This window comes from Candidatus Margulisiibacteriota bacterium (assembly GCA_018822365.1).
GTDB lineage: Bacteria > Margulisbacteria > WOR-1 > O2-12-FULL-45-9 > XYB2-FULL-48-7 > XYB2-FULL-45-9.
On sequence record JAHJKL010000061.1, the window covers coordinates 55,300 to 98,259 of the forward strand.

General features: G+C 52.1%; 44 protein-coding genes and 5 tRNA genes (1 of these 49 only partly in view). 29 read left to right on the forward strand and 20 right to left on the reverse strand.

All coding sequences use genetic code 11. The annotated features are described in order from the left end of the window. Positions 1–333, forward strand: the end of a protein-coding gene (locus tag KKF06_05545) for a PAS domain-containing sensor histidine kinase (protein ID MBU1617219.1). Its footprint begins 996 nt before the window's first position; the window shows 333 of its 1,329 coding nt (coding positions 997–1,329); its start codon lies off the left edge, out of view; it ends in the stop codon at positions 331–333. Continuing rightward, entirely contained in the window at positions 314–502 is a 189-nt protein-coding gene (locus tag KKF06_05550; GenBank protein MBU1617220.1) for a hypothetical protein, read from the forward strand. Before KKF06_05545 ends, KKF06_05550 begins: the two co-directional genes overlap by 20 nt. Here the strand turns inward: KKF06_05550 and KKF06_05555 are convergent. Genes KKF06_05555 through KKF06_05585 form a run of 7 tightly spaced genes read right to left on the reverse strand, consistent with a single transcriptional unit; the run spans position 483 to position 8,999 of the window. After that, the gene (locus tag KKF06_05555) at positions 483–1,421 is read right to left on the reverse strand and encodes an RluA family pseudouridine synthase (GenBank protein MBU1617221.1); all 939 of its coding nucleotides are present in this window, start codon (positions 1,419–1,421) and stop codon (positions 483–485) included. The genes KKF06_05550 and KKF06_05555 overlap by 20 nt on opposite strands. Further along, positions 1,405–2,169, reverse strand: a complete 765-nt coding sequence (gene lgt / locus KKF06_05560) for a prolipoprotein diacylglyceryl transferase (GenBank protein MBU1617222.1) — start codon at positions 2,167–2,169, stop codon at positions 1,405–1,407. Before lgt ends, KKF06_05555 begins: the two co-directional genes overlap by 17 nt. 1 nt (position 2,170) lies before the next feature. Further along, positions 2,171–2,611 (reverse strand): signal peptidase II, encoded by a 441-nt coding sequence (gene lspA / locus KKF06_05565; protein ID MBU1617223.1) that lies wholly within the window; start codon positions 2,609–2,611, stop codon positions 2,171–2,173. A 1-nt stretch (position 2,612) separates the two neighbouring features. Next, positions 2,613–2,885: a hypothetical protein gene (locus KKF06_05570; protein ID MBU1617224.1), complete on the reverse strand. Its 273-nt coding sequence runs from the start codon at positions 2,883–2,885 to the stop codon at positions 2,613–2,615. Beyond that, entirely contained in the window at positions 2,885–4,150 is a 1,266-nt protein-coding gene (gene ahcY, locus KKF06_05575) for an adenosylhomocysteinase (GenBank protein MBU1617225.1), read from the reverse strand. Before ahcY ends, KKF06_05570 begins: the two co-directional genes overlap by 1 nt. Positions 4,151–4,208: 58 nt before the next feature. Continuing rightward, positions 4,209–7,001: an isoleucine--tRNA ligase gene (ileS, locus tag KKF06_05580; GenBank protein MBU1617226.1), complete on the reverse strand. Its 2,793-nt coding sequence runs from the start codon at positions 6,999–7,001 to the stop codon at positions 4,209–4,211. Positions 7,002–7,049: 48 nt separating this feature from the next. After that, on the reverse strand, positions 7,050–8,999 hold the full coding sequence (locus KKF06_05585) for a hypothetical protein (GenBank protein MBU1617227.1): 1,950 nt from the start codon (positions 8,997–8,999) through the stop codon (positions 7,050–7,052). Positions 9,000–9,168: 169 nt separating this feature from the next. Between KKF06_05585 and KKF06_05590 the strand changes: the two genes are divergently transcribed. Beyond that, the gene (locus KKF06_05590) at positions 9,169–9,918 is read left to right on the forward strand and encodes an outer membrane lipoprotein-sorting protein (GenBank protein MBU1617228.1); all 750 of its coding nucleotides are present in this window, start codon (positions 9,169–9,171) and stop codon (positions 9,916–9,918) included. Here KKF06_05590 and KKF06_05595 read toward each other — a convergent pair whose 3' ends face one another. Next, positions 9,919–10,779: a hypothetical protein gene (locus KKF06_05595; protein MBU1617229.1), complete on the reverse strand. Its 861-nt coding sequence runs from the start codon at positions 10,777–10,779 to the stop codon at positions 9,919–9,921. It abuts the gene before it with no gap. A gap of 113 nt (positions 10,780–10,892) precedes the next feature. Here KKF06_05595 and KKF06_05600 point away from each other — a divergent pair, with 113 nt between their 5' ends. From KKF06_05600 to tgt, 12 genes are all read left to right on the forward strand, one after another. Next, complete coding sequence (locus KKF06_05600; protein MBU1617230.1) at positions 10,893–11,813, forward strand: M23 family metallopeptidase; 921 nt, start codon at positions 10,893–10,895, stop codon at positions 11,811–11,813. After that, a complete protein-coding gene (locus tag KKF06_05605) occupies positions 11,800–12,237 on the forward strand; it encodes a polymer-forming cytoskeletal protein (protein MBU1617231.1) in 438 nt (145 codons plus the stop codon). The genes KKF06_05600 and KKF06_05605 overlap by 14 nt, the downstream gene beginning before the upstream one ends. Beyond that, positions 12,238–12,933 (forward strand): 16S rRNA (cytidine(1402)-2'-O)-methyltransferase, encoded by a 696-nt coding sequence (rsmI, locus tag KKF06_05610; protein MBU1617232.1) that lies wholly within the window; start codon positions 12,238–12,240, stop codon positions 12,931–12,933. A 133-nt stretch (positions 12,934–13,066) separates the two neighbouring features. Continuing rightward, complete coding sequence (locus tag KKF06_05615) at positions 13,067–14,884, forward strand: TonB-dependent receptor (protein ID MBU1617233.1); 1,818 nt, start codon at positions 13,067–13,069, stop codon at positions 14,882–14,884. Positions 14,885–14,912: 28 nt separating this feature from the next. Further along, positions 14,913–15,422: an energy transducer TonB gene (locus KKF06_05620; protein MBU1617234.1), complete on the forward strand. Its 510-nt coding sequence runs from the start codon at positions 14,913–14,915 to the stop codon at positions 15,420–15,422. 13 nt (positions 15,423–15,435) lie between these two features. Further along, positions 15,436–15,654, forward strand: a complete 219-nt coding sequence (locus tag KKF06_05625; protein ID MBU1617235.1) for a DUF2905 domain-containing protein — start codon at positions 15,436–15,438, stop codon at positions 15,652–15,654. Between the two features lie 10 nt (positions 15,655–15,664). Next, positions 15,665–15,740, forward strand: a tRNA-Pro gene (locus KKF06_05630). Between the two features lie 12 nt (positions 15,741–15,752). Continuing rightward, positions 15,753–16,076 carry a hypothetical protein gene (locus tag KKF06_05635; GenBank protein MBU1617236.1) on the forward strand — a complete coding sequence of 108 codons (324 nt, stop codon included), beginning with the start codon at positions 15,753–15,755 and terminating at the stop codon, positions 16,074–16,076. Between the two features lie 26 nt (positions 16,077–16,102). Next, the gene (locus tag KKF06_05640; GenBank protein MBU1617237.1) at positions 16,103–16,327 is read left to right on the forward strand and encodes a hypothetical protein; all 225 of its coding nucleotides are present in this window, start codon (positions 16,103–16,105) and stop codon (positions 16,325–16,327) included. A gap of 63 nt (positions 16,328–16,390) precedes the next feature. Then, positions 16,391–17,428, forward strand: a complete 1,038-nt coding sequence (queA, locus tag KKF06_05645; GenBank protein MBU1617238.1) for a tRNA preQ1(34) S-adenosylmethionine ribosyltransferase-isomerase QueA — start codon at positions 16,391–16,393, stop codon at positions 17,426–17,428. A 32-nt stretch (positions 17,429–17,460) separates the two neighbouring features. Continuing rightward, positions 17,461–18,432: a hypothetical protein gene (locus KKF06_05650; GenBank protein ID MBU1617239.1), complete on the forward strand. Its 972-nt coding sequence runs from the start codon at positions 17,461–17,463 to the stop codon at positions 18,430–18,432. Further along, the gene (gene tgt, locus KKF06_05655; GenBank protein ID MBU1617240.1) at positions 18,429–19,514 is read left to right on the forward strand and encodes a tRNA guanosine(34) transglycosylase Tgt; all 1,086 of its coding nucleotides are present in this window, start codon (positions 18,429–18,431) and stop codon (positions 19,512–19,514) included. Before KKF06_05650 ends, tgt begins: the two co-directional genes overlap by 4 nt. 2 nt (positions 19,515–19,516) lie before the next feature. On the opposite strand, the gene KKF06_05660 is transcribed toward tgt, so the two are convergent. Both KKF06_05660 and KKF06_05665 read right to left on the reverse strand, forming a co-directional pair. Next, positions 19,517–19,589 (reverse strand) — tRNA-Val (locus KKF06_05660). Between the two features lie 80 nt (positions 19,590–19,669). Further along, positions 19,670–19,743 (reverse strand) — tRNA-Val (locus KKF06_05665). Positions 19,744–19,884: 141 nt separating this feature from the next. On the opposite strand from KKF06_05665, the gene KKF06_05670 reads away from it, so the two are divergent. The 4 genes from KKF06_05670 to KKF06_05685 all read left to right on the forward strand — a co-directional run bounded on the left by KKF06_05670 (position 19,885) and on the right by KKF06_05685 (position 21,489). Continuing rightward, a tRNA-Ile gene (locus tag KKF06_05670) sits at positions 19,885–19,956 on the forward strand. A gap of 26 nt (positions 19,957–19,982) precedes the next feature. After that, a complete protein-coding gene (locus KKF06_05675; protein MBU1617241.1) occupies positions 19,983–20,147 on the forward strand; it encodes a hypothetical protein in 165 nt (54 codons plus the stop codon). After that, a complete protein-coding gene (locus tag KKF06_05680) occupies positions 20,129–20,611 on the forward strand; it encodes a hypothetical protein (GenBank protein MBU1617242.1) in 483 nt (160 codons plus the stop codon). The genes KKF06_05675 and KKF06_05680 overlap by 19 nt, the downstream gene beginning before the upstream one ends. Further along, positions 20,608–21,489: a polysaccharide deacetylase family protein gene (locus KKF06_05685; GenBank protein ID MBU1617243.1), complete on the forward strand. Its 882-nt coding sequence runs from the start codon at positions 20,608–20,610 to the stop codon at positions 21,487–21,489. Before KKF06_05680 ends, KKF06_05685 begins: the two co-directional genes overlap by 4 nt. Positions 21,490–21,491: 2 nt before the next feature. Here KKF06_05685 and rpoD read toward each other — a convergent pair whose 3' ends face one another. The 8 genes from rpoD to yqeK all read right to left on the reverse strand — a co-directional run bounded on the left by rpoD (position 21,492) and on the right by yqeK (position 30,082). After that, positions 21,492–22,556 carry an RNA polymerase sigma factor RpoD gene (rpoD, locus tag KKF06_05690; protein MBU1617244.1) on the reverse strand — a complete coding sequence of 355 codons (1,065 nt, stop codon included), beginning with the start codon at positions 22,554–22,556 and terminating at the stop codon, positions 21,492–21,494. 33 nt (positions 22,557–22,589) lie between these two features. Continuing rightward, positions 22,590–24,350, reverse strand: a complete 1,761-nt coding sequence (gene dnaG / locus KKF06_05695; protein MBU1617245.1) for a DNA primase — start codon at positions 24,348–24,350, stop codon at positions 22,590–22,592. Beyond that, entirely contained in the window at positions 24,332–25,327 is a 996-nt protein-coding gene (locus KKF06_05700; GenBank protein MBU1617246.1) for a deoxyguanosinetriphosphate triphosphohydrolase, read from the reverse strand. The genes dnaG and KKF06_05700 overlap by 19 nt, the downstream gene beginning before the upstream one ends. Positions 25,328–25,340: 13 nt before the next feature. Then, complete coding sequence (gene ppdK, locus KKF06_05705) at positions 25,341–28,046, reverse strand: pyruvate, phosphate dikinase (protein ID MBU1617247.1); 2,706 nt, start codon at positions 28,044–28,046, stop codon at positions 25,341–25,343. A gap of 44 nt (positions 28,047–28,090) precedes the next feature. Then, positions 28,091–28,163, reverse strand: a tRNA-Ala gene (locus tag KKF06_05710). Between the two features lie 92 nt (positions 28,164–28,255). Then, a complete protein-coding gene (rsfS, locus tag KKF06_05715) occupies positions 28,256–28,609 on the reverse strand; it encodes a ribosome silencing factor (protein ID MBU1617248.1) in 354 nt (117 codons plus the stop codon). Continuing rightward, the gene (locus tag KKF06_05720) at positions 28,606–29,520 is read right to left on the reverse strand and encodes an LCP family protein (GenBank protein MBU1617249.1); all 915 of its coding nucleotides are present in this window, start codon (positions 29,518–29,520) and stop codon (positions 28,606–28,608) included. The genes rsfS and KKF06_05720 overlap by 4 nt, the downstream gene beginning before the upstream one ends. Beyond that, positions 29,501–30,082: a bis(5'-nucleosyl)-tetraphosphatase (symmetrical) YqeK gene (gene yqeK, locus KKF06_05725; protein MBU1617250.1), complete on the reverse strand. Its 582-nt coding sequence runs from the start codon at positions 30,080–30,082 to the stop codon at positions 29,501–29,503. Before yqeK ends, KKF06_05720 begins: the two co-directional genes overlap by 20 nt. A gap of 85 nt (positions 30,083–30,167) precedes the next feature. On the opposite strand from yqeK, the gene KKF06_05730 reads away from it, so the two are divergent. Genes KKF06_05730 through KKF06_05740 form a run of 3 tightly spaced genes read left to right on the forward strand, consistent with a single transcriptional unit; the run spans position 30,168 to position 34,757 of the window. Then, positions 30,168–30,932, forward strand: a complete 765-nt coding sequence (locus KKF06_05730) for an NTP transferase domain-containing protein (protein ID MBU1617251.1) — start codon at positions 30,168–30,170, stop codon at positions 30,930–30,932. A 25-nt stretch (positions 30,933–30,957) separates the two neighbouring features. Next, positions 30,958–33,489 carry a PAS domain S-box protein gene (locus KKF06_05735; GenBank protein ID MBU1617252.1) on the forward strand — a complete coding sequence of 844 codons (2,532 nt, stop codon included), beginning with the start codon at positions 30,958–30,960 and terminating at the stop codon, positions 33,487–33,489. A gap of 8 nt (positions 33,490–33,497) precedes the next feature. Continuing rightward, complete coding sequence (locus KKF06_05740) at positions 33,498–34,757, forward strand: response regulator (protein MBU1617253.1); 1,260 nt, start codon at positions 33,498–33,500, stop codon at positions 34,755–34,757. Between the two features lie 11 nt (positions 34,758–34,768). Here the strand turns inward: KKF06_05740 and glmM are convergent, their stop codons facing one another. Both glmM and KKF06_05750 read right to left on the reverse strand, forming a co-directional pair. Continuing rightward, positions 34,769–36,106, reverse strand: coding sequence for a phosphoglucosamine mutase (gene glmM / locus KKF06_05745; protein MBU1617254.1), 1,338 nt, complete (start codon positions 36,104–36,106; stop codon positions 34,769–34,771). Between the two features lie 40 nt (positions 36,107–36,146). Continuing rightward, the gene (locus KKF06_05750; GenBank protein ID MBU1617255.1) at positions 36,147–36,863 is read right to left on the reverse strand and encodes a hypothetical protein; all 717 of its coding nucleotides are present in this window, start codon (positions 36,861–36,863) and stop codon (positions 36,147–36,149) included. An 81-nt stretch (positions 36,864–36,944) separates the two neighbouring features. On the opposite strand from KKF06_05750, the gene KKF06_05755 reads away from it, so the two are divergent. The 7 genes from KKF06_05755 to argB all read left to right on the forward strand — a co-directional run bounded on the left by KKF06_05755 (position 36,945) and on the right by argB (position 42,861). Next, positions 36,945–37,823: a formylglycine-generating enzyme family protein gene (locus KKF06_05755; protein ID MBU1617256.1), complete on the forward strand. Its 879-nt coding sequence runs from the start codon at positions 36,945–36,947 to the stop codon at positions 37,821–37,823. A gap of 81 nt (positions 37,824–37,904) precedes the next feature. Beyond that, positions 37,905–38,330, forward strand: coding sequence for a hypothetical protein (locus KKF06_05760; GenBank protein ID MBU1617257.1), 426 nt, complete (start codon positions 37,905–37,907; stop codon positions 38,328–38,330). 97 nt (positions 38,331–38,427) lie between these two features. Beyond that, entirely contained in the window at positions 38,428–39,210 is a 783-nt protein-coding gene (gene amrB, locus KKF06_05765) for an AmmeMemoRadiSam system protein B (protein ID MBU1617258.1), read from the forward strand. 1 nt (position 39,211) lies between these two features. Beyond that, the gene (gene amrA, locus KKF06_05770; protein MBU1617259.1) at positions 39,212–39,721 is read left to right on the forward strand and encodes an AmmeMemoRadiSam system protein A; all 510 of its coding nucleotides are present in this window, start codon (positions 39,212–39,214) and stop codon (positions 39,719–39,721) included. Positions 39,722–39,796: 75 nt separating this feature from the next. Continuing rightward, the gene (argC, locus tag KKF06_05775) at positions 39,797–40,840 is read left to right on the forward strand and encodes an N-acetyl-gamma-glutamyl-phosphate reductase (GenBank protein MBU1617260.1); all 1,044 of its coding nucleotides are present in this window, start codon (positions 39,797–39,799) and stop codon (positions 40,838–40,840) included. Beyond that, a complete protein-coding gene (gene argJ / locus KKF06_05780; protein MBU1617261.1) occupies positions 40,837–41,934 on the forward strand; it encodes a bifunctional glutamate N-acetyltransferase/amino-acid acetyltransferase ArgJ in 1,098 nt (365 codons plus the stop codon). Before argC ends, argJ begins: the two co-directional genes overlap by 4 nt. Before the next feature lie 39 nt (positions 41,935–41,973). Then, complete coding sequence (gene argB, locus KKF06_05785; protein MBU1617262.1) at positions 41,974–42,861, forward strand: acetylglutamate kinase; 888 nt, start codon at positions 41,974–41,976, stop codon at positions 42,859–42,861. The last annotated feature ends 99 nt before the right edge of the window (positions 42,862–42,960 follow it).

Here is a 42,960-nt window from a genome sequence, read left to right on the forward strand (position 1 = left end):
ATCGACGAACGTTTCCCGGTGCGGGGCGGCACCCTTGAGCCGGGCCGCTATATTGCGATCTCGATCAGCGACAACGGGATCGGGATTGAGCTTAAAAAAGGACAAGGACATATGGCGCTTGAAAGCCTGGAAGGGATATTTGATCCGTTCTATTCCGAAAGAGACCCCGCAAAAAAGAATGGGCTGGGGCTCTCCTGGGCGAAAAGCATGCTGGACCAGCTTAGCGGAGACGTCAGCGTGGAGAGCGAGGCAGGAAGCGGGACCACGATAAATTTGTTCATACCGGCCGATCAGCCAAACGGAAGAAACAGCCATGGATCAGGGAAAATATAATCGCATTAACGCATTTTATCAGCCCCTCCTTCCGCAGATGGAAGAATACTTTCCTTCTCCAGAGAAAGAGGTTCGAGCCTGGCTGTCGATCGTTCGCTGGTCGAGCCTCTTTGGGACCATGGCTGGGTTGGTTTATTTGTTTTTAGCTGTTACTGGCGGGCTAAAGTAAGCGTATTAATGACCGCGGACATTTCCTGAGGCATAGGGGCCGAGAATTCTACCCGGTTTCCACTGATTGGGTGATCAAAGGATAACCTGTAAGCGTGAAGAAGCTGGCCTCGGACCCGGAATTCTTCTTGTTTCCGTCCATAGACAGGATCTCCAACTATCGGGTGGCCAATGTGGCTTAAATGGACCCTGATCTGGTGGGTCCGGCCGGTCAGGATCTTGACCTCAAGCAGAGAATATTTTCCCAAAACATCTTTTATCCGATAATGGCTTAACGCGGTACGCGAGCGATGGCTGCCGCTGGCCGCTAAGACCGCCATTTTCTGGCGATTAACCGGATGGCGTCCGATGTTTGCTTCAATTGTCCCCTCCATTGGTGATGGTGTCCCATGGACCAGCGCGAGATAAGTCTTTTCGATCGTCCGATCCTTGATCTGTTTGATGAGCGAGCGATAGGCCAGGTCGGTTTTGGCGACAACGATCACTCCGGAGGTCTCTTTGTCGAGCCGGTGGACAATGCCTGGCCGCAAAGGGCCGCCTAACGTAGCCAGTTGGCGGCAATGGGCAAGCAGGGCGTTGACCAGTGTTCCCTCATAATTACCGGGGGCGGGATGGACAACCAGTCCCTGGGGTTTATTGATCACAATGATATCGTCATCTTCATGAATTATATCGAGTGGAATGGTTTCTGGTCTAGCGGTCGGCGGCTGTGGAGCAGAAATTTCAACGGTGATCAGGTCACGGGGCTTGACCCTGGCGCTTGCTTTGCTCTGTTCCCCGTTTAGGCGTGCCAAACCATGGTCGATCAGTTCTTTGACCTGCGACCTGGAAAGGGCAAGCCCAGGTGAGCCCGCCAGGAACTGGTCAAGGCGTATTTGTTGAACGCTGTCTGGAACTATAAGCTCATGCCGTTCGGTCATTTTTATTGTAATACCATAAATAGTAAAGGCTGATCCCAAAAACCGGGATAACGATCCATTGGGAAGGGGTTAAGCCAAGCCAGTGCATCGGACTATAGCGAAGGAATTCAACACCAAAACGATATGCCGAGTAAATGGCCAGACCGGAGAAAAAAACCTGACCGGGGAATTTTTTTCTCTGGTACAGGAAGAGAAGAAAAGCAAAAGCGACAATGATAATGGCGGAAGCGTAAAGCTGGGTGGGGTGAAGGTGTCGGTCGGGAAAGTAGCTTCCAGCCAGGCAGTCGCTTGGAAAAACGATCCCCCAGGGGAGAGCGGTCGGGAGCCCGAAACAGCAGCCATTGAGAAAACAGCCCAGTCGCCCGATCGCGTAGCCAAGAGCGGTTCCCGGCGTTATAGCGTCAAAAAGCTGAAGCAACGGGATCTGCCTGGCGCGGGCAAAATAGATGACTGTTGCCAGAACAAAGATCAAGCCGCCCAAAAAGACCATGCCGCCGCGCTGGATCATGATGATCTCCAATAGATTTCCCCGGTAAAAACCCCACTGTCCGGCGACGTAAAGGAAGCGCGCCCCGACGATAGCTGCAACGATCACATAAAGGGCCAGGTCAATAATCGTTTCACTTTTGATCCCGGCCTGTTTGGCCAGGCGCAAAGAGACGGCGATCCCGGACAGAAAGCCGAGCGCGACCATAAAACCGTATGAATAAAGGGTCAGTGAGCCTAATTTTATCAGGATCGGGTGCATATTATTCCTCCTTATTTTGGAACAGGATCGCCAGGATTATCAGGGCCACGCCAAGATTTATCATGATGTCGGCCAGGTTAAAGACCGGCCAAACCTTAAGATCGATGTAGTCAATTACATAGTGTCGAGCAAATCGGTCAAAAAGGTTGCCTATGCTCCCGCCCAACATCAAGGCCAGGCCGGTTTGAGCCACTTTTTCATTAGCCGGAAGGCGGTAGTGAAAATAGATCATCAAGGCGACCGCGACCAATCCAATGACGGACAAGAAAGGGGACTTCCCAGTAAGAATAGAAAAAGCGGCTCCGGTATTCCGGACATAGGTCAAGGTCAAATATGGTCCGATAATCGGGATCGATTGGCCGAGTTGAAAAGTGTTGTGGACCAGCTGTTTGACCGCCTGGTCGGCAAGGCAGACGGACGCGGCCAGCAGGTAAAAAAACATCTTATCTGACGCGGGGGAGAGGTTGTTTGGAGTAAACGTCGAGGAGTGTGCCGATCTGTTCAAAATAGTGTCCGACGACCGGGAAGTTGACCAGTTGAGCGATAACCCTGGTCAAGACAAAGAAAACGATCCCAAGTATCAGGGTCGTGCCGAGCGCAAACCCGACCCCTTGGGCAATTCCGTTAAGAAAGGTGAAAAGTATGTAGCGCCATGGTTGATGTTTGTCCCGGCGGACTCTTTCGATAGCTTCAAAGAGCCTGATATCTTCGTCCATTATGTCCCCTCTTCCCAGCTGGCCAGGTATTTAGACTGGTCGGCGGTCAGCTTATCAATGCCGATCCCCATAGATTTTAACTTTGCGGTCGCGACCCAATCTTCGATCTCCTGAGGCACATTATAAACCTTGGCGGCCAGCTTGCCGGTGTTTTTGATCGCATATTCGGTTGCCAGCGCCTGGGTGGAAAAGCTCATATCCATGACCGAGGCGGGGTGGCCTTCGGCCGCTCCCAGGTTGACCAGGCGTCCTTCGGCCAGGACAAAGACGGAGTGGTCGTTGGGGAGAATATATTCATCGACAAAGTTGCGGACGTTCTTCTTTTCTTTCCTGGCCAGCTTTTTTAGCCCCGTGAGGTCAAGCTCAATGTCAAAGTGGCCGGAGTTGCAGACGATCGCCCCGTTCTTCATTTTCTTGAAATGTTCCGGCCTGACCACGTGCATATTGCCGGTCAGGGTGCAGAAAAGGTCCCCGATCGGGGCCGCTTCGGCCATGGTCATGACCTGGAAGCCGTCCATGGCCGCTTCGATCGCTTTGACCGGGTTAACTTCGGTGACAATAACATTTGCCCCCATCCCTTTGCAGCGCATGGCAAAGCCTTTGCCGCACCAGCCGTAGCCGGCCACGACGATCATTTTTCCGGCCAGAAGAAAATCGGTCGCCCGGATGATCCCGTCGACGGTGCTCTGGCCGGTCCCGTAGCGGTTGTCGAAGAGGTTTTTGGTTTGGGCGTCGTTGACGGCGATGACCGGGAACTTCAGCGCGCCGTCCCGCTCCATCGCCTTAAGTCGGATCACACCGGTCGTGGTTTCTTCCATGCTGCCGATGATCTGGCGGGCAATGGCCGGATATTTCTTCGAGATAGCGGAGACCAGGTCGCACCCGTCGTCCATGGTGATGACCGGGGAATGTTCGATCGCGGCGGTTAAATGCTTGAAGTATGTCTCGTTGTCTTCCCCTTTGATCGCGTAGACCGGGATCTTGTAATCGCTGACAAGGGAGGCGGCGACGTCATCCTGGGTGGAGAGGGGATTGCTGGCGCAAAGGACGATGTCGGCGCCGCCGGCTTTAAGGGCCCTGACCAGGTTGGCGGTTTCAGCCGTCACATGGAGGCAGGCGCTCATCTTTTTTCCCTTTAATATCTGACTTTTTTGGAATTTATCTTTAACCTGGGAGAGGACCGGCATGTCACGTTCAGCCCACTCAATGCGGGCTTTACCTTTTTTTGCCAGGCCCATATCTTTAACGTCATGATTTTTTGCCATAGATCATTCCTCCAAAATAATTAATTTGCTGACCAACAGTATAACATAAAAGAACTAATCAGAGAGAGCCGACAACCTTGGCGCAACGGGCGCATAGGGTCGGGTGTTCCTTGTTTTGTCCCACGCTTTCGCGCCAGTTCCAACAACGCTCACATTTTTGTCCCGATGCGGGAGTCACTCCTATTACGGTGGAAGGATTCTGTTTGAGGGAAACTTTTGAAACGATAAATATCATTGGTAAAAGGTCTTCAACTGATTTTAGGATAGGATAATCATTGCTTGAGGCTAGTATGCTCACGTCCGCGTCAAGGCTCGATCCAATTTCCTTTTTAAATCGGCTTCCTTCAAGCATAAAATTAACTTGTTTTTTTATGCCCAGAACAATTTCCCATTTATCTTCTAATTTCCCATCAAGGTATTTCTGGTCTGCATTAGGCATTGTTGATAAAAATATACTACATTCATTTGTCATTAAAAACTTATTAATGTTTTCCGCCGTAAAAGAGAGGATCGGGGCCATCAGGCAGACTAACGCTTTAAGGACCTCGTTCATAGCGAATTGAGCGGAGCGACGCTCTGGCGAATCTTTGCCGCCGCAGTAAAGCCGGTCTTTGGAGCTATCAAGATAAAAAGCCGACAGGTCGTTGACGCAAAAGTCGTAAAGTGAGTGGTAAATCAGATGTAATTCGTACTCATCGTACGCTTTGGTCGTTTTTTCAATTAAACGATGGAGGCGAAGGAGGATCCACCGGTCGATTTCCAGAAGTTGGTTGGCTTGGAACCCAGCGACACTATCGTCGCGGTTTCCGGGAACAAAGTCGTACAAATTGCTCATCAAGAAGCGGCAGGTGTTGCGGATCTTGAGATAAGCTTCCTGAACCTGCTTGAGAATGCTTTCCGAGGCGGCCATGTCGTTGCGGAAATCGGTCGAAGCGACCCAGAGGCGGAGGACATCGGCCCCATAGCGTTTTACCACATCCTGTGGATCGATGACGTTCCCCTGCGACTTGCTCATTTTTTTTCCTTTATCATCGATGGTGAATCCGTGGGTCAGAACGGCCCGGTAGGGAGCAGCCCCTTTGTAGCCTACTCCGAGAAGCAGGGAAGATTGAAACCATCCCCGGTGCTGGTCGGACCCTTCCAGATAAAGATCGGCCGGCCAAACATGGCCGGGGATCGTTTCCAGGACCGCCGCATGGGATGAGCCTGACTCAAACCAGACGTCGAGAATGTCGGTCTCTTTGGTAAAATCGGAGCCGCCGCAATCCGGACACTTGGTCCCGGATGGGAGGATATCTTTGGCTTCTTTGGCGAACCAGCCATTGGTCCCCTCCCTGAGAAAAAGGTCGCGGATCGCCTGGTTAAATATACCGGTCATCTGTGGTTTGTGGCATTTTGTGCAGTAAAAGACCGGGATCGGCACTCCCCAGGCGCGCTGACGGGAGATGCACCAGTCGGGGCGTCCGGAGACCATCCCTCTGATCCGGTTTTCACCCCAGGCGGGATACCATTTGGTCTGGCCGATCGCTTTTAGGGCTTCCTGCCTTAATTCGCGGTGATCAACCGAGATAAACCATTGTTCGGTCGCCCTAAAAATAACCGGGCTCTTGCAGCGCCAGCAGTGGGGGTAAGAATGTTTCATGAATTCCAGCTTGAGCAGAGTGCCGTCCTCTTTCATCTTCTCGGTGATCAGCTTGTTCGCTTTATCGTAATAAATGTTGATGAGCCAATCCGGGACGGTTGAGTCAAAATAGCCGCGCGGGTCGACCGGCATGATTATCGGGAGCTTATACTTTAAGCCGACCTGATAATCTTCGGCGCCGTGTCCGGGGGCAATGTGGACCAGGCCGGTCCCTTGTTCCAGTGTGACCAGCTCGCCTAAAATCACCGGGACCTGTCGGTCGATAAATGGATGCTGGCAAAGTATCCCCTCCAGATATTTTCCATGGGTCCGTTCAATTATTTTATGCTCTTTGATCTCCAGCTTTTGTAAAAAGCTTTCCAAAAGCCCTTCGGCTACGACATAGACGTTTTCCGCTTCCGGTGGTCCTGTACTGACAAAAACATACTCCAGCTCCGGATGAGCGCAGATGGCGACATTGGCCGGCAGGGTCCAGGGGGTGGTGGTCCAGACGACAAAAAAGACCTGATCGTTGACTTTAGCTAATGGTGACTTGCGGTTTAAGACCAGTGATTTGTTGTCAACCACTTTGAATTTGACAAAGATCGATGGGGAGCGGTCGTCTTCATATTCAATTTCCGCTTCGGCTAGAGCAGTGGTATCATTGGGGCACCAATGGATCGGTTTAAGTCCCCGGTAGACATAGCCTTTTTCCGCCAGAACGCCGAATAGGGCGGCGATATTTTCTTCGTATGAATGATTGATCGTTAAATATGGGTTTTGCCAATCGGCAAAAACCCCGAGCTTTTTGAACTCACCCCGCTGCAGATCGACGTATTTTAAGGCGTAGTCCCGGCATTTTTCGCGAAATTCCGAGATCGGCATCTCTTTTCGTTTTTCCCCGATCTCTTTAAGCAATTGAGTTTCAATCGGCAGTCCATGACAATCCCATCCCGGAACAAAGGGAGCATGGAACCCTTGCATCGATTTATATTTAACCACAATATCTTTGAGTATTTTATTGAGCGCGTGGCCAAGATGGATATCACCATTGGGATATGGGGGGCCGTCATGCAGGATAAATGGCTTGTTTTTGGCGTTTTTGTCCTGGATTTGTGAGTAAATGTTTTGTCCGTTCCAATAGGTGAGCATCTCTTCTTCGACCTTTCCCAGGTTCGCTCTGATCGGGAAGTCGGTCTGAGGCAGGTTCAGGGTTTTCTTGTATTCCATTTTTAAATTTTATCATTTTCTAGCGGTAAAAACAACGAAGCGCGGTCGTTAAGCGGCCGGAAGCGTGACGGTAACAGTTGTGCCGCTTCCTTCGGAGCTGTCGATCTTGATCGATCCTCCTTGTTCTTCAAGGATCTTTTTCGTGATGGGGAGTCCGAGGCCGGTCCCCGCTTCTTTGGTGGTGAAGAATGGGTCGAAGATCCGTTTTAAGACTTTTGGCGGTATCCCAGGGCCGTTATCTTTAAAGGAAATATGATCGGAGCCGGAGTCCTGGATAAGCGCAATAGAAACTGTTCCGCCCCCCGGACCGATCGCCTGCAAAGCGTTGGCAAGAATGTTCATAAAGACCTGGACGATCCGGTTTTTATCGGCCATGACCGTGATCGGACTGCCGCTGTCATATTCTTTGGTTAACTTAACACTGTTTTTCTTGATCTCGTGACCGAGGATGGCGATCACTTTTTCCAGCACCGGGGCAAGCTGGACCGGTTCCGGCTTGAGGTTTTGCATTTTAGAATAATCAGAAAGGCCGTCTAAGATCAGCTTGATCCGCTCAACTTCGGCCGGAAGTATTTTAATGACGCTCTCTTTGAATTCCGGGTCGTCCCAGCGCTTGTCCATGGCATGGACGACGGTATAGAGAAAAGTAAACGGATTTTTCAGCTCGTGGGCGATGCCGGCGGTAGCTGTCCCGAGGGCGGCCAGCTTTTCCGCCTGGATGCAATAATCCTGGTTGCGTTTGAGCTCTTCAAAGATAAAAGCGTATTCAATGCTAAGGGTGATCTGATGGGCCAGGGCGGTCAGGAACTCAATGTCTTCCCGGGAAAAATCGTCGAGATGGAATTTTTCTCCCAGGTTAATTGTCGACAGCAGCATCGTTTTATTGAAATGACCGCTCTCGGAAATGCTTGGAATGATCAGGGTCGCCTTCAGCTTGTTCATTTCGTTGATTATGGCCTGCAGGCGGAGACGCTCGGCGGGATGGTCTTTTCCTCTGATCTTCAGGAGCGCTTTGACTTCATCCAGGACGATCTCCCGTTTGCGGGCCAACAATTCTTCGATGAGCGGGGAATCTTCGGCGATCTCGATCCCTACCGTGTCGGCCGCTTCTCTTTCGCCCGCTCTAACGATATAAGTTTGTTTTTCGCGGTCAAGGACCATAGTTGAAGCGGCCGAGAGGAAGAGCTCTTTGGTCAGCAGGTATGGGGCAAGGCGGCAAAAGCGGTCAAGATCGACCTCCGGCTTGGCCAGGGCGGTAATGTATTTGCTGATGATCTGCTGGTAGTTTGGCCGCCGGCGGTGAGGGCTAAAACGAAAATTGAGAGGGACATCGACTGCTTTGACCCTGACGGTCGCGTAAATAACAATGCCGATAAAAAGCATGATCGCCAGATAACCGATCGGATATAACGGGGTTTCCGTCCGCTTAAATTGATCGATAAAACCGAGCAGGCTAGCGCAAAAAGCCAGCAATAAAAGAAGCGATTGCCGGGCCAATAGAGGCCTGGCCTGTTTCATTGCCCGGTGGTAATTCAGAAAAAGAAGAAAGAGCCCAAGGGCCGAGAGAGCAAATAAATAAAAGGAAAAGAGCGGGTAGAGGGGCCCGGCGACCGGATAAAATCCCCAGAAGTAATGAATAGCTTCTTGAAAGATCTGTTTAGTGAAAAAGGCAACGATCACAGCGAAGGAACTGGTGGCGTACAGGATAGTGAACAGCCAGCCAGGCAAACGAAGGCTGACTTGAGTCGCGATGAATTGAAAGGAGAAAACCGGAAGGAAGGCGATCCCGATAAATCCGAGCCGACTAAAAAGCAAGGCTAGATTCCTTTCCGGGGTTAAATACATCAGGCCGGAACAGATCAGCCACCAGGCGGCGCTCAAGGAAAAAAACGACAACGGAGCGATAAGTTTGGAGCGGGGGTTGCTGGATAGGATGAACAAGCCGAAAAACGCGGCCGCGGCGCCTACGGCTAGAGGGGGCAAGGCGTAAATGTTCATATTTCTCCTTTGGGAACTACCCTTGGCAAATTATCCCATAATAGTTTGGTAATATCAATTTGATTGACGAATAATCGACAGTACACTTGTTGTGATATTTTAATATTAAGTTTATACTATTTAAATAGGAACAAAAAATTGATTGAAACTTTAGATTAAGGAGTTAATGATGAAAAAAATAATTGCTTTGGTCTTTACTTTTTTGTTGGTCTGCCCTGTTGCCTTTGCCGATTCAACGGCTTCGGTTGATCTGGTCGTTAAAAAGGTTCAGCAGAACCAGGACCGTATCAATGACATGTATGCAGAGACCACGACATTGATCAGCTCTAACCTGGCCTTGCCGGGGTCAGAAAAAAACGAACCTCAGAAGATGACCCAAAAAGGGAAGGTTTGGACCAAAGGGAAAGAGAAGTCAAAGGTTGAGATGCTTTCGCCTGTAAAGCAGGTAACTATTACTAATGGCGACAAAATGATGGTCGTTAATCCGGAGACCGGACAGAAAGTGGTCCAGGACCTGAAAAAACTGCGCGAGCAGAGCGGGATGCCCGGTTCTTCCCAGCAAATGGACCTGGAGAAAGCAAAGCAATATTTTGACTTTACTGTTGCCAATAAAGGGGTGCCGGGAAAGGCGATCTATGTTATTTCAGGCACCCCAAGGAAAGAGAATAAATTCCTTTCCCGGATGGAGCTTTATATTGACGGTGAACGCTGGATCGCGACCAGGATCATGATGTACGGGAGCAAAGGAGAGCTGGTCAGCCAGTCTGACATTGATTATGCCATGATCAGTGGGGTTTGGATCCCCAAAAAGAACGTTTCTTTTGTCAGTACGCCGGCCGGCCGGATGGATGTGGAGATGGATTTTGATAACATCAAGGTCAACCGCGGGATCAGCGATTCGGTCTTTAAAGTAGAATAGCTATTCAACGATCATTTTGACTAGGGTTTCTATCTCTTCGCGGCCGTGGATTGGGAGTCCCTGGCTCAGCTCGCTGATATGCAGGCCGAGAAGTATGGAGCCGCGCAGAAGCCGAGCGATCTCCAGTAATTTTTCACCTCGAAGCGGGACATCGGTGTCAAACGAAACAAAAACCGGCTTTCCCGCAAGATAAACCCCTGTGAGGGATTGACTGATCGTTACCCCGGCATTTTTAAGCAATGAATATTCGGCAAAATCCCTAAGCCGCCTGTCCCGCCTGATCTCCCTGATATTTATCGAAGGGTTGACTGCCGCCACATTGTCCGCCGCCCGGCGGGTGAATTCGGAAAATTCTTCAATAACCTGGTAATTAAAGAGCGCTCCGGCCGCCTCGCATTTATGCTCGCGAGCGAAAGCCTCGGCCTTTATTTGCTGACCGGAACCAATAATAAATAGATTGGTCGGTTTGATATGGTTAAGATAGATGCCAAATCCCCAAAAAGCCCAGTTGGTATAAGTCAGGTCCACCCCATCCAGGTGATTGTCAAGAGTGACGATGGCGATATCCTGGTCCGGATAGGTTCCGGCCAGCGCCTTGTAAAAGGGGAGGGAATAAAGGTGTTGGTCGGTCACCAGCAAGGGGATGGTTCCGGTTGTTGCCTCAAGACAATCGGTCATGAAGCGACGGTGCCGGCGAAAATCAGCGATGCTGTTGCTTAACCGGGCGGGAGGGGAAAGAAGGGAGAGTTCAGGGAGCTGGTCGGGCCTTTTTCCGGGCAAATCGATCCGGTGGGCCTGGGTGATCGGATGGCCATATGAATTTTGGACGATCAAGCTGATCTGCGGCCTGGTTATTAACATGAATTATTATCGTTCCAGTAGTTTAGGAATTTCATGGTTATCCGCCTATTAATTACATAGCCGACTATTGACTTTATCGCGTTTGGCAGAGTATAGTTTAATAGGGTGTAATAGTGGCTAACCGAAAAAAGAAAAAACATTTTACTTTTATGATCGTGCCGCACGACGCGCAGGGAGCGCCGATCAGCTTCAAGGTCCCGGCCAGCTGGCTGTATACCGGGGCTTTTGCTTTGGTCTTTTGCCTGCTTTTGGTCGGGTCGTCCATTGTCTACTCCACATTAATATCGCGTCGTTTGGTCGGTTATACCCACGCCCTGGCCAAGAATGAAAAACAGGAAGCCCGGCTTTCCGCCTTTTCTCAAAAGACCGCTCAAATAATGGGGACCATTGATAAGTTGGCCTCCGAAGAGAACAACCTCCGAAAAATGCTCGGCTTAAAGAGCTGGAAGAACCAGGCACGACTCCCTTTTGATTTAAAGTCATCCCCTGAAGCTAAAGATAAAATATCTCTTGAACTTGGCCAGGCCGCGGTCAGGCTTTCCGAGCGAAGAGAGAGCCTAGAAGAACTTAGGTCATGGGTAAAAAAAGTCCAGGAACGGTTGGTGGAAACCCCAACCTCATGGCCGATCTATGGTAGAATAACTTCTGGGTTTGGATACCGGGTCTATCCATGGCGTGGCAGGCACACTGGAGTGGACATTCAGGCCAGTTATGGGGCTCCGGCCAGGGCGACTGCTGACGGTCATGTCTCTTTTGTCGGGTGGATCAGAGGTTACGGCAAAGCGGTCATCGTTCAGCATCAGAACGGCATTTCTACCTTATACGGGCATAATTCCAGGTTTGCCGTAGCCCAGGGACAGAGGGTAAGCAAAGGACAGATTGTTTCTTATATCGGTATGACCGGCTGGACGACCGGTCCGCATTTGCATTATGAAGTCAGGGTGAATAACGTAGCAAAAAATCCAATGGCGTATCTTGACATGAATGTCGTGACCGCCAGTCGGATGTGGAGGGGAAAAAATGGGAGTATTTAACGGTTCCGGTAAAAAGGCGCCGCTTTTTGAAGGGGTCAATTCGGTCCTGGGGGAACATTCCACATTTAAAGGAGAGATCGTGACCGGTGGATCGATCAGCTTGAACGGTTTTTTTGAAGGAAAGATCAAGGCTGACGGCGAGGTTATGATCCTGCAAAGCGGCGTAGTTTCCGGTGAGGTATTTGGCGGTTCGATCGTTGTTTCCGGAAAAGTTGAAGGGAACGTCAGAGCGGCCGGCAACCTGGAGATCACCAAGACGGGGCGGGTACGGGGAGAACTTTGCGGCGAGCGGATCATTATTGAAGAAGGGGCAACCTATCACGGCAGGGTAACCGTTAACCCGGGGGCGAAAGAAGAAGGCTTTGGCGAAAACATGACCGAGAACGTTGCCGAAAACCGTAAAACGCCGATCTTTTCCAACTAGATGTCCGGAACCCTTTATGTTGTCGCGACGCCGATAGGCAATTTGGAAGACCTAACTTATCGGGCCAGGCGGATCTTGTCTGAGGTTTCGCTCATTGCGGCGGAAGATACCAGACAGACCAGGATCCTTCTGGATCATTATGACATTTCCACCCCGCTGACCTCTTATCATAAATTTAATATTATGCGGAAAGCCGGACACTTGCTGGAAAAGCTACAAGCTGGAGCTGATTTGGCGATAGTGACCGATTCCGGGACCCCCTGCATCTCTGACCCTGGATATGAGCTGGTCAGGGCGGCCGCTGAGCAGGGCATTTTAGTTGTGCCAATCCCAGGCGCATCGGCGGCTATTGCCGCATTATCGGCGGCCGGTTTGCCGACCGACCGTTTTGCTTTTGAAGGTTTTTTGCCAAAACGGCCAGGTAAAAAGCGGAAATTGCTTGAAGCGTTGAAAAACGAAGAGAGGACGATTATAATCTACGAGTCTCCTTTTCGTTTGATAAGAACATTAACGGAGATATTGGCGATCATGGGAGACAGGCAGGTTGCCGTTTGCCGGGAATTGACGAAAAAGTTCGAAGAGATAAAGCGAGGCCCGGCCTTGGAGGTTTTAGAGCATTTTCGATCTAAGACCGTCAAGGGAGAGATAGTGATCATTATTCAATCGGAAGAAGAAAAAAAGGAGGTGTCGCGGTAGTAAACCCGTCTTTGCGGATTTCTCAGCGGGAGAGAGTTAGCTAATAAGTAGGTTCTAGTCCTACTCCGATCGACGGGACGTGTTAGGGTTTTCCCGAGAACTCTATACTTCAAAATATCATGGGGGTATAGAGATGAAAAATATTATTTTATTTGGTCTGGTTTTCTTTTGTTTTACATTTATGACCGCACAGGATTCATTTGCCGCTGCGCCAATATTTTACGGGCAGGAGGTTTTGGTTACAGGATCCCGTTTTCCCCAGCCGGTCACGCTTATTCCCTGGAATGCCACGATCATTAGCCAGATACAGCTGAAGGATTTTACCAATGTCGGCGAAGCGGTCAGAAATGTCGCCGGATTGGATGTGACCTCATATGGGTACCTTGGCGCGGTCACTTCGGCCCGTTTGCGCGGCGCCAACTCGACCCAGGTATTGGTCCTTTTGGACGGCAGGCGGCTGAATTCCCCGACACTGGGGACTTTTGATCTGGGAGATATTTTAACCTCGAGCATTGATCGGGTGGAGATCGTCCGTTCCCCGCTTTCCGCCCTGTACGGCTCTGACGCGGTTTCAGGCGTGATCAATATCATTACCAAGGAACCGAAGGACGAAAGGTATATTTCTGTTACTAATAGTTCATATGGGACCTGGCAGTATGGGGTTAAAATAGGAGGCGGAAACTATCTGTTAACCGCCGATTACATCCAGTCGGATGGTTTTCGGCAGAACAGTGCCTACGCTGCCAGGAATGTGTATGGGAAATTCACTCTCCCGCTTGGCTTTGCCGACATTATTGTTGACGGGAGCCTTTATGACGCGCTCAAAGGGATCCCCGGAGTCCCGACCTCCGAAAGTGACCCGGCTTCCGCCACGGAACCAAGCGACCGGCAGGCGGACCGGAACATAACGATAGGCGCCGCCTTAAGGAACGACGATTTTTCCCTGCGCGCTTACGCCAACACTCTTGATCAAAAGATCGATCCCTATATTTTTGGTGTTTCTTCCAACAAAGGGTGGCGGAATGGCCTGGAGTGGCAGCAAAACCTTAATGTAGGGCTTGGAAAAACATTGTACGGCATTGAGCTTATTGAAGACAGAGGGGAATCGACCCTGGCGGGAGCGCATTCGGTCAGCAATTATGCCGCTTTTGTTCAGGATGAGATATTATTTGGGCGGACCCTTTTCTCTCTTTCGGTCCGGGGAGACAGGCACAGTACCGCCGGGACATCGATCAATCCGCGGGCAGGCCTAACCTATCAGCTTGGCAGAAATTTAGCTCTCAAGCTTTCGGCCGGGAGCGCTTTCCGGGCCCCGACCTTGAACGAATTGTATTGGAATGACCCAGCCTGGGGGATGTTTGGCAACGCCTCTCTAAAGCCCGAAAAGTCGACATCATACAATATTGCGCTGGAAAGAAATATAAGCGACCGGCAGATCGTCCGGGTCAGCTACTACCAGGCAAATCTTACCGATATGATCCTATGGTCATACGACCCGGCGACCTTTCAGACGCTGGCGACCAATATCGGCGAGGTCCAGTCAAATGGGGTCGAATTTGACCTGGAGCATAAATTTGCCACCGGCAAAGGGTATGCCAATTATACCTATCAGCAGGTGGTCGACAAAAAAGTCGCGGTCGATAAACAAGTTCCATATACCCCGCGCTCCAAGTACAATGTAGGGCTTATCATGGGGGGGAGCTCGATTCTGGCCCGCTATGTCGGGTCGCGCTATGTCGATTCCCAAAACACGATCGAACTTCCGGCATACACAGTGGTCGACTTCCACCTGACCAGGCCACTTTTCGGAGCGGAAGCGGTCTTTGCGGCGAACAACGTTTTTGACGAGCAATACAGCGAGGCGTTTGGCCTTGACCCGAACACTTACGCGATGCGCAAGTACCCGATGCCGGGGCGTAACTATTCATTGGGCGTGAAATGGACCTTTTAGTGATATAATAACCAAGGAGGAACAAAACATGAAAGAACTTACACTGCCGCGGCTCGGACTTTTTCTGATCATGGGAATGGGGGGAGCAGCCGCTTTATTTTTTCTTAGAACAAATCTGGATGTTGATCGCAATTATCCGGTCTTTGCCGGAGCAGAGGTGCGAGCGGTTCAGGCTGTTGCCGCCCCGGCCAAGGCGGCGCCGGTAGCAGTAGCGAAAGCAAGCGAAGCCCGACAAACTCTGCGACCGATCAGGGCGGTTCCGCTGCCGATAGTTCCCCCGACAATTGCTCATCAGGTTGTTCCCCTATATCCTCAGGCGGCGCAGGAGAATGGATCTGAAGGGGTGGTTTTGCTGTCGGTTTACGTTAGTGAATTGGGCGAACCCTGGAAGGTTGATATAAAAAGCTCGTCAGGATATAGCGATCTTGACGCGGCGGCCTCCAAAGCCCTTTGGCAATGGCGTTTCAATCCCGCCTCGCAAAGCGGCGGGGCGATCGCCAGCTGGTTCGAGGTCCCGGTGAAATTCGCACTGGAATAAAAGGAAATATTGGATGGCTATTGAGTCGTTAGGGCGGATGTTGATTTATATTGGGGTGATTGTCGTCCTGATCGGCGGGTTTCTTGTTCTGTCGGCAAAGGTTCCCTGGATCGGCAGACTGCCGGGGGATATTGTTTATCAGCGGGAAAATACGACGGTCCTGGTCCCGATCACGACCATGATCCTGGCGAGCATTGTCCTGACCATTATACTCAATATTATCCGAAGGTAAATTAAGGAATCGGGGCGTGGCCCAGCTTGGTCTAAGGCGCTACCTTGGGGTGGTAGAGATCGTGGGTTCAAATCCCGCCGCCCCGATTTATAAAATATATGAAAAAAGCTATATTGTTTTTACTGGTCCTTTCCTTTTCTTTTGGCGCTTTTGGGGCTACGAGCTGCCAAATGGAGAGCAAGTGCTGTTGTTCGGGCGAAGAGAGTTGCTGGGTAACTCCTCAACAGGTTGACGCCGTTTCCTCGGTCAATAAGCTCTTTGACCATTTGGCGGCGGCCCTTTTTCCGGCCAGCGCGACGGTCCAAGAGGTCGTCAATTACTTGCCGGTCATTGTTTGCCGGCATTTTAATGTTGCTTCGCCTCATTTGATAAGCAGGCTGGCCCATCCTTCGACCGCCCCTCCTTTTACTATTGGCTCTTAAAATAACCAATATTAAAGGAGATAATCATGAAAAAATTATTAGTTTTATTTCTTGGAATAGTTCTGCTCGCTTCAATGGCCCTGGCTGAATGCGGAAAGAGCTCAAAACAATGCGATTCAATCCGCGCTAAATTGCCTTGCGCAAAAAAGTGCAAAAAGCTCTGCGTAAAAGATGTTTGCGTGAAGACAAAGGACTGCGATAAGTGCGGTTGCCCGGCTGAATGCCAAAAGGGGGCCGCGAAAATAAAGTAGAGCTGGGAGTTACGCGTAAGGCGGCAGGGTTGGTCGCGACCCTGCCCCTTTTTATTATTTATTATGAGAACAGCGAAATTTGATTATAATTTGCCCGAAGAGCTGATCGCCCAGGCGCCGTCCGCCGATCGAGACCACTCCCGGCTGATGGTCCTTGACCGCGCGGGGCAAACGATCGGCCACAAACATTTTTACGATATCGCTGACTACTTCCAACCGGGCGATCTTTTGGTCTTAAACAATACCAAGGTGATACCGGCTAATTTGACCGGCTGTAAAATTGACGGCGGAGCGAAGGTCGAGGTTCTTTTAAGCAAGCAAATGCAGAATACCGATCCCGATAAAAAAATATTCGAATGCTTGGTCAAACCGGGGAAAAAGTTGAAGGTTGGCGATTGGATCGTTTTTAATGAAGGGGAAGTCTCCGGGGTGGTAATAGAAAAGACCACTAGCGGTGAACAGATCATTGATTTTAGAGGCGACCTTTGGGGTTACATGAAAAAGGAGGGGGAGCTTCCCTTGCCGCCATATGTAAAGACCAATCGCCACTCCCCGGAATTACAGGGACGTTATCAGACGGTTTTCGCGGAGAAGGAAGGGGCCGCCGCCGCCCCCACTGCCGGCCTCCACTTCACCCCGGAACTCCTCGCCAAGATCGAAGCGCGCGGGGTGAAGATCGCTTACGTTACGCTCCACACCGGATTGGCGACCTTTAAGCCGATCTACGCCGAAAATATTGAGGACCATCATATGTATTCAGAGGCGTTTGAGGTCCCAGCCGAAACAATTGCTTTGTTAGGTGAGGCTAAAAGAGTGGTCGCGGTCGGGACGACCGCTATTCGGACTTTGGAGACGATTGCCGACCATGTTAAAGCGGGGAGCAGAGAGGGGGTCAAGGGAGAGACCGCCTTATTTATTTATCCCGGTTATCAATTTAAGCTGGTTGACGCGATTATTACCAACTTTCATTTTCCCCGGACCTCGCTGATCGTTTTGGTTGCCGCTTTTGCCGGGCTGGACCTAACGCTTGAGGCATATAAAACAGCGGTTCGGGAAAAGTACCGTTTTTACTCTTTCGGCGACGCGATGCTCATCTTATGATGATATAATCTGAATATTAGAGGGAGGATATTATGAAAAACAAGAATATATGGGGATTATTGTTAATTGTTGTTGTTTTGGTTAGCTTGCAGTTCAAGGCCGAAGCTGAAAAGAAGAAAATTGTCCCGGCCGGAGGACGAAATCAACTGCAGGGATTACAGGGAAAAGTCGGGGAATGGCTGGCAAATGGGACATCGAAATTTAAAGTGATTAGTTTTGAATATCCGGAGGCCGGACCGAATGGAGAAAAAGCCGACAAAGCGAAAAAGTATATAGCGATTGAGGTTGAGCTGGTCAATAATCAAAAATTTACGACCTCTTATGGCGGGCCAAATGGATCTTTAAACCTGGTCGATAAGGACGAACAGCTGTTCTCCAGAGTTTACAACGTGTCCAAAAGCGATTGGCGAAAAAGGGAATCTTCCCGACGCTTAAAACCCGGGGAGAGCTTGAATGTTTTTTATCTGGCGATAGTTCCCCAGGAGTACACCCCGATAAGAGTGGTTTATATACCTGGGGCAAAACTGCCTGTTTATCGGGTGAATTTGACAGATGAAGCGATGCCGGCTGTTTCCGACGGAAAAAAAGAGCTTCAAGGACGCGAGGGAAAGATCAATGAATGGCTTTTTAATGGGACAGCCAAATTCAAAATTTATAGCGTAAGTTATCCGGAAACCGATCCGCTTGGCGCGAAGGCCGCGACCGGTAAAAAATGGATATTGATCGAAGCGGAAATAAGAAATGCCCATGATTTCACCGGCTCATTCGGCGGGCCTAATGGCGCCTTGGTCTTAATTGACAAGAATGGAGAGTCATTTGATCAGGTCTACCACGCTAAAAAAAGCAATTGGCGAATGAGGGAGGGGTCAACCAGGCTGATCCCCGCCGCCGGCTTGAAGTTGCTGTATGTTGGAATGATCGATAACGATTACGTTCCGACCAAAATGACCTTCTTGCCTGAACCCAAGGTTCCGCTTTTTGAGATCGACTTGCAAACGGAATGAAATTTAAATTCGAGATCATAAAGAAATCAAGCAAGTCGAAAGCGAGAGTAGGGAAACTCTATACTCCCCACGGGGTTGTCGATACCCCGATGTTCCAGCCGGTCGGGACCTTGGGAACGGTCAAAACGATGACCTTCCGCGATCTCAATGAGTTGGAAGCCCAGATCATTCTCTCCAATACTTATCACCTCTACCTGCGTCCGGGGATCGAATTGATCAAAGCTGCCGGCGGACTGCATAGGTTCATGCGCTGGGATAAACCGATCCTTACCGATTCGGGAGGGTTCCAGGTCTTTTCCCTGGCCCATATGCGGACGGTGACCGATAATGGAGTTGAGTTTACCTCCCACCTTGATGGGACCAAGCATTTCCTGACCCCGGAAAAGGTGGTCGACATCCAGACCGCTTTTGGCTCGGACATTATGATGCCACTCGACGAATGTGTCGCTTACCCATGCGGGAAGCAGGAAGCGGAAACGGCTTTGGTCAGGACGACCAGTTGGGCGAAGCAGGCTTATAAGTATTGGCAAAATAAAAAGCAAACGGAAGAGTGCCCAACCCTGTTTGGCATCGCCCAGGGGTCGACTTACAAGGATTTGCGGAAAATCTCGGCTGAACAGATCGCCGAGATCGGTTTTCCCGGCTATGGGATCGGTGGGTTGTCAGTGGGGGAGCCGCAAAATGAGATGTTTGAGATGCTTGATATTGTGACCGATATTCTCCAGCCGGACCGGCCTCGCCATTTATTGGGGGTTGGATACGCTCAAGATATCTTAGGCGGGATTAAGCTGGGGGCCGACCTATTTGACTGCGTCATTCCGACCCGGCTGGCCCGGCACGGTTCTTTTTTGACCCTTGAAGGGAAAACAAGCATTAGACGAGCGGAGTTTGAAAAAGACTTCTCGCCGATCGACCCTGACTGTGATTGCTTTGCCTGCCGCAACTTCACCAAGGCCTATATCCGCCATCTCTTCTGGGCGAGAGAGATCACCGCGATGCACCTCTTGACGATCCACAACCTCCGCTTTTTTATGCGTTTGATGGAGAAGACCAGAAGAGATATCCTCGAAGACCGGATATAGAATGGGCAGTGTAGGACTCGAACCTACGACCTCCTCGGTGTAAGCGAGGCATTCAACCAGCTGAACTAACTGCCCTGGATAACTAACAACTGATTATCTTATAAAAACAACAAGTTGTTAGTTGTAGGCGCAACGCGCCGAGTTGTCAGTTAAAATGGGCGGTACAGGAGTCGAACCTGTGACCTCCTGCGTGTGAAGCAGGCGCTCTAACCAGCTGAGCTAACCGCCCCAGGATAACTAACAACCGATGATATTACTCAAGTTCAGTTTAGCTTATATTGCAAGCACCAGTCAAGACGTGATACCATGTTATGTGGTTGTAGTCCGCCGGAGGCGGACGTGTTGTAAGTTGTTATTCGGCAGTTATTGAGGGCCCTTAGCTCAATGGTAGAGCGCTCGACTCATAATCGATTGGTTATAGGTTCGAATCCTATAGGGCCCAATTTAATACTTAGGAGGGAGCTATTTATGGTTGAAAAAGCAAAAAATATTGACGAACTGTTGGCGCAAATTGACGAGTTTGAGAAAACGATCCATGGCTTGGGGGAAAATGTCGCTAAATTAAAGCAAAAACTTTTAGAGAACAAGTCCAAATATGGGCCGGATATTTCGGCATGGCCAAAAGAAGCCTAACGCTTTTATTAACGGCAGCCATTGTTGCTGCCTTGGCCTCCCCGATGCTTGCGAAGGGATCCTCTGTCTACCCTTCGCTCAAGGTCCTGGTTACCACGTATTATACCCATAACTGGAGCGAGTTTGGCCGTTACAAAAAAGTTTCCCAAAACAACCACCGCCTTGGCAACTTTGTTGCTTTAAATTTTCTTCCGGGCGGCAGTATTATTATGATCCCCAGGTTATTTAAAGGCCAATTGTTTGAAGTAGCGGATACATTTGGCGGACGCGGCTACGACTATTTTAAAGGAGAACGCTATTGGAAGATCGATATATTGCGGGATAAAGGCGAATTTTACGAAGACATCGATTCTCCAGTCGATCTTTATATCGTTAAATACAACAAGCGGGGGGAATTTAAGAACCGGGAGGTCAAACGGAACGCCCTGCTGATCTATAAACGCTTTGAGAAGCAATTTAAATGACAATCTTCTTTTTTAACCGCGTAATTTATTGCGCGGTTACAGGCCTGTTGCTATTGTTTGTCGCCGGCTGTGCCCCTGGGCCGGTTGCAAAGAGCGCTCCACCGGCCAAAGCAGTCGCGGCCACCCATTCCTTCAAAAAATTCCCAGTCTTAGAATACCACCTGATCCGCCGGCCGGAGGCTCGCTGGTCGCGGACCCCGGAAAACTTTTGGCGCGACCTGGAGTGGCTACGGTCAAACAATTATTATCCTTTTAACCTGCGCGATATTTTGGCCGGATTTCCTGGCTTGCCTCCGGGAAAGATTCCGGTCGTGTTGACCTTTGACGATTCATCGTCGAGCCAGTTTCGCTATTTGCCAAACGGCGAAGTTGATCCGGAGTGCGCGGTCGGAATAATTAAAAGATTTAACGCGAAATACCCTGACTGGCCGGTCCGTGGAACTTTTTTTATTCTGGTTCAGACTAACAACCCCGATCGGAATATCTTCGGCCAGCCGGAAAATCCTGACTATAAGGCCAGAAAACTTCGCCAGCTGGAAGAGTGGGGGATGGAGGTCGCTTCTCACACCTATAGCCACGACCGGCTTTCCGATATTCCGACCGGCGACGCGGTTTATTCATTAGCCCGATCGCACCAGACATTAAGCGCCATGACTAGCCGTGATGTGGTTAGTCTGGCTTTGCCGATGGGGCTTTATCCCATAGACGAAGGGGTTTTTGCAAGACAGGGCCAGAAGGGGGGATATAATTTTAAATTGGCGGCCGAAGTCGCGGGAGGATTGCAGCCGGCGCCGTGGGAAGAAAACTTTAATCCCCGTCATATCAGAAGGATACAGACCATCGCTTCAGAGTGGAAAAAATTCTTTGGCCGAGAGTAGCGTTATTTTAAGTACTCTTTAAGTTTGCGGGCGCGGGTCGGATGTTTTAATTTCCGCAAAGCCTTGGCCTCGATCTGCCGGATCCGCTCGCGAGTGACCGCGAAAACTTTACCCACTTCTTCCAATGTCCGCGGATGGCCGTCGTCCAGCCCGAAGCGGAGCTTAAGGACGGTTCGCTCGCGCTCGGAGAGGGTGTTCATGACCTCTTCCAGGTCGTCGCGCAACAATCCCTGCAGGACGATGTCGTCCGGCGCCTGGATGGTGATATCTTCGACAAAATCCCCCAGCCTGGAGCTTTCTTCGTCGCCGATCGGCGCCTCCAGTGAGAGCGGGACCTGTGAGATCCGCAGAATTTCGCGGACCTTGTCGACTGACATCCGGGCGCGCTGGGCGATCTCTTTTTCGGTCGGCTTGTGCCCAAGCTGCTGCAGCAGGATGCGTGATGTTTTGCGCAGGCGGTTGATCGTTTCGATCATGTGGACCGGGATCCTGATGGTCCGGGCCTGGTCGGCAATGGCGCGGGTGATCGCCTGGCGGATCCACCAGGTGGCGTAGGTCGAGAATTTGTACCCCTTCCGGTAATCGAATTTTTCGACCGCGCGGATCAGCCCCAGGTTCCCTTCCTGAACAAGGTCGAGGAAGAGCATTCCCCGGCCGGTGTATTTTTTGGCGATAGAGACGACCAGGCGGAGGTTGGAGTTGACCAGCTTGTGCTTGGCGCGGATATCGCCTGCTTTTAGCCGCTTTGCCAGGACGACCTCTTCTTCGGAAGTAAGGAGCGGGAATTTGCCGATCTCGCGCAGATACATCCGGACGGTGTCGTCGACGCCGACCCCTTTTAACCCCAGCAGTTCTTTCTGCAGATCTTCGGCTTTGGGGACCTCTTCTCCCTTGATCTTCTTGCCGCTTTCAGACAGGTCGATCCCGGTGCTCAGGAGCTGTTCGATCTGGTCGAGCTTTTTCTCCGGTTCGGGGTAGACCGAGAGGATATCTTCCGGCGTCAGGAAGCCTTTCCGGGCGCCTAAAGTTTTAAGTGTTTCAAAATCAGCTTTTTTACCAAAGTACATGCGATCCCCTCCAATTTGTTATCGATGCCGTTTCTAGGAAATTTCAGCCATTAACGCCGAGATGAGCTCGGAGGCCCGGGCTGTGTCGCCGGCCGCTTCCGCCTGCTGCAGCTCGCTCTTTAGCGCGTTGACCCTGCTTTTAAGCTTCTCCTCCCGCAGCGATTCGATACAGTCATGCAATATCTCCTGCGGGTTCTCCTGTGATTCGCTCAAGAGGGCGGTGGTCAGGAAGCGTTTACCCCCTTCATCCTCGATCAAGCTAAGAAGTTTATGCTCTGGATCTTCCGCTCCGCTAAGATCGGTGCTGTAGATCAGTGCCGCGACCTGCCTGGCTTCTGGCGTGATAAAACGGTCGAGCGGCAATTCCGCTTTCAATTTTTCCCTGGCGTCAACGTTTTGCGCCGCCAGCGCCAACAAATGTTTTTCGGCCGCGATTATTCTTGACGGCGGCTTCTCCACGGTCCGGCGCAAGCTCCGAGCCGCTGGGTTGTTGTAAAACTTCAGCTTTCTGGCTTCAGCCAGGACCTGTTCTTCCGTTGTTTTTAGCGCGCCGGCCGCAAGCTTGGCGTACTCTTTTTGGGCGAACTGGTCCGTTTCTCCTGACAGTAATTGTCCGATCTCCTTGAGCGCCCGGCCCCGCCCTTCGATCTCTTTTAGATTGTGCCGGCCCAGGGTCCGCTTGAGCTTGAACTCAAGGTAGGGGAGGGAGTCGGAGAGCGCCTTCTTCAGCGCGTCCCCTCCTTGTTTCTGGACAAGCTCATCCGGGTCTTTGGCCCCGCTTAATTGGGCAACCCTAACTTTTAAGCCTGCGGAAATGATCAGTTCAGCCGATCTTTCGGCGGCAGTTTCGCCGGCCGGGTCGGCATCATAAGCCAACACAACTGTATCGGCAAAGCGGGCCAGCAACTTGCATTGGCCGATTGTCAGAGCGGTGCCGAGCGGCGCCACGACATTGTGGACCCCGGCTTGAAAAGTTGAGATCAGGTCGACGTTCCCTTCGACCAGGATCGCGGTTCGGGTGTTTTTGATCGCTTCTTTGGTGGTGCTCAAGCCAAAGACTGCGTCTCCTTTGCGGAAAACCGGAGTGTCGGGGGAGTTTAAATATTTTGGTTCTTTGCCGTCGAGAGAGCGGCCGCTGAAACCCAGGACCCGGCCGCGGGTATCCATAATTGGGAACTGAAGGCGGCCGCGGAACCGGTCAAAATAGCTCCCTTTTTCGTTCTCCCGTTCGAGGACCAGCCCGGCCTGTTCCATTAGTTTTGGGTCCGCTCCGCGGGAGAGCAGGTATCGGTAAAGATTGTCCCAGCCGTCCGGAGCGCAGCCCAAATCGAACCTTCGGGCGGTCTCTTCGCTGATCCTCCGCTGTTTCATGTAGTCGCGGGCCGCTGTCCCTTCCGGTCCCTGCAGGGATTTTTGGTAAAATTTACCGGCGAGATGAAGCAGATCGTAAAGCTGGTCGCGCAGGCTCTTTCCGGCTCCTGAAGGGCTACCCCCTTCGACCTCGATCCCGAGTTTTTCTCCCAGCTCGCGGACCGCCTCGGCAAAGCCAAGGTTGTCGATTTGCATAATAAAGTCAAAAACGTTCCCGCCGGCCCCGCAGCCGAAGCAGTGGAACAACTGCTTCTCTTCGGAGACGGTGAAGGATGGTGTCTTTTCCGAATGGAACGGGCAAAGACCCAGGTGACTGCGCCCCCGCTTGCGCAGCGGGGTGTATTCAGAAATGATCTTGACGATATCTGATTTTTTTCTGATCTCTTCGATCGTTTGGGCAGGGATCAAACAGTCTGCCTCCATTCATCGGGGACAAAAAGCTCCTGGAACTTGTTGATGGCGTAGCGGTCGGTCATGCCGGCGATAAAATCGACGGTGTGCTGGAGCTGGTCCTTTTCTTTGAGCCCTTTTTGGAACGGCAGGTTGTAATGATAATAGCGGAACAAGCGCTGCAGCAGTTCCGGTACTTTTTTTTCTTCCCGCTTGGCGGTCGGGTTGGTGTAAACGTTCTTGTACATAAAATCGTAAAGGCCGTCCATGGCGACCTGGACATCGCCGCTCATCCGGATGACCGGCTTATGCCGGCTGTGCCGGACAATATCGGTCACGATCCGGTCTAAAATATTCTTTCCCAGGGCCCGCATATGCCGGCGGGGAAGCTGTTTTTCCTTGAGCACTCCGGCAACGATCGCGTCCTCGATGTCGTGCCGTAAATAAGCGATCCGGTCGGCCAGCCTGACAATGCACCCTTCCAGGGTTGCCGGCCAGGGATCGTCAGGAGTGTGGTTGCGGATCCCGTCGAGGACTTCCCAGGTCAGGTTAAGTCCGGCCCCATCCCGTTCCAGATATTCGACTACCCGAAGGCTCTGTTCGTTGTGATAAAAGCGCCGGCCATAGTGCTTGAGAATGTCGTCGAGAACATATTCGCCGGCGTGGCCGAAAGGAGTATGTCCCAGGTCGTGTCCCAGGGAGATCGCTTCGGCCAGGTCCTCGTTGAGGCAAAGGGCGCGGGCAATGGTCCGGGCAATCTGGGAGACTTCCAGAGTGTGGGTCAGCCTGGTCCGGAAATGGTCTTCGACCGGCGAAATAAAAACCTGGGTCTTGTGTTTTAAACGGCGGAAGGCTTTGGAATGGATGATCCGGTCGCGATCGCGCTGAAAAGCGGTGCGGAGCGGACATTCTTTCTCTGACTTTTTCCGCCCTTTTGATCTGGCGGAAAAAGCAGCGTGGGGCGAGAGAAATTGCTTCTCCCGCCCCTCGATTTCTTCGCGAATTAGCAGCTTAGCTCAACTCCTATTTTTTGGCTTTCAAAACTGCTTGAGCCGCCGCGAGCCGAGCGATCGGCACGCGGTATGGAGAACAGCTGACGTAATTGAGCCCGACTTTGTGGCAGAACTCGATCGAAGAAGGATCTCCGCCGTGTTCGCCGCAGATCCCGAGCTTGAGGTCCTTTTTGGCCTGGCGTCCTTTTTTGACCGCAATGGCGACCAGCTGGCCAACCCCCTCCTGATCAAGCGATTGGAAAGGATCGTCTTTGTAGATCCCCATCTCGACATAGGTCGGCAGGAACTTGCCGGCGTCGTCGCGGGAGAGCCCCATGGTCATCTGGGTCAGGTCGTTGGTCCCGAAGGAGAAGAAATGCGCCTCTTCGGCGATCTTGTCGGCGACCAGCGCGGCGCGCGGCACTTCGATCATTGTCCCGACCATGTAATCGAGCTTGACGCCGAATTTGGCAATGGTCTCTTTGGCTACCCGGTTGATGATCTCGGTCTGGTTCTTGAGCTCGGAGACCGAGCCGACCAGCGGGACCATGATCTCGGGCTTGACGTTGATCCCTTTCTTCTTTAGTTCGCAAGCCGCTTCAATAATGGCCCGGGCCTGCATTTCGGTGATCTCCGGGTAAATGATCCCAAGGCGGCAGCCGCGATGGCCAAGCATCGGGTTGAATTCATGGAGCGAATTAACTTTCTTTTGGACATGCTCCAGGGAGACCCCCATATCGGTCGCCATTTCCTGCTGCTGCGCGGTTTCGTGCGGCACAAATTCATGCAGCGGCGGGTCGAGGAGGCGGATGGTGACCGGCAGCCCCTTCATTGCTTCAAAGATCCCGACAAAATCTCCCTTTTGCATCGGCAGAAGTTTGGCCAGCGCTTTTTTGCGCCCTTCCAGGTCATCGGCCAGGATCATTTCGCGGACCGCTTTGATCCGGTCCCCTTCAAAGAACATATGTTCTGTCCGGCAAAGGCCGATCCCCTCGGCGCCAAAGTCGCGGGCGACCTGGGCATCTTTCGGCGTATCGGCGTTGGTCCGGATGCCGAGGGTCCTGACCTTGTCGGCCCAGGCCATGATCTTGCCGAAATTGCCGGAGAGGGCCGGCTGACTGGTCGGGACTTTCCCTTTCATGACCTGACCGGTTGTGCCGTCAAGCGAGATCCAGTCCCCTTCTTTAACGACAACTCCCTTGGCTTCGAACTGCTTGGTCTTGTAGTTGATGTCGAGGTCGCCGCAGCCGGCAACGCAGCATTTTCCCATGCCGCGGGCAACGACCGCCGCGTGGGAGGTCATGCCGCCCCGGGCGGTGAGAATGCCTTCGGCGACGTTCATCCCGCCGATATCTTCAGGCGAGGTTTCGATCCGGACGAGAATTACTTTCTTGCCGTCCTTGACCCATTCTTCGGCCTCGTCGGCGTGGAAAACCGCCTGGCCGGTTGCCGCTCCCGGAGAAGCGGGAAGGCCTTTGGCGATAACTTCTTTTTTCGCTTTCGGGTCGAAAGTCGGATGGAGGAGCTGGTCAAGTTGTGACGGCGAGATCCGCAGGAGCGCGGTCTTGGTGTCGATCAGCTTTTCGGCGACCATGTCGCAGGCGATCTGGAGGGCGGCGGCGGCTGTCCGTTTGCCGTTCCGGGTCTGGAGCATCCAGAGTTTCCCTTTTTGAATGGTGAATTCAATGTCCTGCATGTCGCGGTAGTGCTTTTCCAGTTTCTTGTAGATCGCTTCCAGCGTCTTGTAAGCGACCGGCATAACTTCTTCCAGTGTCTTTTGGTCGGCAGAACTCTTGGTTGAGTTGTTGACCGGCTGGGGAGTCCTGATGCCGGCGACAACGTCTTCCCCCTGAGCGTTGATCAGGTATTCACCATAGAATTTGTGCTCGCCGGTCGACGGGTTGCGGGTGAAAGCGACGCCGGTGCCGGAGTCGTTCCCCATGTTGCCAAAGACCATCGCCTGGACATTGACGGCGGTTCCCCAGTCGTGAGGTACTTTGTTGATCTGCCGGTACTTGATCGCCCGGTCTCCCATCCAGGAGCCGAAAACCGCTTCGATCGCTCCCCAGAGCTGGGTCCACGGATCTTCAGGGAAATCCATCCCTTTCCGTTTTTTGATCGCCGCTTTGAAGCGTTTGACTAATTCTTTAAGGTCGTCAACGCTCAGGTCAACGTCGAGCTTGATCCCTTTTTCTTCTTTAACTTCGTCCATGATCTCTTCGAACGGGTCGATGTCGGTCTTGGTCTGCGGCTTGAGGCCGAGGACAACGTCGCCGTACATCTGGACGAACCGGCGATAGGCATCCCAGGCGAACCTTTCGTTCCCTGATTGTTTGACCAGGCCGACGACCGTTTTGTCGTTGAGCCCGAGATTAAGAACAGTGTCCATCATCCCCGGCATGGAGACCCGGGCGCCGGAGCGGACCGAGACGAGGAGCGGATTGGACTCGCTCCCGAATTCGGCCCCTGTTCCCATGTTTTTTTCAATGTGTTTCATGCTTTCGCGGATCTGGGCGTCAAGTGCTTTTGGATATTTCCGGTTCAATTTGTAATAAACCGTGCACATCTCCGTGGTGATCGTGAAACCGGGAGGGACCGGGATGCCGATATTGGTCATTTCTGCCAGGTTGGCCCCTTTGCCCCCCAACAGATTTTTCATTTCCGACTTGCCGTCCGCCTTGGTCCCGCCGAATCGATACACAAACTTGGTCTCTTTCTTTTTTCCTTTAGTAGCCATTTTTCCTTACCCCTTTCTTTTTATTAACTAAGACAACAAAAAAATGGAGCCGAGGGGGATCGAACCCCTGACCTCTTGACTGCCAGTCAAGCGTTCTCCCAGCTGAACTACGGCCCCACAATACGAAACACACGAAACACGAGTGACGGAACATGGGAAAGGGATCGCGAACCGTTGTTTATTATACACCAAAAGGGGCGGGTTGGGAATTAATAATGGTAAATTATCGCTTCTTTACCCCAGAGCTCTTCAAGGTTGTAATATTCCCGCTCAGCTACTCCAAGAATGTGGATAACGATCGAGCCAAGGTCAAGGATCTGCCAGCCGGAGCCGGAGACTCCCTGCCAGCGGTAACCTTTGATCCCCGCCTTGCGGAGCTGGTCGTCGATCTCGCCGCTGATTGCTTTGAGCTGCGGCTCGCTTTCGCCGCCGCAAATGACCAGGTAGTCGAGCAGGTTTGAAGTTTTCCTGACATCCAGGACCTTGATATCAAGGGCAAGCTTGTTTTCCGCAGCTCTGGCGATCAGTTCGATGGTCTTTTCTTCGCTTGGCCGGTTGGTCATGGCTGGCCTGCTTCTTTGGCGCCGATCGACAGGTATCGGTCGACCGTGGAGGGGAGAGAGTCGGAGTCCGGTTTGTAATAATATATGCCGTCGACAATCAGGCTGCCGCCGCGCAGGGTGGTCATGGCGATCTGTCCGGTTTCCTGTGCCCCCCTGACCGTTAGGGAGAGCCCCAGGACCTGGCGGGAATTCAGGTTGGTCTCGATGCAGCTGAGCAGAGAGAAGAAAACATCGGCACTTTTAAGGATATGTTCCCGCCGTAACAGCTGTTCGCCGACGGTTTTAATAAAGTCCTGTTGGCGTTCGATCCGGGCAAAGTCGTTGTCGGTGTGGCGGAAACGCAGGTAACCCATGACCTGCCGCCCGTTGAGGGTTTGCAGTCCGGGCTGGAGGTCGATGTGCAGGTCGTCCGCGTAGTCGACATAATACATCCGCTTAGGTACGTTGACCTTGACCCCTCCGATCTTATCGATAAGTCCTTCCAATCCTGATAGATCGACGACAACATAGTAAGGGATATCGATCTTTAATAGTTCAGCGACCGTTTGCCGGGAGAGTTCGACCCCGCCGTAAGCAAATGCATGGTTGATCTTGTCGAGCCCGCGTCCGGGGATGGTGACCAGGGTGTCGCGCGGGATCGAGACCAGCCCGACGGTTTTTTTGTCAGGGTCGATATTGACGACCATGATCGTGTCGGATCGGTGGGAATACCCTTTGTCTACACCAAGCACCAGGATGTTGGACCGGGGGAAGATCGGGGAGGTTGGGGCGAGGCTTAAAAAGACCTCGAGCAGGGCGAGCCGGGAGGCGATCCCAATGACGAAGCCGGCGATCATTCCAAAAAAGATCAGAAAGATCATTAGAACGATCAGTGCCTTGAAACTTTTTTTCTTAATTTCTTTTTTTTGCATGTTTCAGCAGTAAATAATTCCTGGTCTCGACGGTTGCCGGATGAAAGGGGAGGCCGAGCTTCAGGAAATAGCCGACCGAATTTTCGGTAAAAGCAATGATCGCCCGGTCCAGGTCATGGAGAGCGAGTTTTCTGATCCGGCCGATCCCGGTAAATTTCCGCCCGACCTCAATATGATCGGCCAGGTAAATGATCTTTTCCAGCCGGCTCATCCCCGGCCGGCCGGTAGTGTGGTTCTCAATAGCCGCCAGTATTTCTTTGTCTTTGATCCCGAATTCGGCGGCAGCCAGGCGGCGGCCGATCTCGCCGTGAAAAAGTTTGGGCTCAAAAAGCCTGACCGGGTCGGGCGTTAGTTTGAATATTTTTGCCATCCGGAGGAGCCCCCGCCGGTCAAAGCGCCGGGCGCAATCATGGAGCAGGGCGGCCAGGCTGGTTTTGGCCCGGTTGACCCGGTACTTGCTGGCCAGCGCAAGAGCGATCTTTTCTACCCGGAGGGTGTGGTCAAATCGTTCTTGGTCGAGCGTTACTTTAAGACTGGCGATGATCTCTTCTCTTGATTTCATGAGAAAAACAACAAAATTCGATTTTTTAAGTATAACAATGTAGAAATAGCTTGTCAACTTTAACGGCGATTGTTACAATGGCTTTATGAATGATTTAGCTGTAGTGGTTTTGGCGGCCGGCAAAGGGGTCAGGATGCGATCCGACCTTCCCAAGGTTTTTCACCGGGTGTTAGGCGAGCCAATGCTTTCCCATGTCTTGAAGAGTGTGCAGGAGCTTGGTCCCGCAAAAATACTGGTTGTTGTCGGCTACCAGCGGGAAATGATCATGAGCCATTATCGCGACTGGCCGGTCAAGTTTGTCATCCAGGCAGAACAAAAAGGGACAGGTCACGCTGTCTTGCAGGCGGCTCCTTTTCTTGATGATTTTAGCGGAACGGTTTTAGTTGTGGCAGGTGATGTCCCGCTTCTCTCGACGGAGACAATGCGCCGGCTTCTTGCTTTTCACCGGAAGAACGGGGCCGTGGCGACCGACCTGACGGCAGAATTGCCTGATGGGGGAAATTACGGGCGAATTGTCCGGCAGGTGGGGGGGGAGCTTCTTAAGATCGTAGAAAAAAAAGATGCGACACCTGAAGAGTTGAGGATCCGGGAGGTCAATACCGGAACTTTTTGTTTTGACAAGGAAGCGCTTTTTGCCGCCCTGGCGGAAGTAGGGTCGGAGAACGCCCAAAAAGAATACTATTTGACCGACACGATCGAGATCCTCCGGCGCCAGGGGAAAAGTGTTTTTGCTTTCAGCACAAATGATCCGGCAGAGACTCTTGGGGTCAATACCAGGGAAGAACTGGCGGAGATCGAAAAGCTTTTGCGACTGAGAAGAGAACGATTGGCTGATGCGACCGCTAAATAGTTCGAATTATCTCCCTCTATTTCTAATGTTGGGGGGGGGTGGTACCCTGCTCCTGATCTTTCTCCACCGGATCGAGCATCTCTTCCCGCTTTATATCGGTCTGGCGGCGTTGGCGATGGGGTGGCTGGTTTACAGCGCCGCTCCGGGGAAGCGGATCAATTTGACCTATTTATTTCTGACCGGGTTTTTGTATGTATTTGCTCTTTCCCTTTTTCTTTTTTCTACGGCAAAAGTTCCGTCGGAAGCGCTCTTTTGGTTAAGAGCGGGAGCGATTTCCGGGCTGGCGACCGCGGTCGCGTTTTTTTACTTTGCCTTGATATTTCCCAAAGTGGAGAGCCGGCCGACCATTCCCCAGCTTGTTTTCTGGGTGGTCTGGGGAGGCCTGTCCCTGAGTCTTTCTTTTACCGGCCTGCTGTTTGAAAAAGCGGTGATCACTCCAGATGGGAACGGGTTTAATCTTGGGTTAGGCTCGCCTATATATTTGTTTTTCATGCTGGCGACCGCCGGGGTTTCGATCATGGTCCTGCGCCGCAAACAACAGCGCTACTTTGGGACCAGCCGTCTCCAGGTTGGCTACATCCTGCTGGGGGGAGTGTTGGCCTTGAGCGTTCCCCTTCTTTGCAATCTGGTCTTGCCGGTTATGGGATTCAACCAGCTGTTGGGGTACGGACCTTTTTTCTTGCTGACCCTGGCGGCGTTTGGCTATTATACGATCCTCAAGCACCGGTTAATGAGCCTGGAGATAGTTATCCGCCAGATCACGGTGTACACCACGTCGGCTCTCTTGTCGGCCATTCTTTTCCTGATCATTGTCCTGCTCGGGCAGGCATATTTTGCCGGCCGTCCCGGTTTTGGCCTGCTGACCTTTTCCGCTTTTGACGCATTGCTGATCGCCATTCTTTATCAGCCACTTGTCTCAATTACCGGCAGGATCGCCGACCGGCTGTTTTTTAGGGGGCGCTACGACTATCGGAACACGATCCTGAAGATCAGCCGGGAGATCGCTTCGGTCATCAAGCTGGAAGGCTTGACCAAGCTGATCGCCATGTCATTTGTTAAAACAATGGAGGTCTCGGAGATCTCTTTTCTGTTGCTCGACCAGGAGCGGGAGCATTTTCGTTCGATCCCGATGTCGATCCCCAGGTACAAGCGGATCGAGATCGACGTGGAAAGTCCGATCGTCTCCTGGTTGTCGATCATGCAGGATGTTCTGGTCAGGGACGAAATTGAAGACGAGCTTGACCGCCAGATGGTCCACACCGGCGGAGTGCTGGCCGGGACATCGGACCTGGAAGAAGTGCGGGACGAAATGGACCGACTTGGCATTCCGGTCTGGGTGCCGATCATCTCAAAAGATCAGTTGATCGGGATCATCGCGCTCGGGAACAAGCTTTCAGGTGACATTATGACGGCCGAGGATATCGGCCTGCTTGGGACGCTGGCGAGCCAGACGGCTGTCGCCCTGGACAACGCCCGGCTCTATGCCCAGGTCGTCAACATGAAAGATTACAACGAAGAGATTCTCCAGTCGATGGTCAGCGGGGTCATGACCGTTGACCAGAAAGAACGGATCGTGACCTTTAACCAGATGGCGGAAAAGATCACCGGCCGGAAGATCATAGAAGTGCTGGGGAAGAGCTGTGAAGAAATCTGGGGGGAGGACTCTCTCCTCAACCGGATCGTGGCGCAGTCGTTTAAAGAACACTGTTTTAACAACCATGAAGCAGTTCTTTCTTCCCATGAGCGGGGTGGGGTGCCGGTCTCGATCGCCTCGACCCTGCTCCGCGACCACGACGGCAAAAAGATCGGCGTATTGATCACTATTTTAGACTTGACCGAGATCAAGCAGTTGGAAGATAAAGTTCGCCGGGCCGACAAGCTGGCCGCGCTGGCGACGATGGGGGCGGGGATGGCGCACGAGATCAAAAACCCGCTTTCGTCCATGAAGGTCTTTGCTCAGCTGCTCCCTACCCGTTATAACGACCCGGAGTACCGGAAAAAACTGCAGGAGATCTTGCCGCGGGAGATCAACCGGATCGACCGGATCGTCGAAAGCCTTTTGAGCTTTGCCAGGGCATCGGCCCTGACCTTTGCTCCGGTCCAGATCGGGGAGCTGCTCGATGAAACTATCGCCGATTATCGTGAACAAACCAAGGGGGCGAAAGTGAAAATAGAAAAAAGCTATGTCCCGCTTCCACCGGTCGAAGTTGACCGGGGGCAGTTGGGACAGGTCTTTTCCAACCTGGTCCTCAACGCGATCCAGGCGATGCCGGAGGGGGGGGCTTTGCTGGTCATGACGCTGGAGGGGGACCGGCGGGATGGAGAATTGCGGACGATCAAAGTGGTGATCAAGGACAGCGGCCCCGGGATCCCGCCGGAGACGCAGAAGCGGCTGTTTGATCCGTTCTACACGACGAAATACGGCGGGACCGGCCTGGGGTTGACCATTTCACACAGCATTGTCGACGGTCATCGCGGATTCATTGATCTGGAGAGCGAAATTGGGAAGGGGACCACCTTCACCATCACTTTACCTGTCCGTCAGGGACTGCTATAATTTAGTCAATGTTAAGCAAGACCTCTATCGTCCTTCTGACCGACGATCCCGGACTGGAGTCAACTGTTCGGGAAGCGGCGCCGGAGAATCGGGTCCGGCCCGCACCCGATCTGGAAACGGCCAAAGAGCTGGTCCGGAGCGAGCCGGCAACCCTGGTGATCATAGACAATGACCTGAAGGATGTCGACGGATTGACCGCTTTCCGGCAGCTGCGTCTGACCGCTCCCGATCTCAAGGTCCTGATGGTTTCTTCGGCTAACGACATTCCGCTGGCGGTCTCGGCCGCCAAGCTTGGGGTCGCGGATTTCCTGAAAAAACCATTTGCCGTTTCCCAGCTGAAAGAAGCGATCGAAAGATTGGCGGGGAGGGCAAGCCTGACCTTTACCCCCCTCAAGACTGATTGGAGCAAAGGGGAAGGGCTAACAAAGCTTTACAAGGAAATACAGTCGCTAAATTCAACCAACATCCTTCTTTTTGGCGAGCAGGGAATCGAAAAAAAACCGGTCGCGGATCTTATTCACCGGAACAGCCAACGGAACCAGCGGCGGTTCAGGTCGATCGATCTTGCTTCGTTCCGCCGGGAAAATCTGGAGGCTTACTTTTGGACCTCGGTCCAGGAGTTGCTGGCGGCACCGACCGCTACCACCATGCAGGACGAGGACGAGCGGTGCGGGACATTGTATCTGGAAAACTTTGACCGGCTCGACCAGGGTTTTAAAAGTTCGATCCTGGAGTTCTTCCGGAAAAGAAAAGAGTCGCTCGACCAAACGGCAATAGTGATCGTAGGAACGGACGCAAAGCCGGAGCTTCTGGCGCCGCAGGCGGCCGAATACGCGAAACTGGTCATCCCCTCGCTGCGGGAGCGGAAAGGTGATTTCCCTTTTATTATGTCCGCCTATCTTCAGCGGTTTGTGGTAGAGCATGACAAGAATATTAAAGGGATCTCTCCGGAAGCGGTCAGTTTTCTTGCCGCTTACGATTTTCCGGGAAATTATCGGGAGCTGGGCCACCTGCTCGAACAAGCGGTCCTGACCTGCCGGGGTGATATTATTTTGGTGGGGGACCTGTCGGTCAACTACAAAATATTCAAGGAGATATTTTTAAAGAAAGCCAAATCAGAGGGTTTGGTTACCCTTGATGAGATCAGGCGGGCATTTGAAGCCGGGCTCTTTAATTTTCTGGCGCTCAAGAATGGCGATGATCTTGGAGGTCTGGCCAAATATTTTGACCTGCCGCGGACGGCGATCGCTGATAGAATGGAACACTAATGGGGATGGATCTAGCCGGTAATTCTCTTTATTAACCCTTCCGCTTTTTCTCTGGTCGGCGCTTCGGCCATGATCCTGATGATCGGTTCTGTATTGGAAGCCCGAACATGGACCCAGGCATCGGGAAAAACCACTTTGATCCCGTCCTTAGTGACCAGTTCTTCACCGGCGAAATTCTTTTTGGCTTTTTCCAGCCACTCGTTAACCTCGAACTGACTGGTACAATCGACTTTGCTCTTGATCATGATATACCGGGGAAGGCTTTTGGCCAGCCTGGAGAGGGGTTGTCCACTCCTGGCCATATAATGAAGGATGAGGGCGATTCCGGCCAGGCTGTCCCGGTTGTAGCCGACCTGCGGGAAAATGACCCCGCCGTTCCCTTCTCCGCCGATGATCGCTTCCTGACGGATAATTTCTTCGACCACGTGGATCTCGCCGATCTTGGTCCGGATGACTTTGGCCCCATGGCTTCTGGCGACATCATCAACGACCCGGCTGGTCGAAAGGTTGGTGACAATGGTATGGTTGCGGGCTTTTCCCTTGGGGGCGGCTTCAAGGATCGAAGCGGCAGCTAACGCGAGGGTTAGCTCTTCGCCGATGGCAAATCCGCCGTCGGCGACAATAGCGAGCCGGTCGGCGTCGGCGTCGACAACAAAGCCGACATCGGCCCTTTTGGTATTCACGTAGCCGATGAGCTCGGTGATGTTTTCAGGGACCGGTTCCGGGTTGTGCGGAAAAGGGAGCAAGACATTGCAATTGATCGGGCAGATGACGCAACCAAGCTTCTTTAAAAGCTCGATAAGGGCGACCGACCCCGCGCCGTTGCAGGCGTCCAGCGCGACCCGGAACTTTTTTTTGCGGATCAGGTTGACGTCTACGACTTTGAGGACCTTTTTTATGTGGAGATCGATCGCCTGGTCGTTGGAGCTGACGGTTTTTGGCGTAGCGACCCGGAACTTTTTTTTCTCATAGAGGTCGATCAGCTTGGCTGCTTTTTTCTCGTTCAAAAAGAGTCCTTCGGGGGTCATGAACTTGATCCCATTCCAGGGGAGGGGGTTATGGGAGGCGGTGACAACAATTCCACCGTCGGCTCGCAGAAGGCGTGTCATGATCCCGACAGTTGGGGTTGGAGCGATGCCGATGTCTATTACTTTGCACCCGGCTGACAGGAGCCCGGCAAAAATGATCCCTTTGATGTATTCGGACGACGGCCGAGGGTCGATGCCGATAACGATAGTTCCCCCGTTCGTGTAGGTCCCAAAGGCTTTGGCGAAATCGAGGCAAAGCTCCGGGGTGAGTGAATCCGGGATCGTGCCTCTGACGCCGGAGATCGAGATTTTTAATGCCATAAGGGCATTATAGCTTATGAGGGCGAAAGAGGGCAAATGCTTAAGGCAGGTGGCCGAGGCGCAGGGTGACGGAACATTCCTGATCAGATGCCGGGTCGGTCGCAATAATGAGTTGACCGACCAGCCGGTCTTTCCGGTATCCGGTAACGAGCTCGGATGTGTTAAGGTCGTTGCGGGTAAAGCCGGCTTGTTCGAACAACGCGCCGATCTGGTTCACTTTAGAATAATCACCGTTAACCCTGACCAGGGTGACCGATTGCAATCCGACTATGAGCGCTTCATTGTCCGAGCCGGTCTGCCAGCTGAACTCGACGTTTTTGGGCTCGGTAAAAGAATAGCCGCTTTTTTGGCAAATGCTTGATAACAAGCCCCGGATGTCCTCGGCTGGCGGCTTTCCTTCCAGGCTTCGTTTGAACCGGGAGATCTTTTGGTTTTCCGTAAACGAGAGGGTCTCGTTTTCGATACGGACGTTCTTGAAGGTATAAGTATTATTGCCGTTGGCCAGGACGACCAGATCTTTTCCTTTGATCTGCCAGGTGCCGTCTTCGTAAGGACGGCCGCGGAAAAAAGAGTTAAACAAATATTCGCCGTTTTTGCCGATGGAAAAAACGACCTCGGTGGCGTCGTAATTTTCCAGGGTTGACCAGCTGCCGATAAGGTTGGCCGGCTTAAGATGGTGGTCAGAAGTGGCGCAGGAACAGACCAGGGGGATCGTTAAAAGAAGCAGCGCGGTAAAGATCCTCTCAAAGAGTTTCATGCTGAAAATATTATACTCTGGCTTTTGGGGAATCGCCACTAGGAGTGAAATCTTTTTGTTCAGCCGGCGATACAAGAGGGTATGCCGATCATTTCAATTTACAAACATGCCGGGCCGGTCGCGGTCGAACGGGCGATTGCCGAAAGAAGGGTTATTGCCAGATCGCTGACCGATAATAAAGTTAAGATCCATATTACAGACGCGTCGATGCTGGAAAAAGTGATGAGGGAAAATGATCTGATGGCGATGGTCCGCATTCCGGAAGGGCGGGCCAGGATCCAATCCTCCTCCAATGTTGAGGTCGGATCGTTTTGGCTTGCTCTGACCCCGGTGACGCGGGCGCAATTATCGCTTTATTTCAATAAACTTGGCTTTGAGACCGGCCAACAGGGTCCGGCCGGTTTTTTGCCGGCAGGGGATGTCCCTTATTATCAGGCTTTTGAATTTGCCGATTGGGCAAAGATGCGTCTGCCGAGTGAACTGCAGTGGGAAAAAGCGTGCCGCGGTACGCACGGTAATCTTTATTCCTGGGGCGATAGCAATGTGGTTCCGCCGGGTGTCGCCTTTAATCTAGCCAAGGATCCCCAAAAAATCTCAGGACCGGCTCCGGTTGATCGTTCTGACATTAGAAATACCGCCAGCGCTTATGGGGTGCTCGACTTGAGCGGTAATATCTGGGAATGGACCAGTTCCACTTTTGATTTTTCAGAAATAAACCGTTGGGCCAAGGCGGACGGGAATACTAGATCATTGCTGGATCAGCTGAAGTCTGGCGCGGACCATGCCGGGGTTTCTGACGATCCATTGATGAATGTCGTTGTCCGGGGTGGGAGCTGGGCTGAAAGGGCTGATCAGTTGGATCATCTAAGAGGTGATTTCAGGCGGGGGGTTGGGATCGACCTTTCAGATCTGCCTGGGAAAGATGTTTACGGCTTTAGATTAGCCGCAAATTATATTTAAGCAAAACAGCCAATAATCCTAGTTGTATTATCGTAATAAAGGCGTATGATATCCAAGAGTTAATTGTTGGGAGGTAAGATCATGATTTACTTGATAAGCGCTGGTTTAATTTCCCTGGTTTTTGGTGTGCTTCTTCTTTTTCTTCCTTCTATGTGCAAAATGGTTTGCAGGTCTTGCGATATGACAGTTTTTGATGTGGATAAATTCACGGCCGATTATCGAATGATCTTCGGCGGGCTGCTGCTCATTGTAGCCATTTTTATTGGGGGGATGGCCTTTTTGTTCCCACAACTTTCTACGTTGCACCTGTTCTGGCTTGTTTCCTTGATTTTTGGCCTGCTTTTTTTGGTCCTTCCCGAACAGCTGGCCAAGATCTCTGTGGTGGCGAATAGGCTTGTCTTTAATACAGACAGCAGCTTAACGGCGTATTGCAAAATAGTTGCCGTTGTCCTTGTTCTGGCTGGACTCTATATTTTGTACATTGCCTTTGCTTTTGGCGGCCGTTAATGCGGACTGATCAATAAGCCTATACGGGGCCGGGCAGTTTGTCGGGCGAATTGCTAAGGTTTGCAGTTTCCTCTCTTTTATACTATTATAACCAACCATGAGCGTAATTTTTGGCGCGATAATGCCGCATCCACCGATCATTGTTCCGACGATCGGCAAGAACCGGTTAAAAGAAGCAGATAAAACAAAAAGAGGGCTGGAAAAGATTTCCCAGCAGATCAAAGGACTGGAATTTGATACCATAGTTGTTATTACTCCACATGGCCGGGTTGGCCAGGCCTCGATCCCGGTTTATACCAGCCACGTTTTTGAAGGAAATTTCGCTGATTTTGGTTACCCCAAACCGTCGGTGTTATACAAAGGTGATCCGGCATTAGGTTTGGCGGTGGTAAAAAACACTCATCTGGCGTCGGCCCTGCCGGAGACGATCCTTGACCACGGGGTCATGGTCCCTCTCCACTATCCGACCGCCGCCGGGATCAATAAACCGATCCTGCCGATCGCGGTCGCCTTTGTCCCTCTGGAAAAGCTGTTCCAGTTCGGTAAAACGCTGGCGGAGACCGCCAGGAGCCTTGACCGGAAGATCGTGGTCATTGCCTCCGCCGATATGTCGCACCGGCTGACCCCCGATGCCCCTAACGGTTTTTCCCCCCGCGGGAAAGAGTTCGACGACAAACTTGTTTCCCTGGTCGAGAAATACGATGTCAACGGGATAATGAACTTCGACCCATCCTTGGCCGAAGAAGCCGGGCAGGATGCTCTCTGGTCGATCGCTGTCCTTCTGGGCGCCTTGGACGGCCGGCCGGTAAAGCCCGAACTCCTCTCTTACGAAGGGCCGTTTGGCGTCGGTTACATGGTCGCGGCGCTCAAACCGGAATAAGATGGAACATCCGCTTGTTCAGTTGGCCCGTTTAACGATCGAAACATATTTAAAAGAGGGAAAGAGCCCTCCGCTTCCCAGGCAGTTAACCCAAGAGATGCAGGCCAGGGCGGGGGTTTTTGTTTCGCTTCACCGCCGGCATGCCCTGCGCGGCTGTATCGGGACCTTTGCCCCGACGACCGCTAATGTCGCCCAGGAAATTATGCGGAACGCGGTCTCCGCTTCGACCGAAGATCCCCGGTTTTCGCCGATGACCACCGATGAATTGGCCGATCTGGAAATTTCGGTCGATGTCCTTTCGGCCCCCGAACCGGTTAGATCGGCGGCCGACCTGGACGCTAAAAAATATGGAGTGATCGTCAAGTCCGGTCCCAGGCGAGGGCTTCTTTTGCCTGATCTGGATGGAGTGAATACGCCTGAGGAACAGATCGCGATTTGCCGTCAGAAAGGCGGCATTGCAAATAATGAGCCGGTAGACCTTTTCAGATTCACTGTAACAAGGTATCATTAGGGGAAGGCAGAGGCACAGGTTAAGGCAAAGGGCGAAAGAAAAGGCAGGGCAGAAGGCGGGAAAAGAGGAGAAATAATGATAAAAGTTGGAATAATTGGCGCGAGTGGTTATGCCGGAATGTCGGTTTTGCAGCTCTTATTGCGGCATCCGGAGGTCAAGATCGAGTGGTTGATGTCGAGCGAACGGAGCAGTGGATCAAAGATCAGCGACCTGTATCCGCACTTGACCGGTGAATGCGAGCTGGTTCTGCTTGACTTGAACGATCTGGAAAAACACCTTGGCGCTGTTGATCTTGTTTTCCTCTCTCTGCCGCATGGGATCGCTTTGAACCATGTTCCCAAAATATTAGCGGCGGGGAAGAAAGTTATCGACCTTGGGGCCGACTATCGTTTTAATGACGAAGCGGTATTTAAAAAGTGGTACCACGTCGAGCATGCCGATAAAGGATCGCTCAAAGAAGCGGTTTTTGGCCTGCCAGAAATTTACCGGGCTGAGATAAAAAAGGCCCGCCTGGTCGCTAACCCGGGATGTTATCCGACAGCCTCGCTCCTGGGGCTTGCTCCGCTGGTCAGGAACAAACTGATCGACAACGGCGCGATCATTATTGACGCTAAATCAGGGGTTTCCGGCGCCGGCCGGGGGACGACCCTTAAAACCCATTTTTGCGAACGGAACGAGGGGGTCGAGGCTTACTCGGTTACCACTCACCGGCATATGGGGGAGATAGAGTATCAGGGGGTCAGGCTAGGGGATGAAGGATTAAAGGTGACCTTTGTTCCTCATCTGGTCCCAATGAATCGGGGGATATTAGCGACGATATATGGGAAGAGCAAACAAACAACAAACAACAAACAACTGACAACAATGTTCAAAGAATATTATAAGAACGAACCCTTTGTCAGGGTGCTGGAGGGGAAAACCCCGAACACCAAGTATGTCGCCGGGACAAATTATTGCGATCTTGGTGTTGACTATAACGAAGCAACGGGACAAATTATTGTCATGTCGGCGATCGACAACCTGATGAAAGGGGCGGCCAGCCAGGCGGTCCAGAATATGAACATTCTTTATGGATTCGAGGAGACGACCGGCCTGTCGCGGCTCGCCCTCTATCCATGAGCCTGCCAAAAGGATTTCTCGCCTCCGCGGTCGCCTGCGGGCTGAAAAAATCGGGCAAGCAAGATCTTGCTCTGATCTTCTCTGAAGCACCGGCCAGCGCCGCCGCCGTCTTTACCACCAATCAGGTTAAAGCGGCGCCGGTTATTGTCTCCATTAAGCATATCCGCCGGGGCCTGGCCCAGGCGATCGTTGCTAACGCCGGGAACGCCAACTGCTGGACAGGGGCCAAAGGGCTGCGCGATGCGTATGAAATGGCGAGCCTCGCTGCCGCGCAGCTTGGGATCGAACCGGAAAAGGTGCTGGTCACTTCGACCGGGACGATCGGCAACCCATTGGCGATGAATAAGGTTTGTTCCGGGATCAAAGCCGCTTCGCTAAAGCTGGCCAAGAGCGGTTTGCGCGATGCTGCCCGGGCGATCATGACTACAGACCTTGTTGAAAAAGTTGTCTCGGTAAAGGTTGGCAAATACACCGTGACCGGTCTGGCTAAAGGGTCGGGGATGATCGCGCCAGCCATGGCGACAATGCACGCATTCATCTTGACCGACGCCGCGGTTGACCGGAAAATACTTCAGCAAGTCGTCCGCCAGGCGAGCGAAAAATCCTTCAACATGGTTTCGGTCGACAACTGCATGTCGACCAACGACTGCGTATTTCTTTTGGCCAACGGGGTTTCCGGGGTCAAGGTCAAAAAGGGAGAGATCAAGAAGTTTGCCAAGGCGGTAGAGAAAGTTTGCGTCCAGCTGGCCAAAGAGATCGCCCGTGATGGAGAAGGGGCGACAAAATTGGTTGAAATCAGGGCTAAAGGGGCCCGAAATAGTGCCGAGGCTAAGATCGCGGTCAAAGCACTGATTAATTCGTTCCTGTTGAAAGCGGCGATCTATGGAAAGGACCGGAACTTTGGCCGGATCCTGCAAGCGCTTGGCGCAACCAGGCTTAACATTAACTGGGAAAAGTTTAAATGGAGCTGGGAGATGAAGCCCAAGCAGGATGTTATTACGATCGACCTGAAGGCCGGGACGGCTGATGCGGTCGGTTGGGGCTGCGATCTGACCGAAGATTATGTCAAGATCAACGCCGATTATCATACATAGCGGTAACCCGAGAAAAAATTCTCGGCTAAATAAAATATTATGCTGGAAAAATTAATCGAACGGGCCAATGTTGTTATCGAAGCACTGCCGTACCTATTAAAGTTCAAGGACAAGATCATTGTCATTAAGTACGGCGGGGCGGCGATGGAGAACAGCGAGCTTAAAGAAGAGGTTATCCGCGACGTCATCTTTCTGAAGATGGTTGGGATGCATCCGGTCCTGGTCCACGGCGGCGGTCCCGAGATCAACCGCTTCCTGAAGAAAAAAGGGATCGAGCCAAAATTCATTGGCGGCTATCGCGTCACCGACAAAGAGACAATGAAAGTTGTCGTGAAAGTCCTGGGAGAACGGATCAATGGCGAGATCGTCTCCATGATCAAGAGGGCTGGTGGGGAAGCCAAAGGGTTTTACGGCAAAAAAGGTGAAGTGATCAAGGCGTACAAGTACTGGAAGAAGGATGGGGAGGGGAATAAGCTTGATCTTGGCTTTACCGGCCAGGTCGGCGGGATCAAATACCGATATCTTCTCAAATGGATCCACCTGGGATATATTCCGGTCCTCTCGTCGATCGGGGTCGGCAAGGATGGGGAGCAGTATAATATTAACGCTGACAAAGCGGCCGCCGCGATCGCCGCTTACCTCAAAGCGGAAAAGATGATCATGATGACCGATGTTCGCGGGGTACTGGATCCCAGCGGCAAGCTGATCTCCGAAGTCAATACATATCGGGCCGACAAGATGATCAAAGCCGGTTCACTCTCCGGCGGCATGATCCCCAAAGTTAAATCGTGCCTCTACGCGGTCCGTAAAGGGGTTCACACCGCTCACATTATAGATGGCCGGATTCGCCACGCCCTGCTCCTGGAGCTCTTTACCGACCACGGTATTGGAACGATGGTTAAAAAACAACTAACAACTAACGACTGACGACAAACAACTGATATTTAAAGGAGCAATAAGATGGTCAAAGTTAACGAATACTTCAATGGCAAAGTCAAGTCGCTGACCCTCAATAATAAGGCTGGA

What these genes read in the sequence shown, in the direction of transcription:
- ileS (MBU1617226.1), bottom strand. Translation starts at nt 7,001, where the DNA reads ATGGAATACAAGAAAACCCTGAACCTGCCTCAGACCGACTTCCCGATC.
- lspA (MBU1617223.1), bottom strand. Translation starts at nt 2,611, where the DNA reads ATGTTTTTTTACCTGCTGGCCGCGTCCGTCTGCCTTGCCGACCAGGCG.
- amrA (MBU1617259.1), top strand. Translation starts at nt 39,212, where the DNA reads ATGGAACATCCGCTTGTTCAGTTGGCCCGTTTAACGATCGAAACATAT.
- dnaG (MBU1617245.1), bottom strand. Translation starts at nt 24,350, where the DNA reads ATGGAGGCAGACTGTTTGATCCCTGCCCAAACGATCGAAGAGATCAGA.
- rsmI (MBU1617232.1), top strand. Translation starts at nt 12,238, where the DNA reads ATGTCCGGAACCCTTTATGTTGTCGCGACGCCGATAGGCAATTTGGAA.
- KKF06_05625 (MBU1617235.1), top strand. Translation starts at nt 15,436, where the DNA reads ATGGCTATTGAGTCGTTAGGGCGGATGTTGATTTATATTGGGGTGATT.
- rsfS (MBU1617248.1), bottom strand. Translation starts at nt 28,609, where the DNA reads ATGACCAACCGGCCAAGCGAAGAAAAGACCATCGAACTGATCGCCAGA.
- KKF06_05740 (MBU1617253.1), top strand. Translation starts at nt 33,498, where the DNA reads ATGTTAAGCAAGACCTCTATCGTCCTTCTGACCGACGATCCCGGACTG.
- KKF06_05570 (MBU1617224.1), bottom strand. Translation starts at nt 2,885, where the DNA reads ATGGACGAAGATATCAGGCTCTTTGAAGCTATCGAAAGAGTCCGCCGG.
- argC (MBU1617260.1), top strand. Translation starts at nt 39,797, where the DNA reads ATGATAAAAGTTGGAATAATTGGCGCGAGTGGTTATGCCGGAATGTCG.
- amrB (MBU1617258.1), top strand. Translation starts at nt 38,428, where the DNA reads ATGAGCGTAATTTTTGGCGCGATAATGCCGCATCCACCGATCATTGTT.
- rpoD (MBU1617244.1), bottom strand. Translation starts at nt 22,556, where the DNA reads ATGTACTTTGGTAAAAAAGCTGATTTTGAAACACTTAAAACTTTAGGC.
- KKF06_05720 (MBU1617249.1), bottom strand. Translation starts at nt 29,520, where the DNA reads ATGCAAAAAAAAGAAATTAAGAAAAAAAGTTTCAAGGCACTGATCGTT.
- argJ (MBU1617261.1), top strand. Translation starts at nt 40,837, where the DNA reads ATGAGCCTGCCAAAAGGATTTCTCGCCTCCGCGGTCGCCTGCGGGCTG.
- KKF06_05650 (MBU1617239.1), top strand. Translation starts at nt 17,461, where the DNA reads ATGAAAAACAAGAATATATGGGGATTATTGTTAATTGTTGTTGTTTTG.
- KKF06_05620 (MBU1617234.1), top strand. Translation starts at nt 14,913, where the DNA reads ATGAAAGAACTTACACTGCCGCGGCTCGGACTTTTTCTGATCATGGGA.
- ppdK (MBU1617247.1), bottom strand. Translation starts at nt 28,046, where the DNA reads ATGGCTACTAAAGGAAAAAAGAAAGAGACCAAGTTTGTGTATCGATTC.
- KKF06_05735 (MBU1617252.1), top strand. Translation starts at nt 30,958, where the DNA reads ATGTTGGGGGGGGGTGGTACCCTGCTCCTGATCTTTCTCCACCGGATC.
- ahcY (MBU1617225.1), bottom strand. Translation starts at nt 4,150, where the DNA reads ATGGCAAAAAATCATGACGTTAAAGATATGGGCCTGGCAAAAAAAGGT.
- lgt (MBU1617222.1), bottom strand. Translation starts at nt 2,169, where the DNA reads ATGCACCCGATCCTGATAAAATTAGGCTCACTGACCCTTTATTCATAC.
- KKF06_05680 (MBU1617242.1), top strand. Translation starts at nt 20,129, where the DNA reads ATGGCCAAAAGAAGCCTAACGCTTTTATTAACGGCAGCCATTGTTGCT.
- KKF06_05760 (MBU1617257.1), top strand. Translation starts at nt 37,905, where the DNA reads ATGATTTACTTGATAAGCGCTGGTTTAATTTCCCTGGTTTTTGGTGTG.
- KKF06_05590 (MBU1617228.1), top strand. Translation starts at nt 9,169, where the DNA reads ATGAAAAAAATAATTGCTTTGGTCTTTACTTTTTTGTTGGTCTGCCCT.
- KKF06_05685 (MBU1617243.1), top strand. Translation starts at nt 20,608, where the DNA reads ATGACAATCTTCTTTTTTAACCGCGTAATTTATTGCGCGGTTACAGGC.
- KKF06_05635 (MBU1617236.1), top strand. Translation starts at nt 15,753, where the DNA reads ATGAAAAAAGCTATATTGTTTTTACTGGTCCTTTCCTTTTCTTTTGGC.
- KKF06_05550 (MBU1617220.1), top strand. Translation starts at nt 314, where the DNA reads ATGGATCAGGGAAAATATAATCGCATTAACGCATTTTATCAGCCCCTC.
- KKF06_05555 (MBU1617221.1), bottom strand. Translation starts at nt 1,421, where the DNA reads ATGACCGAACGGCATGAGCTTATAGTTCCAGACAGCGTTCAACAAATA.
- KKF06_05750 (MBU1617255.1), bottom strand. Translation starts at nt 36,863, where the DNA reads ATGAAACTCTTTGAGAGGATCTTTACCGCGCTGCTTCTTTTAACGATC.
- KKF06_05755 (MBU1617256.1), top strand. Translation starts at nt 36,945, where the DNA reads ATGCCGATCATTTCAATTTACAAACATGCCGGGCCGGTCGCGGTCGAA.
- KKF06_05640 (MBU1617237.1), top strand. Translation starts at nt 16,103, where the DNA reads ATGAAAAAATTATTAGTTTTATTTCTTGGAATAGTTCTGCTCGCTTCA.
- KKF06_05605 (MBU1617231.1), top strand. Translation starts at nt 11,800, where the DNA reads ATGGGAGTATTTAACGGTTCCGGTAAAAAGGCGCCGCTTTTTGAAGGG.
- tgt (MBU1617240.1), top strand. Translation starts at nt 18,429, where the DNA reads ATGAAATTTAAATTCGAGATCATAAAGAAATCAAGCAAGTCGAAAGCG.
- KKF06_05595 (MBU1617229.1), bottom strand. Translation starts at nt 10,779, where the DNA reads ATGTTAATAACCAGGCCGCAGATCAGCTTGATCGTCCAAAATTCATAT.
- queA (MBU1617238.1), top strand. Translation starts at nt 16,391, where the DNA reads ATGAGAACAGCGAAATTTGATTATAATTTGCCCGAAGAGCTGATCGCC.
- KKF06_05585 (MBU1617227.1), bottom strand. Translation starts at nt 8,999, where the DNA reads ATGAACATTTACGCCTTGCCCCCTCTAGCCGTAGGCGCCGCGGCCGCG.
- argB (MBU1617262.1), top strand. Translation starts at nt 41,974, where the DNA reads ATGCTGGAAAAATTAATCGAACGGGCCAATGTTGTTATCGAAGCACTG.
- KKF06_05615 (MBU1617233.1), top strand. Translation starts at nt 13,067, where the DNA reads ATGAAAAATATTATTTTATTTGGTCTGGTTTTCTTTTGTTTTACATTT.
- KKF06_05675 (MBU1617241.1), top strand. Translation starts at nt 19,983, where the DNA reads ATGGTTGAAAAAGCAAAAAATATTGACGAACTGTTGGCGCAAATTGAC.
- KKF06_05730 (MBU1617251.1), top strand. Translation starts at nt 30,168, where the DNA reads ATGAATGATTTAGCTGTAGTGGTTTTGGCGGCCGGCAAAGGGGTCAGG.
- yqeK (MBU1617250.1), bottom strand. Translation starts at nt 30,082, where the DNA reads ATGAAATCAAGAGAAGAGATCATCGCCAGTCTTAAAGTAACGCTCGAC.
- glmM (MBU1617254.1), bottom strand. Translation starts at nt 36,106, where the DNA reads ATGGCATTAAAAATCTCGATCTCCGGCGTCAGAGGCACGATCCCGGAT.